The sequence below is a fragment of the Bacillus sp. N3378-2at genome (assembly GCF_033412715.1).
Classification (GTDB): domain Bacteria; phylum Bacillota; class Bacilli; order Bacillales; family Bacillaceae; genus Bacillus; species Bacillus subtilis.
Window position 1 is genome coordinate 4,020,388 of the sequence record NZ_CP117986.1, and the last position, 57,671, is coordinate 4,078,058.

The window sequence follows — 57,671 nt, forward strand, 5'->3', positions numbered from 1 at the left end:
GATGGCTTACGGGTTATCCCGCCGTGATTTAATCGGCCGGCAGCCGCTCATGTTTCTCGTCGTATTTACGATGCTGTTTAGCGGCGGCATGATTCCGACTTTCCTTGTGGTCAAATCGCTTGGATTGCTCGATTCTTACTGGGCGCTTATTTTGCCGACAGCCATTAATGCCTTTAACCTGATCATTCTGAAAAACTTCTTTCAAAATATCCCGTCAAGCCTGGAAGAGTCCGCGAAAATTGACGGGTGCAATGATCTGGGCATATTCTTTAAAATTGTGCTGCCGCTGTCTCTTCCTGCGATCGCAACGATTTCACTATTTTATGCGGTCACGTATTGGAACACGTATATGACAGCGATCTTGTACTTAAACGATTCAGCAAAATGGCCGATTCAGGTGCTTCTGCGCCAAATCGTCATTGTATCAAGCGGTATGCAGGGGGATATGTCTGAAATGGGGTCGGGCAGCCCGCCGCCTGAGCAAACCATTAAAATGGCGGTCATAGTGGTGGCGACCATCCCGGTTCTGCTTGTCTATCCGTTTATACAAAAGCATTTTGCAAAAGGAGCTTTGCTGGGATCTGTCAAAGGATAAAGAAATATGAAACGGAGGGGTACGATGGGAAACAAATGGAGGGTGCTTTTGATTGTGCTTGTACTGGCACTCGGCGGAGTGCTGGCGGGCTGTAAAGGGGCTGATCAGTCTTCGGCTGAAGGCAAAGCTGGCCCGGATTCAAAGGTAAAGCTGTCTTGGATGGCGATTTTGTATCACCAGCAGCCGCCGAAAGACAGGGCGATTAAAGAAATTGAAAAGCTGACAAATACAGAACTCGACATCACCTGGGTTCCAGACGCGGTGAAAGAAGACAGGCTGAATGCGGCGCTTGCAGCGGGCAATCTTCCGCAAATCGTGACGATCCAGGATATTAAAAATTCGTCAGTCATGAATGCCTTCCGGTCAGGAATGTTCTGGGAAATCGGTGATTATATCAAGGATTATCCCAACTTAAACAAAATGAACAAACTCATTAATAAAAATGTGACAATTGACGGCAAGCTCTACGGGATATACAGAGAGCGCCCGCTTTCCAGACAGGGGATTGTCATTCGGAAGGACTGGCTGGACAATTTAAATCTGAAAACCCCGAAAACGTTGGATGAGCTTTATGAAGTGGCCAAAGCATTTACGGAGGACGACCCGGACAAGGATGGGAAAGATGATACATTCGGGCTGGCAGACCGTAATGACTTGATTTACGGCGCGTTTAAAACGATTGGCTCGTATGAAGGCATGCCGACAGATTGGAAGGAATCGGGCGGCAAATTCACGCCTGATTTCATGACACAGGAATACAAAGACACAATGAACTATATGAAAAAGCTGCGTGATAACGGGTATATGAATAAGGATTTTCCCGTCACAAGCAAAACCCAGCAGCAGGAGCTGTTTTCGCAAGGAAAAGCCGGAATTTATATTGGCAATATGGTAGATGCGGTCAATCTGCGCGACCATGCCTCTGATAAATCGATGAAGCTCGAGATCGTCAACCGTATAAAAGGCCCAGATGGGAAAGAGCGGGTATGGGCATCAGGAGGCCATAACGGCGTGTTTGCTTTCCCGAAAACGAGTGTGAAAACGGAAGCTGAGCTTAAACGGATCTTGGCTTTTTTTGACCGAATTGCCGAAGAAGATGTCTATAGCCTGATGACTTATGGCATTGACGGCGTTCATTACAACAAAGGTGAGGACAAAACGTTCACACGCAAAGAAAGCCAGGTAAAAGACTGGCAGACTGATATTCAGCCGCTGTCCGCCTTAATTGCCATTGATAAAGCCTACTTAAAAAACACTGGAGATCCGCTTCGGACGGCGTACGAGGAGCTGACCGAGGACAATGAAAAGATTATCGTCTCAAACCCGGCTGAAAGCCTTTATTCCGCATCGGAGTCGGAACGGGGGGATGAACTGAAGAAAATCATTGATGACGCGACTTATAAATATATGATTGGAGACATCACAGAAAGCCAGTTCGATAAAGAAGTGGAAAAATGGGAGTCAAGCGGAGGAAAACAAATTATTCAGGAATACGAAGAAGCATTTAAACAAACAAAATAATGTTGGAAAAACCCAAAACGCGCAAGCGGTTTTGGGTTTTTTACATGCTTCTTTTTTGCTGGCGGTAGTTTCCCGGTGTAATCCCCTCCAGCTTTTTAAAAGACCTGATAAAATTTTGCGAGTTTTTATATTTCAGCTTTTCGGCAATGTCCTTGACCGCCATGTCTGTTTCGGCAAGCCAGCTTTTCGCCATATGGTGTCGGTAGCTTGAGACATACTCGCTGAATGAAATACCCATTTCTTTTTTGAAAATGCTGCTTAAATAATTTGGGTTGTAATGCAGCCTGCGCGCGATTTCGTCCAGTGTCAATTCGGATTCAAACTCATGATGGATGATATGAATGATGTTGTCGGAAATATTTTTGTACTGGGCATCCGCGCGGGCGTTCACTTTGTCTGTCATCGGATCAATAAACTCATTTTTTAGCCAGTTTTCGGTATCCTCGAACGTTTTCAGCTCAAAAATTTGGTCATACAGCATTTTGTTTTCTTCAAGCTCAAACAATTCGATCCCAAGCACATGCATCAGCTCAATCACATGGTTCAAAAAACGGGCGATGGCGATTTGAAATTGATACGGGTTGGTGTTCTGGGTGAAAATGGCTTGCAAAATCGCGTGCAGGCATTTATCCGCTTTCTCCTTGTCTCCTGCTTTAACGGCATCGAACAGCTCATGCTGAAGCTGCTTTGGAAAATGGGTTTTGAAGGTTTTTTTCTGGTCAAGGTCTTCGTAAAAGATGATCGACTTGTTTTCCGCTTTAAGCCGGTATTTCAACGCCTCCGAACCTTCAGCGTAGGCTGTTTTCGCCTTTGTCAGCGCATCAAACGGCTGGCTGACGCCGATGCTGACAGACAGCTGCAGCTCAGCTTCCGCTTTTTCCTGAATCATCCTTGCAGTCTCATTCAGCTCAGCCATGAATTCCTCCTTTGTCCCGCTTTGATTGATCAAAATCGTTGCCTGCTGTTTGTCCACCACGGCGGGGGCAAGATGTTTGTCCGTCGGGATGCTGCGCTCAATCAGGCTGTTGACGGCAAACAAAAGCAGATCCATATCTTTTTTCTCATAAGGTGTATGATTCAGTGTGTCAATTTGGAGCACAAGCAGGGCAAGGTGCCGCCAATTTTGCTTTAAGCCGAGGCTTTCAAAACGGTTATCAACCTCCTCATCCGTCAGTTTTCCAAGCATAAGCCTGACCATAAAATATTGCTGCAGATGAGTGGCCTGCTGCTTCATCGTTTCCTCAAGGTCGTCATTTCGGTCCTTCAGCTGCTTAAAGCTCTGTTCAATTAACTCAAATTCATTTTGAGGAGGCTGTTGTTTCTCTTGTATGGCTCCATGTCTTGCGAATGATTCGTAAAGCACCCTGATCGGCTTGTAAAAATGGCGGGAGCCAAGCCAAGCCATCCGATTGATTTGGCTTCTTTTTTTAACTCAGGCAGGGAAACGAGAGAAAAATAAGTCCATGTATTATAGTCAGATTTTTGATAGGTGACTTTATAATGAATCCGGTCAATCACTGTTTCAAACTGTCCGCTATTGGCGTTTTGCGCCAGCACTTTTTGGACAAAGCCGTCGTTATGAAGAGATTCACCAATGTCAGACATGTTGTTATGAAGGATAATGCGGCCTTTTTCATCGATGATAAACAGGTTGTTGGCGTTTGAATAGCCAGGCATATTTTTGACAAGCGAACAGCTCGGGATGCTTGCGGCGGCCAATCCCTTTGTATTTGTGCTGTTCAAAGGAAGCTGCTTAATTAAATTGATATTATAGCGGCAGTTTTCTGATGTGCCTTCTTTGGTTGAAATCAAATGATTGTTTTCCTCAAGCGCCCAATAGGAGCGGCTCGCTTTGTGTTTAGTGTACGCTGAGGCTTCTTCATGAAGAGTGTCTGTATTCAAACGGTACAAACCGGAATTGTTCATGTACCATTTTTTCGTATAACTGACTAACGTCATGTTGGACAGATCGGTATCAAAGCTTTGCAGATAATTGAGCTCTTGGTTCACTTGGTTATAGATTTGAAATTGGTCTGAGTGCAAAGGCTCGGACAATGTGCGAAGGAGAGGCGGCGAACTCACATAGTGGGTTAAAGAGTGATCGACGGTTTTCAATATATGTTCGATGCTTTGCTGGGTCTGCTGGAGTGTGTCGAATTTTTCCTCCGAAACGTTGGAAATAGCCGTTTTCTGAGAGTGCTCGTACGAAAACAATCCGACCAAAATAACCGGAATGGTGCTGAGCAGGCAGAAAAACGTGATCAGTTTGTAGTAAAACTTGTATTGGCTTCTTTTCATAAAACCCCCCATTTCATAACATCCACTTCACCTTAATACAATTAATCCAAAGATTGATAGATATTGTCAATAATCATTTTCTAATATCGGTGTCTTTTTTCTGCTGAACCCTTGATTATAAAGGGATAAAACAGGATGTGATCATATGATTGTAGACGGACTTTTGCCTGTTGCGCTACAGTGAATGCAAGAACCCGTGAAAGGAGGCTGGGAAAAAATGAAAACAGCAGAAGCGCAAGCGCCGGCTGTTGATGCAGTCATTTTTAAAAAAGAAAAAAGAAAGCGCTTACTAAGCAAGCTGAATCAGCAAAAATATTTGTACTTGATGATTTTGCCGGGGTGTATTTATTTTTTGCTTTTTAAGTATGTTCCGATGTGGGGAATTGTGATTGCGTTTCAGGATTATCAGCCGTTCCTCGGCATTTTGGGCAGTGAGTGGGTGGGGCTGAAGCATTTTATCAGGCTGTTTACTGAGCCTACATTTTTTCTCTTGTTAAAAAACACGCTCGTGTTATTTGCTTTGAACCTGGCCATATTTTTCCCGGTGCCGATACTGCTGGCGCTTTTATTGAACGAAGTGCGGATTGCTCTCTTTAAAAAATTTGTTCAGACGCTGATTTATATCCCGCATTTTATGTCTTGGGTCATTGTTGTATCACTTTCGTTTGTGCTGTTAACGGTAGACGGAGGCTTGATTAATGAACTGATTGTGTTTTTTGGCGGTGAAAAAATCAATTTTCTGCTGAACGAAGAATGGTTCCGGCCCCTGTATATTCTGCAGGTTATCTGGAGGGAAGCGGGCTGGTCGACGATCATTTATCTGGCGGCCATTACAGCGGTTGACCCCCAGCTGTATGAAGCGGCGAAAATGGACGGAGCGGGACGGCTGCGGCAAATGTGGCATATTACGCTTCCCGCCATTAAAAGCGTTATCGTCGTTTTGCTGATTTTGAAAATCGGAGACACGCTGGAGCTTGGCTTCGAGCATGTGTATTTGCTGTTAAATGCGACTAACAGGGAAGTGGCGGAAATTTTTGATACGTATGTTTATACTGCAGGGCTGAAACAGGGCCAATTCAGCTACAGTACAGCAGTCGGCGTATTTAAAGCGGCGGTCGGGCTGATTTTGGTCATGCTAGCGAATCGTTTGGCGAAGAAATTTGGCGAGGAAGGAATTTATTAAGAAAGGGATGGGATCAATGGATCAATCAATCGCTGTAAAATCGCCTCTTACGTACGCGGAGGCATTGGCAAAAACCATTATGAATACGTACACAGTCGAGGAGCTGCCTCCTGCAAACCGCTGGCACTACCATCAGGGTGTTTTCTTATGCGGTGTATTGCGGCTGTGGGAAGCAACCGGGGAAAAGCGGTATTTTGAGTATGCGAAGGCCTATGCAGATCTCTTAATCGATGATTATGGCAATCTATTATTTAGAAGAGATGAACTGGACGCCATTCAAGCTGGTCTCATTCTTTTTCCATTATACGAGCAGACGAAGGATGAACGGTATGTCAAAGCGGCAAAAAGGCTGCGCGGCTTATATAGAACACTGAACCGGACGTCTGAGGGCGGTTTTTGGCACAAAGACGGTTATCCATACCAAATGTGGCTTGACGGCTTATACATGGGGGGGCCGTTCGCACTGAAATATGCCAATCTGAAGCAGGAGCCGGAGCTGTTTGATCAGGTCGTGCTGCAGGAGTCATTGATGAGAAAGCATACGAAGGATGCAAAAACCGGACTCTTTTATCACGCCTGGGATGAAGCGAAAAAAATGCCTTGGGCCAATGAAGAGACAGGCTGTTCTCCGGAATTCTGGGCGCGTTCCATCGGGTGGTACGTCATGTCTCTTGCTGACATGATTGAAGAGCTGCCGAAGAAGCATCCAAACCGTCATGTGTGGAAAAACACGCTGCGGGACATGATTAAAAGCATCTGCCGCTATCAAGACAAAGAGACGGGGTTATGGTATCAGATCGTTGATAAGGGAGACAGGTCCGATAACTGGCTGGAAAGCTCAGGATCCTGCCTGTACATGTACGCACTTGCGAAGGGAATCAATCAAGGCTATCTAGACAGAGCTTACGAAACAACACTACTAAAAGCGTATCAAGGCTTGATTCAGCATAAAACCGAAACATCAGAAGACGGAGCGTTTCTCGTCAAAGACATATGTGTCGGAACGTCAGCCGGTTTCTATGACTATTATGTCAGCCGCGAAAGAAGCACAAACGATCTGCACGGAGCCGGCGCGTTTATTTTAGCTATGACAGAGCTGGAGCCTCTTTTTAGGTCAGCCGGGAAATGACAAAAAGGATACGTACGGCTTTGTATGTGATCGTCTCAGTCCTCTTTTTGGCATCATGCTCAAGCAGGCCGGACGGAATGCATGTCATTCTCTTTTCTGATATGCAGGCTGGCGTACAGGAAAAAATAAAAAAGGCCGCCGAGCAGAATGCCGGGAAGATCGATATCTTTCCAGCTTTTCAGGAAAAACTGCTGACTGAAATTACCGCCCATGAGGGAGATGTTTTCATCGTGCCTGAAGACATGTTTCAAGCTTACGATGATCCGGAAAATTTTCAGCCGTTAAACGGATTGCCTCCTAAAAAAACATCTCCTTATACAACTGTTAATAAAAAAACAGGAGAAAAAACGATCTATGCCGTTCAGATCGAAAAAGGGAAAAAACGGCTGAACGGCTATTCTTTTCGATTGAATCGCAATATGGCGGCGTTTATTCCTGTGTATGCTGAAAAAACAGAGGAAGCGCTGCAGCTGATTTCTCAACTAACTGAAGCCCGATAGAGGTGAGGATATTGAAGAACATCGTCTTTTGCGGATTGAGCAGCAGAGCATTCAGTATGTTTATCAAACCGCTGTTGGAGCGGTTTTCAACTCATTATGAGATTACGGGATTGCTGGATGCCGATCCGAAACGTTTTGCCGTTTGCAAAAAGAAATTTCCCGAGCTGGCCCACGTGCCCGAGTTTAGCGAAGATGCTTTTGACGAGATGATGCGCGTGTCAAAGCCTGATATCGTCATTGTGGCAGGCAGGGACGATACGCATGTCACATATATTGTAAAAAGCCTTCAGTGGAATACAGATGTAATTACTGAAAAACCAATGGTGACAACAGTGCAGGATGCGAATCTGGTGCTTGAAGCGGAGGCCAAAAGCGAAGGAAAAGTCACCGTCGCGTTTAACTATCGCTACAGCCCGTTTCATCGGAAAATAAAAGAAATGATTCTGGACGGAAAAATAGGCAGGGTCACCTCCGTTGATTTAAATTGGTATATTGATACGTATCATGGCGCCAGCTATTTTAAACGCTGGAACAGGTCGAGACAGTTTTCCGGGGGTCTTTCTGTCCATAAATCAACACATCACTTTGATCTCGTCAATTGGTGGCTCGGGCAAAATCCGGAAGAGGTATTTGCTTATGGCGCCTTGAATTACTATGGGCCGGACAGTGAGTGGAACCCCTTGCCGGAAGAAGACGGGCGTTTTTGCGGGACGTGCCGGGTCAAAGAAAAATGCCACTACTATTCAAGGTGGCATCCCCGTTCCTCTAAAGCTTCTATAAAGGATGATCATCTCGAAGCAGGAGACCAGTCCAGCTTATATACTGCATACAGGCCTGACGCGTGTATTTTTGACGAGGAAATTGACATCGAGGATACGTACGTGGCGGCAGTCAAATATGATGGCGGCGCACTGTTAAGCTACTCGATTATTTTTTCGGCCCCGTATGAAGGTTACCGGCTGACGATCAACGGCACAAAAGGGCGTATTGAATCAAATGAATTTCACGTCCAGAATTCCGTTTGCTTTTCCTGAGCAGACAATCGAATACTATCCGCTTTTTGAATCAAAGCAGACGATACAAGTGGTCAAAAATGAAGGGGGGCATGGCGGAGGTGATCCGCTTTTGCTTGAGGATCTTTTTTTAGGGAAAGACCCGCTGCGCCGCTATGATATTTTAGCCGGGGCTGAAGCTGGAGCCTACTCCATCGCGGTTGGTGAGGGAATGTGGCGCTCGGTTGCCGAAAAGAAGCCGAGGACAACGTTCCGGTGCTCAAAACGTTTTGGCAGGAATATAAGGGTGAATTTTTTCGTTCAAATCTGCTCGGCGCTGTACTGGCGCTCATCGGAGTGATCATTTATATTGATTTGGCCTTCATTTATCCAAGTCATTCCCTTCTGCACATCCTGCGCTTCGCCATTATGATATTTGGCTTTTTGTTCGTATCCATGCTTTTTTATGTGTTTCCGCTGCTTGTCCATTTTGACTGGAAAAAACGTCTGTATGTGAAATTTTCGCTCTTGCTCAGTGTGGCGTATTTGCAATATACGTTTGCTATGCTTGCGCTGACTGTTGCTCTTTTTTTCTTGCTTGCGTACCTGCCGGACATTGTCCCTTTTTTCAGCGTCAGCCTTATCAGCTACTGTCATATGCGCATTGTTTATGCCGTGCTGCTGAAAGTGGAGCAGCAAGGCGGCGAGCCACAGAGGGAATCCCATATACGGAAAGCTTTTTAACCGGAAACGAGATAATCATCCTTTCTCTATCATAACGCTGTTCCAAACGGAATAGATTGATAGAGAAAGGAGAGCGGATAAAATGCTGAAGGTAGCGGTATTTGATGAAGAGCATGAAAAAGACTTACAGACGGAAATCAATTCATTTTTAAAAGGGATATCGGAGGAGCAGCTGATTGATATCAAATATACGGTTTCGGCCGCGTGCGACCCAGACGGCGAGCAGCTTTACTGTTTTTCCGCCCTTATTTTATATCGCAAATAAAAAGATCTTTCCGCAGGCGCGGAAAGATCTTTTTTGTTAATATGCTTTTTTCACTCTTGGACTTCTCGGTTTATCGAGTTTCTCCGCTTTTTTGATCTCTCTTCTTTCTTTTGAGAGCGATTGATAGAGAGAGGCAATCATCAGCAGGATAACGATAGAAAACGGCAGCGCTGCCAGAATCGCTGTGTTCTGCAAAGCGGCAAGCCCTCCGGAATATAGGAGCACAGCCGCCATGGCGGACTGAATGATACCCCAGCTGAGTTTCACAGAATTCGCCGGATTTAAAGAACCGTACGACGTCTGCATGCCCAGCACGAATGTAGCTGAATCAGCAGACGTGATAAAGAATACTGCGATCAGAATCAATGCAAGGATCGATGTCACCATTGTCAGCGGATAGTGATCAAGTGTTCCGAACAGCATCGTTTCAGTGGACAGCTTTGCTACATTGAACGTGCCTTTTTGCTGGAGATCCATGGCTGATACGCCGAAAATGGAGAACCATAGAAATGTCAAAATACAAGGTGTCACCAAGACGCCAATTAAAAATTCTCGGATCGTCCGGCCTCTGGATACACGGGCGATGAAAATGCCGACAAATGGAGACCAGGAAATCCACCATGCCCAATAGAAAATCGTCCAGCTGTTAATCCATTCGCGTTTTTCAGGATCGTTCGGTGTCAGTCTGAAGCTCATTTGAACGATATTTTGAATGTATTGTCCGATAGAATCTGTAAATGAGTTCATGATCAGCACTGTAGGCCCGACAACGAGCATAAACAACATTAACAATCCGGCCAATACCATGTTTGTGTTGCTTAAATACTTAATTCCTTTTCCGAGTCCGCTCCACGCAGAAAGTAAAAAGAGCACTGTCACAATAATGATTAAAACCAATTGGACGATAAACGCATTCGGAATGCCGAACAGGTAATTCAAACCGCCGTTAATTTGGGTTGCGCCAAGACCAAGACTTGTTGACACCCCGACAACAGTGGCGAAAACTGCAATACAGTCAATGGCCTTTCCGATCGGTCCGTTTACTTTATCCCCGAGAATCGGTGACAGTGTGCTGCTGATTAACCCGGGTGCGCCTTTGCGGAATTGGAAATAGGCAATGCATAATGCCACAATGGCATAAATGGCCCAAGCGTGCAAACCCCAGTGGAAAAACGTATAGCGGAGTGCATCTCTGAAGGCTTGGGGGGTTTCTGTTTCACCTGATGGAGAGCTAATTGCGTAATGGCTGATCGGTTCAGCCGCACCGTAGAATACTAAGCCGATTCCCATGCCTGCGCTGAACAGCATGGCAAACCATGATAATAACCCGAATTCCGGTTTTTCATCAGGCTTTCCGAGTTTGATTTTTCCGATCGGGCTGAAAATCAAAAAGAGACAAAACCCGACAAACAAAGAGACAACTAAAAGATAATACCAACCAAATGAATCGGTAATAAATGCTTGTGCCGATTGAGACACATTTTGCAGGCTGTCAGGAGAAATAACACCCCATAATACAGCTGCAGCTGTGATTGCAATCACAATCCAAAATACACTAGATATATGTTTCAACATTTCTCACCCTCTAATAATTTTTTGTGTACGCCTATATCTTGCTCGCAGGCTTAGTATGGTCGTACGATGGCAGCTCATTCCTCTCTTAAAATTACCCCGCAATCAGGTGAAACAAAACAAGTCTCACCCTAACATGAATGCGGGGAATGTTCAAATGTGAGTTTGGCGGCAAGAGGTTTAAAGTAATGGTTAAGAACGGGCGTATTGTCCGGCATTTAGCCCTGCAAGCCTGCCTGTGACAAGGGCGGAGGTAATATTGTATCCGCCTGTGTAGCCGTGGATATCCAGGATTTCACCGCAAAAATAAAGCCCCTCCATTTTTTTAGAAGCCATTTTTTTCGGGTCAATTTCTTTTACAGATACCCCGCCTCCCGTGACAAATGCCTTATCAAGCGACAGTGTGCCATTTGCGAGGACAGTAAACTGCTTGCAGTCCCTTACAAATTGTCTGAAAGGATCCTTCGGCAGCTCAGAAAACGATACGTTCGGAGAGATGCCGTTTTTTTCGAGCAGGAATAGGAGATAGCGCTCCTGCATCCAAGGCTTCAGCACGTTTTTAATGGTTTTTTTCGGTGCTTCCTTCAGTTCTTTATACATCTTTTGGAAAAGCGTTTCTTCATTGATATCCGGATACAAGTCGATTCTGATCGGTACTTGAGGCTGTTTTTTCAGCTCTTTTACGACAAATTGGCTGCATCTGAGAATGGCAGGTCCTGAGAGGCCGAAATGGGTAAACAGCATGTCCATTTTATGTGTGATAATCGGTTTGCCTTTTTTATTTAACACACTGACGGCTACATCTCTTAGTGATAAGCCCTGAAGTGTTTTTTGCTTAATGAACGGTTCGCTAGAAGTGACGGGAACCTCTGTCGGAAACAGCTCTGTTATGGTATGTCCCGCGGCTTCAGCCCATTCATAGCCGTCTCCCGTGCTTCCGGTATGAGGCACGCTTTTACCGCCGACAGCGATAATGACTGCCTGGCTATGGATCATTTCGCCATTATTCGTCACAATCCCTGCTGCCTGTCCATCTTCATATATAACAGATTTAATTTTCTCGTTCGTTCTGATTGTTACGCGGAGCTGCTTCAGCCTGTTTAACAGCGCGTCAACGACACTTTGGGCTTTGTCGGTCACAGGAAACATCCGGCCGTGATCCTCTTCCTTCAATTGAATGCCGAGGTTTTCAAAAAACTTGATAATGTCTTCATTATTAAATTCAGAAAACGCGCTGTATAAAAAACGCCCGTTGCCGGGGATGTGCTTGATAATTTCTTCCACAGGAAGGCGGTTCGTCACATTACAGCGGCCGCCCCCGGAAATCGCGAGTTTCCGTCCTAATTTATTTCCTTTATCTATCAGCAACACGCCAGCGCCCTGTTCTCCTGCTGCAATCGCAGCCATCAAGCCTGAAGGGCCTCCGCCGATTACAATTACGTCATATTGTTTCATCTTTATCATCAACTTTCTTTTCATTTCGTGTGCGGACACCCCGTCCGCAGTACTATTATAGCGAAAGAAAGCCGCTCCTTAAACGTCTTTTGCCGCGGACATGAATGTTCACAGGATTGCTTTTGTATTTATTACCGTCTAAATGCCCAGTTGTGGTAAAATAGAAAAGTTGAATCTTCGTAGAAAATGGTGATGAAGAAACATGTCAAGCAAACTGTTAAGAGGCACGTTTGTATTAACGCTCGGTACATATATATCGCGGATTCTGGGGATGGTCTATTTAATTCCCTTCAGCATTATGGTCGGGGCGACAGGCGGTGCATTATTTCAATACGGATACAACCAATACACTTTATTTTTGAATATTGCTACGATGGGCTTTCCGGCCGCTGTTTCTAAATTTGTTTCCAAATATAATTCAAAAGGGGATTATGAGACAAGCAGGAAAATGCTCAAGGCGGGCATGTCGGTTATGCTCGTCACAGGAATGATAGCCTTTTTCATTCTGTATCTATCGGCTCCGATGTTTGCGGAAATATCGCTGGGAGGCAAGGATAATAACGGCTTGACAATTGATCATGTCGTTTATGTCATCCGCATGGTCAGCTTAGCGCTTTTGGTCGTACCGATTATGAGCCTTGTCCGCGGATTCTTTCAAGGGCACCAAATGATGGGTCCGACAGCTGTTTCCCAAGTCGTTGAACAGATTGTCCGCATCATCTTTCTATTGAGTGCGACATTCTTGATTTTGAAGGTTTTCAACGGCGGCCTTGTCATCGCTGTGGGCTATGCAACCTTCGCAGCGCTGATCGGTGCCTTCGGGGGGCTGGTCGTGCTTTATATTTATTGGAACAAACGGAAGGGCAGCCTGCTGGCGATGATGCCGAATACGGGTCCGACAGCAAACCTAAGCTACAAAAAAATGTTTTTCGAGCTGTTCAGCTATGCTGCTCCGTACGTTTTTGTCGGACTAGCCATCCCTTTGTATAACTATATTGATACAAATACGTTTAACAAAGCGATGATTGAAGCCGGTCATCAAGCCATCAGCCAGGACATGCTTGCGATTCTAACCCTGTATGTTCAGAAGCTCGTGATGATCCCGGTTTCCCTAGCAACTGCTTTCGGACTGACATTAATTCCAACGATTACTGAATCGTTTACAAGCGGAAACTATAAGCTGTTAAATCAGCAGATTAATCAAACGATGCAGACGATCCTGTTTTTAATTATTCCGGCTGTTGTCGGGATCTCTCTATTGTCAGGACCGACGTATACGTTCTTTTACGGGTCAGAGAGCCTTCACCCTGAACTGGGGGCAAACATTTTGCTATGGTATTCGCCAGTCGCGATTTTGTTCTCTTTGTTTACAGTCAACGCAGCCATTCTGCAGGGCATCAATAAGCAAAAATTTGCGGTTGTCAGCCTTGTGATCGGTGTCGTGATCAAGCTTGTGCTGAATGTTCCGCTGATCAAGCTGATGCAGGCTGACGGAGCGATTTTAGCGACGGCGCTTGGATATATCGCTTCCCTTTTATATGGGTTTATCATGATTAAGCGCCATGCAGGCTATTCGTATAAGATACTAGTTAAACGAACTGTTTTGATGCTTGTATTATCAGCCATTATGGGTATTGCCGTGAAAATCGTGCAGTGGGTATTAGGCTTCTTTATTTCCTATCAGGATGGCCAGCTGCAAGCTGCGATTGTTGTGGTGATCGCGGCCGCTGTTGGCGGAGCTGTCTACCTGTATTGCGGCTACCGATTAGGATTTTTACAGAAAATTTTAGGCCGCCGTTTGCCAGGTTTCTTAAGGAAAGGCAGACATGCAGGCTGATGAACTAGATATGATGAAACTGAGGGCTCGCATGCTGCGGGCTTTCTTTTATAAAGGAGAGATTGGGAATGAGACTTGATAAGCTGCTTGCCAACAGCGGGTATGGTTCCAGAAAAGAAGTCAAAGCCGTTGTAAAGGCTGGAGCCGTGATGATCGACGGCAAACCTGCCAAAGATGTAAAGGCGCACGTTGATCCTGATACGCAGGAGGTGACCGTATACGGGGAACCGGTTGATTATCGAGAGTTCATTTATCTTATGATGAATAAACCGCAGGGCGTGCTGTCGGCGACTGAGGACAGCCGGCAGCAAACAGTGGTCGATCTGCTGACGCCGGAGGAGATGAGATTTGAGCCATTTCCAGCCGGCAGGCTTGATAAAGATACAGAGGGCTTTTTGCTGCTCACAAATGATGGCCAGCTCGCACATCGGCTCCTTTCTCCTAAAAAGCATGTTCCAAAAACGTATGAAGTCCATTTAAAATCACAGATTTCTAGGGAAGACATCTCCGATTTGGAAACGGGTGTCTACATAGAGGGCGGCTATAAAACAAAGCCGGCAAGAGCGGAAATCAAAACAAACGACAGTGGCAATACCGTGATATACCTGACAATTACAGAAGGAAAATACCATCAGGTCAAGCAAATGGCAAAGGCAGTCGGCAATGAAGTGGTTTATTTGAAGCGGCTTTCGATGGGACGCGTTTCCCTAGATCCCGCTCTGGCACCCGGAGAATACCGTGAGCTGACAGAGGAAGAGCTTCATTTGCTCAATGAGCCGCAAGCATGACAAAAACCCCGCATATCGAATGCGGGGTTTTATTTATAAGCACACAAAAACAAGGCTCAGTAGTTTCTTCGCCCTGTTATCTATCGGACCGCTCTCAGGCGGCCCTATGTAATTTTTCAATTTATGAGGTAATCTTTACTTTCTTTCTCGTTGTCTCCCACTTGCCACGGCTTGGACTATGAACAAGATCATTATATGCCAACACATTTAAGTCTCTTTGAATCGTTCTAGGTGTAATGCCGAATTCGTCAACCAGTTCCTGTGTTGTCACAAGACCTTTTTCTTGGATAAACATGTAAACTGATTTGATTCGAGTTAGCATACGGTTTGTTGAAGGTTTCAAAAAACCACTCCCTATCATAAGATCGGATGGACTTGACTAACCACAACTCACGACTATCAACTGCGTACGAAATAGCAACAAAGGCAGACATCTGTAATTGTTAAAATAATTCGCCCTCATTATACACGATATTGCAGTGATGAATCTAGGGATAACTCCTATTAATTTTTTCCAATTCGCGTTGGGCAGCCATCCTTGTTGGATTACTATGTATTTCGGCTCAATATTATTATGGTTAAAGAAACTTTTTTTATTCTGTTTCGTAGTAAATTTTGGAGGTGGGTGAGTTTTGACAAATTTGCTTGAAGCTTCAATAGAACAGGCCGGGTATACAAGCCGAAAAAAAGTGCTCACCGATGTTTTTCTGGAAGTCAGAAAAGGGGAACTAGTTGGACTGATCGGAGCTAACGGCGCCGGAAAAAGCACCGCAATCAAGGCGATACTCGGCCTTTCAGAAGATTTTAAAGGGCATATTGCCTGGAACGACTGTTCATTTGCATATATTCCGGAGCATCCGTCCTTTTACGAAGAACTGACGCTGTGGGAGCATTTGGATCTGATCAGCACACTCCACGGCATTGAAGGGAGAGAATTTGTGCATCGGGCCCAAAGCCTGCTGCAGACGTTTTCGCTTGATCATGTCAAACATGAGCTGCCTGTCACCTTTTCGAAGGGCATGCAGCAAAAACTAATGCTTATCCAGGCCTTTCTCTCTAAGCCGGATATGTATGTGATTGATGAACCGTTTATCGGCCTTGATCCGATATCGACGAAACGCTTTGTGGACATGCTTAAGGCTGAAAAAGAACGTGGAGCCGGAATTCTTATGTGCACGCATGTACTCGATACCGCGGAAAAAATCTGTGACCGGTTTTATATGATTGAGAAAGGTTCATTATTTCTCCAAGGCACGTTAAAAGATATTCAGGACAAGACCGGATTAGAGGGGCAGTCATTGCTTGACTGTTTTTATAAGGCAGTTCAAGGTGATCGGCTATGAACGGGCGTACGCTCTTTTTTCGAAGGCTGTTTGACTATTACAAGTATCAGTTTAAAGTGTTGCATGCGGTCATTGACTGGACAGTCGCTCTCTATATTGTTTTGCCGGCGATTGCTTTTGTCATCTATCAGTATATTGATTTGATGAATGGAAGAGGCCTTCTTTATGAGTGGTCTGAAGTGGCGGAGTGGAGATGGCTGTACGCTGTGTGTGGGCTGATCATGTTTACAGGCTCGATTCGTACATTTTTAATGGAAGCGGACAAAGTGTTTTTGCTGCAAAAGAAAGAAATCATCTATCAACTCAAACGGTACGCGCTTTTGTATTCTTTTCTCGTCACGATGGCTAAATGGCTGCTTCTCTTTTTCATTGTCCTTCCCTTGATCAGTCATTCTGTTCACATCACATTCGCAGAAAGCACTGCTCTATTGTGTTATTTGTTTGGCCTTCATATATTCTTTTTATCCTTAAAGCAAGACAGGATCAGAAAGCCGCGCTCTATTTCGAGATGGATTGGTGATATCCTTGTCAGAGCTATATTTTTTGCTGGTTCTGCTATCCTGATTGTTTTGACTCAGTGGCACTTGCTTGCGCTTTTTGGCATTTTATTTTTGCTTTTCTCAGTTATCCGCAGTTTGAAAAAGACGGCTTCGTTCACGGCTTTTGAAGCTGAGGTGACTGAAGAGAAAAAAAGCAGGCTTGCCCTTGCAGGACTTGTGATGATGATGAGTCAGGAGGCGGGAATGCCAAAAGTAAAAGACAGGATGAGAAGAAAACCGTTATTATACCGAAATTCAAAAAGGATATTTAAAAGACGAACGATCTGCACAGGCTATAAGGAATTGTTTTTTAAAGTCATGCTGAGGAATGGCGAGTATGCGAGGCAGATGTACATGCTATTGTCAGCTTTCACCGTTCTCATATTTGTTTCCCCAATTTGGCTGAAGGTGATTGCGCTGCTGGTATATACAGGGGTTTGCCGTTATATCCTGACGCTTATTTTTGACAAGGTCATGGATGCCCCTTTTTTAATTGGCACCGATAAGGAAAGGGATGAATATTATCGGGCCAGAAAAAACTGTATCAACATCCTGCACTATGCGTTTGCCGCCTGTTGTTTTTTAGCGGCCGCTGTCTCTTTATTGTTTACATAAAAAACCCAAACGACGACGTTTGGGTTTTTTGGTCTATGTTATAAAATAAACAGCTGGATGAAAAACAGAATGGCGAAAACGATGACGAGCGGATGAATCTCTCTCCATTTTCCCCGCGCCGCTTTTACGATCGGATATGAAATAAAGCCAAGCGCAATTCCTGTAGAAATGCTGGATGTCAAAGGCATGGCCAGAATGACGAGAAACGCTGGAAATGCCTCGTCCATCTCTTTCCAGTTCATATTGGAAACCGAGCCCATCATCAAGCTGCCGACGATAATCAAAGCAGGCGAGGTGATGGCGGCTATACCGGACAAGGCGCTGACAAGCGGACTGAAAAACATTGAAGCCGCAAACATCACCGCGACAGTCAAAGCCGTAAGCCCCGTTCTTCCCCCGGCTGCGACACCGGCGGAAGATTCGATAAATGCGGTCGTCGGACTTGTGCCGAAAACAGCTCCTACTGTCGTCGCTGTTGAATCAGCAAGCAGCGCTTTTCGCACGTTAGGCAGCTTGTTGTTTTTCATCAGCCCGGCTTGCTCGGCAACTCCGATCATCGTGCCTGTCGTATCAAAAATGGTGACTAATAGAAAAGAAAAGACGACAGCGTACAGGCCGTGATGAATGACATCGCCAAAAGCGGTAAATGGATTTGAGATCATCAATCCTTCCGGCAAATGAGGAAGCGACATAAATCCCTTTGGAAAATGGAGCTGACCGGTGAAAAAGGCGATCAAAGCGGTAGCTGCCATTCCGATAAATAAAGCGCCGCTTACATTCAGCACCATCAGGACCACGCTGATCAAAAGGCCAACCAGCGTTAAGATAACACCAGGTGAATGCAGATTGCCGAGAGTGACCAGGTTTGACTCATCAGCTGCCACAATGCCCGCTTGACGCAAACCGATAAAAGCAATAAACAGCCCGATCCCAGTTGTGATCCCGTATTTTAAATTGTTTGGAATCGCTTCTATAAGTTGTTTTCTTAAAGGCGTTAACGATAGAATAATGAAGAGAACCCCTGCTGTAAATACTGCGCTGAAAGCTGTTGCGTACGTGATGCCGCCATCGCTTGCGCTTACGACATGAAAGGCTAAATAAGCGTTCAAGCCCATGCCGGGCGCAATAGCAATCGGATAATTTGCTGCCAGGGCCATCCACAGCGTTCCGACAATGGAGGCAATAATCGTTGCGGTGAACACCTGGTCGAAAGGAACCCCGGCGTTAGCCAGAATGACCGGATTGACCACGACGATATAGACCATTGTGAAAAAGGTCGTCAGCCCTGCTATGATTTCTTGCTTTATGGATGTTTGCTGCTCTTTTAGATGAAACATAGTATCCTCCAATTACGAACGTTTTAACAAAACACCATTAATATTATTCGTTTTATTTGGTTTTTGCAAGTCATTTCTTGCGGAAAGGGGATCATTATGAACTGGGAAGTTGAAGTGATCAGAAAAAAAGAGGATTTAATTCGTGATACGCAGGAATTTTTGAGAATCAACAGTGTCATGGACGAAACAACCGCCGGACCCGGTAAACCGTTTGGAGAAGGGGTAAACGCCAGCCTGACTTCATTGCTGGAGCTTGGAGAAAAAGAAGGCTTTACAACAAAAAATCTTGACGGCTTTGCAGGTCATATTGAATGGGGGGAGGGCGATGACATTATCGGCGTACTTTGCCATGTTGACGTCGTGCCGCCGGGAGATGGGTGGACGAGTGATCCATTTTCAGCTGAAATCCGCAACGGACGGATTTATGCAAGGGGCGCCATTGATGACAAAGGCCCGACAATGGCGGCATTCTACGCGCTGAAAATCGTGAAAGACATGAATTTGCCCCTGTCCAAGCGAGTCAGAATGATTATCGGAACAGATGAAGAAAGTGATTGGAGATGCGTAGAGCATTATTTCAAGCATGAAGAAATGCCAACAATGGGCTTTGCGCCTGACGCCGATTTTCCGATCATTAATGCGGAAAAAGGGATCATCGATGCTTCTTTACTTATTCCACACCGTCCAAATCAAGCAGAACCAAAGGCAGTGCTTGTCTCGTTTCAATCAGGCCTTCGTTTGAACATGGTGCCTGATGCTGCGGAAGCTGTCATTGAAGGGCCGAAAAATGAAGAGATTCTGTCTTCATTTAAAGACATGCTCCGCACGACGGACCAAAAAGGGGAAGCTGCAATAGAGAACGGACAGCTCATTTTGCGTATGTACGGTCTTTCCTGCCATGCGATGGAACCGAACAATGGGATCAATGCCGGTATTTTATTGTGCGAATTTCTCCAGCAGACTGAGCTTGACGATGCAGGAAAGCGGTTTGTGCAAGTTGTGACAGATAAGTTCTCAGGTGATACAAGAGGAAAAAAACTGGACATCGACTGTGAGGATGAAATCAGCGGTGAGCTGACATTAAATGTCGGAACACTGCGCTATAAAGAAGGGCAAGGAGGCGAGCTCGGGATCAATATCCGCTATCCTGTGACAGCAGAAAGCAAAGCGATTCGCGATGCATTCGAAAGTGCATCTGAATTTGATCTGGGAGAATTCAAAGACAGCAAGCCGCATCACGTGACCGCAGATCATCCGTTAGTCAAAACCCTGCAAAAGGTTTATGAAGGCCAGCTGGGTAAAAAAGCTGACTTAATCTCAATCGGCGGGGGGACATATGCGAGATCCTTAAAAGCCGGTGTCGCGTTCGGCCCGCTGTTCCCCGGACGCCCTGACAGCGCACACCAAAAGGATGAATATATCGAAATTGATGACCTGCTGAGATCGACAGCGTTATATGCTCAGGCCATTTACGAGCTTGCAAAATAAAAGGACCGGCTTCTGCTGAAGCCAGTCCTTTTTTTAAATAAATGACCATAAATCAGTTGATAAGTACCGTTCTCCTGTATCAGCTGTCATGCAGACCACAACTTTGTCAGGAGAGAGGCGTTTCGCTGTTTCGATTGCCGCGAAGCAGGCAGCGCCTGATGAAGGACCGACAAGAATTCCTTCTTCAGCAGCAAGCCGTCTTGTCGTCGTATACGCGTCTTCATCAGAGATTTTGATAATTTCATCATAAACGTCTTCATTTAAAATCGGCGGTATAAAGCCTGGGCTCGTTCCTACAAGTTTATGCGCGCCAGGTTTTCCGCCGGATAATACAGGCGAACCCGCTGGCTCAACAACATGAACCGTGATATCCGGAAAAAGCTCTTTGAGCGCCTCACCTGTTCCGGTAATGGTTCCGCCCGTTCCAGAGGAGGCGACAAAAGCGCCGAGCGGTTTTCCGATTTCCTCTATTGCCCGGGCGATTTCAGGCGCTGTTGTTTTCCGGTGCGCATCAGGATTAGCAGTGTTATCGAACTGCATTGGAATATAGCTGTTCGGAATTTGTTCGGCAAGCTCCTTCGCTTTTTTGATGCTGCCCGGCATTCTTTCCTCTCCGGGAGTTAATACAACCTCTGCACCGTAAGCTTTAAGCAGGTTGATCCGTTCCTTCGTCATCGTATCAGGCATAACTAAGATTGCTTTATATCCGCGTGCTGCCGCATTCATGGCGAGCCCGATTCCGGTATTTCCGCTTGTCGGCTCTATAATAACTGATCCCGGCTTGAGTAAACCGTTTTGTTCAGCTTCTATGATCATTTGATAAGCGGCTCTGTCTTTCACACTGCCGCTCGGATTGAAAAATTCAAGCTTCAAATAGACTTGTGCCGCATTTTCCGGCTGAAGCCGATTCAATCTCACTAGCGGTGTATCTCCTATCAGATCAGCTGTGTTTGCAACGATTTTCAACATTGTCATTCCTTTCTGAATAAAACAAGTGTCATATAATATCCTAACATAATAAACGTTTGTGCGAGAGTGTTTTCATACACTGTTCCTCTATCCGCACAGCCTCTTTATTGATAAAATAATAGCTGTCAAAGAAGGGAGTGTCAGACGGATGCCAGATATACGGCCTCATTATTTCATCGGCGTTCCCATACCTGAGGGAATTGCAAATCCGATCTACCAGGCTGCGAAAAACGAACCGATATTGACGTTTCAAAAATGGGTGCACCCGCTTGACTATCATATCACGTTAATTTTTCTCGGAGCGGCGGATGAGACACAAATAAAGAAGCTTGAAGGTTCGCTAGCAGAGATTGCTTCAGAAATTGACCCATTTTCAATTGAGTTTGACAAGATAGATGTATTCGGCGACCGCAGAAGGCCGCGCGTTTTACATCTGGAGCCAAAGAAAAACAAAACGCTTGATAGACTGCGGGAACATACGAAGCAGGCTGTCCTTCAGGCCGGCTTTCAAGTGGAAAAAAGACCGTATCATCCTCATATGACGCTGGCAAGAAAATGGACAGGCGAAAATGGATTTCCAGCTCATGTTCCGTTTGAAAGCGGCGAAGTTTCGATGATGGCTGAACGATTTTCGCTCTTTCAAATACACTTGAACCAATCACCAAAATACGAGGAAATATTCAAATTTCAATTATCTTAATTCATTGCGGAGTGGAGAAACAAACATGGCACAAATCATCAAAATTCATGATTATATATCAAGATATGAGCTTGATCCGTACCATTATATCAACCAGTTTGTACGTCTGAAAAAAGAGCGCTGGCTTTCACTAGTAGAAGCAGCGGAACGACAGCATGAAGAAAGGCAAGCCAGTGCTGAAGAACCGGAACCGGTGCAGAAACGAAAAAAATTTTCATTGAAAAGAAGAAAAGAAGAGATAAAAGCCGATATACAAGAAGAGAGACACCAATGGTTTGAGGACGAAGAAGATATTCATGTAAGGCTCCCGAAGAGCAGGGTGGCGCTTGCTTCTTTTTATAAAAGACATTTATATGATTTTCAGCTCAAATGGGCAAGCTCTACTCTTTCAGAAATATCTCAACTCTCAAACCAGGTGAAGCAGGACCGCATTTTGCGTTATCTGACCCAGCAGCTGCCTGATTCTTATTTTATTATGTATAAGCCTGTGCTGAAAATTCAGCAGGCGGCGGTTGAATTAAGCATTGTGATTATTTCTCCTCTGGAAATTTATTGCGTTTCTTTTTTAGAGGCTGAGGAAGACAGTGTCTACATAGGGTCTAAAAATCGTTTTTGGGACAAGAAAACAGCCTCTCAGACTGCATCAGTGTTAAATCCAGGGCTTAGCCTGTTTCGTACGGACTCGGTTGTGTCAAAGATCGTAAAGGAAAAACAGGCTGAGATTCCGGTTCGAAAATTGCTTCTGAGCAGAACGTCGTACATCGATTACCCGGAGCCGCCATACGGCTTAGAAATAGCGGATAAGCGGAGCGCGGAAGAATGGATTGAGCGGCAGAAGAAAAACACTGCTCCGATCAAACATCATCAGGTAAAGGCTGCAAAGGCTCTATTGTCTTACTGCATGTCTGACTCCTATCGCAGACAGGAGTGGCTGGAGTAAAAGAGAACGATTTGAGCGGTTTTCTCATAACATAAGCAGGTGAGAAAGATGAGCCATTGGTTTTTTATTATTAATCCGACAGCAGGACATCGAAACGGCCTGCGTGTTTGGAAGTCCATTCAAAAAGAATTGATCAAACGAAAGGTTGAGCACCGTTCATTTTTAACTGAACATCCGGGACACGCCGAGGTGCTCGCCAGACAGATTTCAACGATACAGGAATATAAGCTGAAGCGCCTGATCGTCATTGGCGGAGACGGAACCATGCATGAAGTTGTCAACGGGCTGAAAGATGTTGACGATATTGAGCTGAGCTTTGTGCCGGCGGGCGCATATAATGATTTTTCGCGAGGATTCTCTATTAAAAAAATCGATCTGATACAGGAAATCAAGAAGGTAAAGCGCCCGTTAACAAGAACCTTTCATTTAGGGAGCGTCAATTTCCTTCAGGATAAATCACAGATTCTTTATTTTATGAATCATATCGGGATCGGGTTTGACGCATATGTCAATAAAAAGGCGATGGAATTTCCGTTGAGACGGGTTTTTCTTTTTCTCCGCCTTCGATTTCTTGTGTATCCGCTTTCTCATTTGCACGCTTCGGCAACCTTTAAGCCGTTTACGTTAGCTTGTACGACGGAAGACGAGACGCGCGAATTTCATGATGTCTGGTTTGCGGTTGTATCCAACCATCCGTTTTACGGGGGAGGCATGAAGGCGGCGCCCCTAGCAAATCCGCGCGAGAAGACATTTGATATCGTAATCGTTGAAAACCAGCCGTTTTTGAAAAAATATTGGCTTTTATGTCTCATGGCATTTGGAAAACATACAAAGATGGATGGCGTTACGATGTTTAAAGCGAAGGACATTACATTTTACACGAAGGACAAAATCCCGTTCCATGCTGACGGAGAATTCATGGGCACTACCCCGTTTCGTCTGGCATCTAGTCCTTCACCCCTAAGAATCAAAACATAAACGTGTTTGGAGGAGAGAGCTTCCGATGGTCAGCATCCGCCGCAGCTTCGAAGCGTATGTCGATGATATGAATATCATTACCGTTCTGATTCCTGCTGAACAAAAGGAAATCATGACACCGCCGTTTCGGCTTGAGACAGAAACAACAGATTTTCCTCTGGCTGTCAGGGAGGAATACTCCCTTGAAGCAAAATACAAGTACGTCTGCGTATCCGACCATCCTGTGACATTTGGAAAAATCCATTGCGTCAGAGCATCCAGCGGCCACAAAACGGATCTCCAAATTGGCGCTGTCATCCGGACGTCTGCGTTTGATGACGAATTTTATTATGACGGAGAGCTGGGCGCCGTTTATACCGCGGATCATACCGTATTTAAAGTATGGGCGCCTGCTGCAACCTCAGCTGCTGTCAAGCTTTCACACCCCAATAAAAGCGGGTGCACATTCCAAATGACTCGGTTGGAAAAAGGCGTCTATGCCGTTACGGTTACAGGTGACCTTCACGGATATGAGTATTTGTTTTGCATCTGCAACAATTCAGAATGGATGGAAACAGTTGACCCGTATGCCAAGGCTGTGACTGTAAATGGAGAGCTGGGCGTCGTCTTGCGCCCGGATCAAATGAAATGGACTGCTCCTCTTAAACCATTCTCACACCCTGTGGATGCCGTCATCTATGAGACGCACCTTCGCGACTTCTCCATCCATGAAAACAGCGGCATGATAAACAAGGGAAAATACTTAGCATTAACGGAAACTGATACACAAACCGCAAATGGCAGTTCTTCGGGACTGGCGTATGTAAAAGAGCTTGGTGTTACACATGTGGAGCTTCTGCCGGTGAATGATTTTGCCGGAGTTGATGAAGAGAAGCCGCTTGATGCATACAATTGGGGATATAACCCGCTTCATTTCTTTGCCCCGGAGGGAAGCTATGCCTCAAACCCTCATGATCCTCAAACGAGAAAAACAGAGCTGAAACAAATGATCAATACCCTGCATCAGCACGGTCTGCGAGTCATTCTGGATGTTGTTTTTAACCATGTGTATAAGAGGGAGAATTCCCCCTTTGAAAAGACAGTGCCCGGTTATTTTTTCCGGCACGACGAATGTGGGATGCCGTCAAACGGCACCGGCGTTGGCAATGATATTGCATCAGAAAGAAGGATGGCAAGAAAATTCATTGCGGATTGCGTGGTCTATTGGCTTGAAGAATACAATGCTGACGGCTTCCGATTTGATCTCCTCGGCATTTTAGATATTGACACCGTGCTTTATATGAAAGAGAAAGCAACTAAGGCAAAGCCCGGAATCCTGCTTTTTGGAGAAGGGTGGGATCTGGCTACACCGCTGCCGCATGAACAGAAAGCTGCTTTGGCGAACGCGCCAAGAATGCCGGGCATCGGCTTTTTTAATGATATGTTTCGTGACGCTGTAAAAGGGAACACCTTTCACCTTAAGGCAGTAGGGTTTGCGCTCGGCAGCGGTGAATCAGCACAAGCTGTGATGCATGGAATTGCCGGGTCTTCCGGATGGAAGGCATTAGCGCCGATTGTTCCGGAACCAAGCCAGTCCATCAATTATGTCGAATCACACGACAATCACACCTTTTGGGATAAAATGAGCTTTGCGCTTCCTCAAGAAAATGACAGCCGAAAGCGAAGCAGGCAAAGGCTTGCAGCCGCGATTATTTTGCTTGCCCAAGGGGTGCCGTTTATTCACAGCGGCCAGGAATTTTTCCGGACGAAGCAGGGAGTGGAAAACAGCTATCAATCCAGTGACAGCATCAACCAGCTCGACTGGGATCGCCGTGAAACATTCAAAGAAGATGTTCACTATATCCGCAGGCTGATCTCGCTGAGAAAAGCGCATCCTGCATTCCGTCTTAGGTCCGCTGCAGACATCCGGCGCCATCTTGAATGCTTGACGCTAAAAGAACACCTTATCGCATACAGGCTTTATGATCTTGACGAGGTTGACGAATGGAAAGATATCATTGTTATCCATCACGCGAGTCCAGACTCCGTCGAGTGGAGTCTGCCAAACGACATACCTTATCGGCTTTTATGTGATCCATCAGGATTTCAGGAAGACCCGGCAGAAATTAAGAAAACGGTTGCAGTAAACGGCATCGGAACGGTTATCTTATATTTAGCATCAGATCTTAAGAGTTTTGCTTGACGAAGTTTGTGCTATAGCGCTAAAATTTAAAGGACGGCTATTGATTAGCATATGAGACTCTCAATAGCTGTCTTTTTTATTTTTATACGATTCGTACGAAAAAGGCATTCGCTGGATAGACTAGAAACGATTAGCCTTAATTCTAAAATATTTTAAGAAATGATGGGTTGAACATTGATATGAACTGGTTGGGACAATTACTAGGTAGCGATTGGGAGATCTTCCCCGCCGGAGGAGCTACAGGAGATGCATATTATGCGAAACATAACGGGCAGCAGCTTTTTTTAAAACGTAATAGCTCACCTTTTTTAGCTGTTTTATCCGCCGAAGGCATTGTTCCGAAGCTGGTTTGGACAAAACGGATGGAAAATGGGGACGTCATTACGGCCCAGCACTGGATGACCGGCAGAGAGCTGAAGCCTAAAGACATGAGCGGACGGCCCGTTGCTGAATTGCTTCGTAAAATACACACATCGAAAGCCTTGCTGGACATGCTGAAGAGACTTGGAAAAGAACCGCTGAACCCGGGGGCTCTTTTGTCTCAGCTGAAGCAGGCTGTATTTGCTGTGCAGCAATCTTCGCCGCTGATTCAAGAAGGGATCAAGTATTTGGAAGAACACCTGCATGAAGTGCATTTCGGTGAGAAAGTCGTTTGCCATTGTGATGTCAATCATAATAACTGGCTATTGTCTGAAGACAACCAGCTGTATTTAATTGACTGGGACGGCGCCATGATCGCTGATCCGGCGATGGACCTCGGGCCTTTGCTGTACCACTACGTCGAAAAGCCAGCTTGGGAGAGCTGGCTGAGCATGTACGGCATAGAGCTGACAGAAAGCCTTCGGTTGCGAATGGCTTGGTATGTGTTATCTGAAACAATTACTTTCATTGCCTGGCATAAAGCAAAAGGCAATGATAAGGAATTTCATGATGCAATGGAAGAGCTGCATATCCTCATGAAACGAATTGTTGATTAATCAGGAATACGAATCCATTTGCTCTACCCATTGAGACAGGCTGTTCTGATGCTCTTGTATGTGTGAGTCGATGGATTTGGACGATATTCCTGATTGGCTGTAGCGGTAAACATCTTCAAGCACGTTTTTGAAATTTGAATCAAGCTCGGTGTTTGCCATCAGTGATTTAATCACACGCTCAAGCTGCTCGTACTCTGCGACTGTTCCGCAGCAGTCCAATTGATGGTCAGTCAATATATCCTTCAATAAATGAACTTGATGCTCATAATGTAAACCCATAACGGTACACATCCCTTCAGTATCATACGGGTTAAATTGTTCAAAACAGAGCGTTTTTATACATATGAAAGGAGTGTTCCAGCAGACGGGACCCTCTTTTTTTATGCGCTCGGCCTTAAGAGAGATACACTGGAAAAACGAGCTTGCGGGTCTTTTTAATTCATGGTATGTTGTTAGTCGAAATAATAGATAGAGGTGTCAATCATATGAGAATGCGCCACAAGCCTTGGGCTGATGACTTTTTGGCTGAAAACGCAGATATTTCCATCAGCAATCCTGCTGATTATAAAGGGAAATGGAACACAGTGTTTGGCAACGACAATCCGATCCATATCGAGGTTGGTACAGGAAAAGGCCAATTTATTTCTGGTATGGCCAAACAAAATCCCGACATCAATTATATTGGTATTGAGTTATTTAAAAGCGTCATCGTGACAGCCGTCCAAAAAGTAAAAGACAGCGAAGCGCAGAATGTAAAGCTTCTGAATATAGATGCGGACACGCTGACGGATGTGTTTGAGCCGGGGGAAGTGAAACGGGTCTACTTGAACTTTTCTGATCCTTGGCCGAAGAAACGGCATGAAAAACGCCGCCTGACATATTCCCACTTCCTCAAAAAATATGAAGAAGTAATGGGCAAAGGCGGATCGATTCATTTTAAAACGGACAACCGAGGTTTGTTTGAGTACTCTTTGAAGAGCTTCTCTGAGTACGGCCTCCTGCTGACATACGTCAGCCTCGATTTGCATAACAGCAATCTCGAAGGCAATATTATGACAGAATATGAAGAAAAATTCTCTGCACTCGGCCAGCCGATCTATCGGGCTGAGGTTGAATGGAGAACGTAAAGACAGACTCTGACAGGAGTCTGTTTTTTTTATGGGCCGTTTGCTACCATGATGACAGGGGGGATGAAAATGGAAACAATGAAAATTGGAAACATCACGTTGACCTGGCTTGACGGAGGCGTGACGCATATGGACGGAGGCGCCATGTTCGGCGTTGTGCCAAAGCCGCTTTGGTCTAAAAAATATCCAGTCAATGAAAAAAACCAGATTGAACTAAGGACAGACCCTATTTTGATTCAAAAGGATGGGCTCAATATCATCGTTGACGCCGGAATTGGGTCCGGCAAGCTGACTGATAAACAAAAACGAAACTATGGCGTGACACAAGAGTCGAATGTGAAACCCTCATTAGCTGCACTCGGATTAACGGTTGCCGATATAGATGTGATCGCAATGACACACCTTCATTTTGATCATGCATGCGGTTTAACGGAATATGAAGGTGAACGGCTCGTCTCTGTCTTTCCGAATGCAGTGATTTATACATCAGCTGTTGAATGGGACGAAATGCGCCATCCGAATATCAGGTCGAAAAATACGTATTGGAAAGAAAATTGGGAGGCTGTAGCTGGCCAAGTCAAAACCTTTGAAGACACCTTAACGATCACAGAGGGTATTACAATGCATCACACCGGAGGCCATAGCGACGGACACAGTGTCCTGATATGCGAGGATGCGGGTGAAACTGCCGTACATATGGCAGATCTGATGCCGACACATGCCCACCGCAATCCGCTATGGGTGCTGGCTTACGATGATTATCCGATGACCTCTATCCCGCAAAAGCAGAAATGGCAGGCGTTCGCAGCAGAAAAAGACGCTTGGTTTATTTTTTATCATGATGCCGAATATCGCGCGCTTCAATGGGATGAGGACGGAAGCATCAAAGATTCAGTCAAGCGAATGAAGCAATAGCATATTTTTATGTTTACCCTGCATGTTTTCCGGCTAATAATGCAAACCTAGTACTAATTATGCTCAGAAAGGAAGAGGCAGGGTGAAACAATTCAAAGTAACAAACGAAGGAGACATTCAAACAACATTAAGAGGCCTTGAAGTGCTCTCTGTTCCTTTTTTGAACAAAGGTGTTGCTTTTACTGAGGAAGAAAGAAAAGAACTTGGTTTAAAAGGCTTTCTGCCGCCCAAGGTATTAACAATTGACGATCAGGCGAAAAGAGCGTATGAACAATATTCCGCACAGCCTGACGATTTGAGCAAAAATGTCTATTTAACTGCGCTGCACGATCGGAATGAAACGCTGTTTTACCGCCTGTTAAATGACCATTTAGGGGAAATGCTCCCGATTGTCTACACACCGACAGTCGGAACGGCAATCCAGAGATACAGCCATGAATACAGAAAACCACGAGGGCTCTATCTGTCAATCGATGACCCGGACGGTATGAAAGAAGCATTTAAACAGTATAAAGATCAAAGCGATACGATCGATTTAATTGTTGCAACTGATGCGGAAGGAATTTTAGGGATCGGTGACTGGGGCGTCGGAGGAATCGCGATTTCTATTGGAAAGCTGGCGGTTTATACAGCGGCTGCGGGCATTGATCCGAGCAGAGTGCTGGCTGTTGTTTTAGATGCGGGGACAAATCAGGAGAGCCTCTTGAACGATCCGCTTTATGTCGGCAACCAGCATTCTAGAGTGCGCGGAGAACGCTATGACCAATTTATTGACGACTACGTTGCGCTGGCGAGAGAAACATTTCCGAATGCATTGCTGCATTGGGAGGATTTCGGGGCGAAAAACGCTCGAAGCATTTTGAAACGCTATAAAGATAAAGTGTGTACCTTCAATGATGATATCCAAGGAACTGGCGCTGTTTCTTTGGCCGCAGTCTTATCCTGTGCAAAAGCGTCTAAAGTTCCATTGAGGGATCACAGAGTTGTTATATTCGGAGCGGGAACGGCAGGAATCGGAATTGCCGAACAGCTGCGGGAAGCATTGGTGCGCGAGGGACTGAGTGAAGAAGAATCATACAAGCGCTTCTGGTGCATAGACAGAAACGGGCTGTTAACAGATGATATGGATCAGCTTCTTGATTTCCAAAAGCCGTATGCTCGTTCGGCTGATGAAGTAAAGGATTATCAGCGGAACGGAGACGGCGGAGGCATTGATCTTCTTGAAGTGGTCCGGCAGGCAAAACCGACGATCCTGATCGGCACATCTACGGTTTCCGGCGCTTTCACTGAAGAAATTGTAAAAGAAATGGCGTCACATGTGAAACGGCCCGCGATTTTGCCAATGTCAAATCCGACAACTCTTTCTGAAGCAAAGCCGGAGGATTTAATCGAATGGACAGAAGGCCGTGCGCTGATCACGACAGGAAGCCCGTTCCCGCCAGTTGAATATAACGGAGTTACGTATCATATCGGGCAGGCAAACAACGCGCTTGTCTTCCCTGGTCTCGGTCTTGGAACGATTGTTACCAAATCAAAATTAATTACCGACGGCATGTTTGAAGCATGTGCCCGGGCAATCGCAGGTATGGTCAATGTCGGGGTGCCTGGCGCGCCGATGCTTCCGAAAGTTGAAGATTTGCGCACTGTTTCGGCAACCGTTGCGGTTGAAGTCGCAAAAACCGCGATGAAGGAAGGCGTTGCTACGGAAGAGCCAGAAGACATTATACAGGCAGTGCAGGATGCGATGTGGTATCCGGTATACAAACCGATTCGCGCGATATAATTAAAAAGAGCCGCTGCGTTGGCAGCGGCTTCTATTTTTTGCTTGTCCGGTGTTAAGAGGCGATTGTATCAATGACATCAACAATTTCTCCCGTTTTCGCATCCACCATGACTTCATACTGTTCTAATTCTCCGAAAGCTGATCGTGTAATGCCGGTTTTGTATACCTGTACCGTTTCTCCGTTAATATTGTAAGGCTCCGGCTGGGTGTAAATCCATGATCCGTCAATCGGGCCCCGCTGCTTAAAAGCAGATTTTACAATTCGAAGCGCTTTTTCTGAAGAAATATAAGGCTTCATCACATATTGTTTCACAACGACAGCCGCACAAATTCCAAGTCCTGCTCCTAAAAGAAGATGACGCAATTTCAAAATAAAGCACCTCCTGGTTGATCGTACTTTTCATTATACAGAAACAGCCAAATCCTGTTAAGCAATACGCGGCTGATCGAGCAGATTGGGTCAGGGTGCTTGGAAAACTTCACTGTTTCTAATAAAATAAAAGGACTACATAGAAATGAGGGGAAAACATGAATCAAGAAACGAAAGCGCTTTTCCAAACACTGACGCAGCTTCCCGGCGCGCCGGGCAATGAGCATCAGGTTCGTGCTTTTATGAAGCAGGAGCTAGCCAAATATGCCGATGACATCGTTCAGGACAGACTGGGAAGTGTTTTCGGAGTCAGACGAGGCGCAGAGGACGCACCGAGAATTATGGTAGCCGGGCACATGGACGAAGTCGGCTTCATGGTGACATCCATTACAGACAACGGGCTGCTCAGATTCCAGACGCTCGGAGGCTGGTGGAGCCAGGTTTTGCTTGCGCAGCGGGTTGAAATTCAAACAGATAACGGGCCGGTTCCGGGTGTGATTTCAAGCATACCGCCGCATTTATTGACAGATGCGCAGCGAAACCGTCCGATGGATATCAAGAACATGATGATCGACATTGGAGCGGATGATAAGGAAGACGCCATCAAAATCGGCATTAAACCGGGACAGCAGATCGTGCCTGTTTGTCCGTTTACGACGATGGCGAATGAAAAGAAAATTTTATCAAAAGCATGGGATAACAGATATGGATGCGGCTTAAGCATTGAACTTCTGAAGGAATTACACGGTAAAGAGCTTCCGAATACACTCTATGCGGGTGCAACGGTTCAGGAAGAAGTAGGGCTAAGGGGCGCGCAGACGGCTTCTCATATGATTAAACCGGACTTGTTTTTCGCCCTTGACGCCAGCCCGGCAAACGATATGAGCGGAGACAAAAATGAATTCGGCCAGCTTGGAAAAGGCTTTTTGCTGCGCATTCTTGACAGAACGACAGTCATGCATCGCGGAATGAGGGAATTCGTTCTTGATATGGCTGAAACGCATGATATTCCATATCAATATTTTGTATCCGGCGGGGGAACAGACGCAGGCAAGGTTCATATTTCGAACAGCGGTGTGCCGTCAGCGGTTATCGGAATATGTTCCCGCTATATTCATACAAACGCTTCTATCATTCATATTGATGATTATGCTGCTGCTAAAGAAATGCTCATCAAACTTGTAACAGCCTGCGATAAGCAGACGGTGGATGCGATTAAAGAAAATATGTAGGTTTCATAAAAGCTTGTTGAACGAGCAGTAAGCCCGGATCGACAAGCTTTTTTCTTATTCTGTTTCAAATAGATAGGAAAGGGCCTTAATGGCTTGGTTAACGGTTTCAACCGTAATATTCGCTTTATTGGAAAGCTCTTTTAAAGGATGGTGGAGCGATTCCGGCCGGATGATAATCAGGGGTTTTCCTTTTGCGATCGCATATGATGCATCCATTGCCGTGTTCCACTGTTTGTACTTTTCGCCAAACAGGGCGATCACAAAGTCTGCTTTATTCATCAGGACGGCGGTTCTGAAGTTGTTGATGTCAGAGGCTTTGTCATCCTTTAAAACGGCATTTGGCTGTACGCCCATAATTTCTTCACCAATATTGTCTGAGCGGTCATGATTCTCCATCGGGCCAACAAACGTAATCGGGAGCTTCAGTGATTTTGTTTTTTCTTTAATTTCCTCGCGCCAATTGCTGTGGATTTCTCCTGCTAAATAGACGATAAACTCCATATAAAAATCCCTCCTTATGTATGTCCATCTGTAAATTTTACCCTCATGTACACGATGTTAAACGAAACGAACTTGATAATGCAAATAAAATATGATAATGATAATGGGAAAGCCAATCTTACATATTCATTCGTTGCATATAAGTGGTTTTGCCTCAAGCAGTTTGGTATGATCCAAATGGACGAGTATCGATAAAAAACATGTAAGAACATAAACAACTGGAGGGATATGAAATGAAAAAAATTGAATCAACTCAAGAGCTGGAAAAAGCGGTAAAGGATGATTGGTCTGTATTTATGTTTTCAGCCGATTGGTGCCCGGATTGCCGTTTTGTAGAGCCTTTCCTGCCTGAATTGGAAGCGAATTTCCCTGAATTCACCTACTACTACGTAGACCGTGACAAATTCATTGATACATGTGCAGAGTGGGAAATTTACGGAATCCCAAGCTTTGTGGTGTTTAATGAAGGAAAAGAAGTAAATCGTTTTGTGAGCAAAGACCGCAAAACAAAAGAAGAAATTGAACAGTTTTTAACAGACTCTCTCGCTAAAGCGTAAAGGAGGACATCGGTTTGAAAATGACCTCAAGGAAGCTGTCAGATATACTGAAGCAGCGCCTTCAGCACGAGAATCGCTCCTTTCTGTTTGACAGAGAAAAAGACACCCTCCGTGTTGAGGATCAAACGACTAAAAAAGGGATTACACTCGATTTGCCGCCGATTATTGCAAAATGGGAACTGAAAAAAGACGAAGCCATTGATGAGATCGTGTACTATGTCTCCGAAGCGATGACGGCAATGGAAGGGAAGGCTCAGGAAATGACCGGGAAAGAAACTCGCATTTATCCGGTCATCCGCTCGACTTCCTTCCCGGACAAGTCCAGCGAAGATATCCCGCTCATTTATGACGATCATACCGCAGAGACAAGAATTTATTACGCGCTAGATCTCGGGAAAACCTACCGTTTAATTGACCAGCGCATGCTTGAGAAAGAAAACTGGACAAAAGAGCGGATCAGAGAGACGGCCGCATTTAATCTCCGTTCCCTGCCGACGGTTGTCAAAGAGGATACGGTTGCCGGCAATTACTTTTATTTCTTCAGGGCAAACGACGGATACGATGCAAGCCGGATTTTGAACGAAGCGATCTTAAATGAGTATAAGCAGCATGCAGAAGGGGAGCTGGCGATCTCTGTTCCTCATCAGGACGTTTTGATTCTTGCTGACATCCGGAATGAATCGGGGTATGATATTCTAGGACAAATGTCGATGAGCTTCTTTGCAGGCGGCACCGTCCCGATTACCGCCCTTTCATTTTTGTACAATGAAGGAAAGCTGGAACCGGTGTTTATCCTGGCGAAAAGCCGTCCGAAAAAGGATTAGAAAGGATTTTTACTTATGAACGCTTTTTATAATAAAGAAGGTGTGGGAGACACGCTCCTGATCTCTCTTCAAGATGTGACACGCGAACAATTAGGCTATGAAAAACACGGCGACGTCGTCAAAATTTTCAATAACGAAACAAAAGAAACAACGGGCTTCAACATTTTCAACGCGTCTTCTTACTTGACCATTGATGAAAACGGCCCTGTTGCGCTCTCAGAAACATTCGTGCAAGATGTGAATGAGATTTTAAACAGAAACGGCGTTGAAGAAACATTAGTCGTTGATTTATCTCCGAAGTTTGTTGTGGGGTATGTAGAATCAAAAGAAAAACATCCGAATGCGGATAAATTAAGCGTATGTAAAGTCAACGTAGGAGAAGAAACGCTTCAGATCGTCTGCGGCGCGCCTAACGTTGACCAAGGCCAAAAAGTTGTCGTTGCCAAAGTCGGTGCTGTGATGCCTAGCGGACTTGTCATTAAGGATGCAGAGCTTCGCGGCGTTCCGTCAAGCGGGATGATCTGCTCAGCGAAAGAGCTTGATTTGCCGGATGCCCCTGCTGAAAAAGGAATCCTTGTGTTAGAAGGAGACTATGAGGCGGGAGACGCATTTCAGTTTTAGACTCCCATAAATCCGCCAAAAAAAACGAATCATGTGAAAAGCCGCTAAGCCCTTGTTTAGCGGCTTTGTTTCTGCTGATAGCTTAATCTTTTCTGGGCCGACCAGCAGTGGTATACTAAAAACCGTCCCAGAAAACTATAAGGGAGTTAGAGATAAATTATGAGTTGGCTTCATAAATTTTTTGATTTGTTTTTAGGCGAAAGCGAAGAGGATGCTGAACGGGAGACAAAACCCGCTCAAATTCCGCAGCAACAAGAAGTACATCATCCTGAAGGACAATTAAAAAGATTGGAAGATCCTAAAATATATTATGAATATCCAAAAGGCAAATTCCGTTTTCCAGTCGTGCCTGACGGATACAAAAATCATGACCTGAGAAGGCGCCGCACACCATCGGACGAACCGAAATCCGCGCCTCGTCCAAGTGCTGCACCTTACAGAGAGCGTCCCAGAAATGAAGAAGAGCAGCATACATATCAAGCAGCAGAGCCGGCGAAGAAACCGTTTAAACCGACAAATATCCCTTCGCCTATCTATGGATTCAATCAAAAACCATCTGTTAAAAAGGATGTGCCGAAAAAGCCTTCTGAAACATTGAACGAACCGGATAAATCGGTAAAAGAGAAGGTAACACTGCTGTCAGAAGAGATCGAACGTGAACGCGGCTATCCTGCTTCAGACACACCGGCGCATTCCAAAAAAGAAAGTCCTTTCTTCCCGGATACCCAATTTGAAAAACAGCCTTCTGGCGTTTTAAACAGAAAGGATATGGAGCATGATGAGGCGCTGGCGAAACGGCCAGCCGAGCCGTCAGGTAACAAAGTGCCATTTGAGTCAGGCGTTCAACAGCCGGAAAAAGAGGAGCCTTTCTTCCCAGCTGAACAAGCCGAAGAGCAAACACCGCCTGAGATGCTCACAGATACGGCGGCTGAAGGGCTTTCAGACAGTGAAGTAGGCCGCGAAGAGCCTGCAACGGCTGAGGAAGAACAAAGGGAGCAGCAGCCAGAGAAACTTGAAGAGCCTGTTTTCTCCGCTGAACTTGATGAAGAGCAAACAGCTCCTGAATCTCAGACAGAGGCAGTATCTGAGGATGAAAAAGCAAAAGAGCCGTCAGACAGCCCAGTATACAATCACCATGAAAACGCGGCAGAAGGTGCTGAGTCCCCGTTCGTTCAAGAAGAACAAATGGACATTCGTCAGGAAGAGCCTTTATTTACTGATCATGAGTATTCATCAGAGGCTCTGGCTCAAGCAGAAACTGTGGCAAAAGAATCAGAAGAGCCCATAATAAATAATCATTATGACATCCTGGGAGAGGCTCAGGAAACGAAGATAGATGTTCAGCCAGACAGCCATACAGAGCTTGAGAAAACTGAACACATGGAGCAGGGTTCCAAATCGTCTACTGCACCTCTTGAAAATCGGCAGGGAATTCGCGCAGACAAACCTCGCGAAGCTTCAGCAGAGCCGAAAAAAAGGCCTGGTGCACAGGAGAAAAGGACCGAACAAAGCGCATCTTCTCAAAAAGGGCCATCCGTTCCTTTTAATGTGATGATGCTGAAAAGAGATACGCATAAACAGCAAAAAGCAGAGGAGCGCCGCGGCAGCTATGTATTTCCGAATGTTGCACTGCTTGATGTCCCGCCAGCGCAGGTTCAAGATGATACTGCGTGGATCGAAGAACAGCGTCAGCTTCTTGATTTGACCTTGAAAAACTTCAATGTCCGCGCCAATGTGGTCCATGTAACCCAGGGTCCGTCTGTCACGAGATTTGAAGTGCATCCTGAACCGGGTGTAAAGGTGAATAAAATCACCAACTTGTCCGATGATATTAAACTCAGTCTCTCAGCGAGAGATATTCGGATTGAAGCGCCGATTCCGGGGAAAAACACGATCGGAATTGAAGTGCCGAACCGCACGAGCAAGGTGGTTGATTTGCGCCAAATGATTCGCAGCTCAGCTTTCAGGACAAGCAAGTCACCGCTCACAGCTGCGCTGGGATTAGATATTTCAGGAAATCCTGTTGTTATCGACTTGAAGAAAATGCCGCATGGCTTGATTGCCGGCGCTACAGGCTCCGGAAAAAGCGTATGCATCAATACAATATTAGTCAGCCTGCTTTATAAAGCTGACCCGAGTGAGGTAAAGGTGCTGCTGATTGATCCGAAAATGGTAGAGCTGGCCCCTTACAATAAAATTCCTCACCTCGTCAGCCCAGTCATTACTGATGCTAAAGCGGCTACAGCTGCTTTGAAATGGGTCGTTGAGGAAATGGAGCGCCGCTATGAGCTTTTTGCCCATTCCGGTGTCCGCGACATTGACCGCTTTAATCAATTAACCGCTGAACACCAAATGGGTGAAAAGCTGCCATATTTAGTTGTCATTATTGATGAGCTTGCAGATTTGATGATGGTGGCTCCAAACGATGTGGAAGAAAGCATTGCGCGGATCGCCCAAAAAGCCAGAGCGTGCGGTATCCATCTTCTCGTTGCAACTCAGCGTCCGTCAGTCGATGTCATTACAGGTCTGATTAAGGCGAATATCCCAACGAGAATCGCCTTTTCTGTCTCAAGCCAGGTTGATTCCCGAACAATTATTGACATAGCCGGTGCAGAAAAGCTTCTCGGAAAAGGGGATATGCTCTTTTTGGAAAACGGATCGGGAAAACCTGTCCGTCTGCAAGGTAACTTTGTGTCAGACCGGGAAATCGACCGCGTCGTTTCTCACGTCAGAAGCCAAATGCCGCCGACCTATTTATTTGAACAAGAAGAGCTCGTAAGACAAGGATCTGCCCTGAAAGAAGAGGACGAACTGTTTTACGAAGCGTGTGAGTTTGTTGTAGAGCAAAACAGTGCGAGCACTTCAAGCCTGCAAAGAAGATTCAGAATCGGTTACAATCGTGCGGCAAGGCTGATCGACATGATGGAAGCGGAAGGCATGATCTCTGAGGCAAAAGGAAGCAAGCCTCGAGAGGTGCTGATCACAGCAAGTGATTTAATAAACGAATAATATGGGTTCATTTTCACACCAAACATGGTATGATAGTGTTTAGAGCATTTAACAGCTATGCCGCTTTACAGCAGCTGTGCATAGACAAATCTTGATATCTGGGTTTAATCGGAAAGAAATAACCTGATACTAAACATAACAAAACATATAAAATACGCCGCTAAGGGAGGCTTTTCAGCCGCCGCGGTCGCAAATTGAAATGAGCGTCATATACTGGGGAACAGATAGACGTTTGTTGGAGGTACAATTATGACTGTTTATCATTTTGTTGGAATAAAAGGGACCGGTATGAGTCCGCTTGCCCAAATACTTCATGATAATGGATATACTGTCCAAGGATCGGATATCGAAAAATTTATTTTTACGCAAACAGCGCTTGAAAAAAGAAATATTACGATTCTTCCTTTTAGCGCGGAAAATATTAAACCCGGCATGACAGTCATCGCCGGAAACGCATTCCCAGACACGCATCCTGAAATAGAAAAAGCGATGTCTGAGGGAATTCCGGTGATACGTTATCATAAGTTTTTAGGCGACTACATGAAAAAATTCACGAGTGTTGCCGTTACGGGCGCACACGGCAAAACGTCGACTACGGGTCTGCTGGCTCACGTGATCCAAAACGCAAAACCGACGTCTTTCTTAATCGGAGACGGAACAGGCCAGGGAAATGAAAACAGCGAATACTTTGTGTTTGAAGCGTGCGAATACCGCCGCCATTTCTTAAGCTATCAGCCAGATTATGCGATTATGACGAATATTGATTTTGATCATCCTGATTACTTCTCAAGCATTGACGATGTATTTGACGCTTTCCAAGAGATGGCTCTTCAGGTCAACAAAGGCATTATTGCCTGCGGAGACGATGAGCATCTGCCGAAAATCCATGCGAACGTCCCGGTTGTGTATTACGGCACGGGGGAAGAAAATGATTTTCAAGCCAGAAACATCGTAAAAAGCACGGAAGGGACAACTTTTGATGTCTTTGTCCGCAATACGTTCTATGATACGTTTTATATTCCTGCGTACGGCCACCACAATGTATTAAACTCATTGGCGGTCATTGCGTTATGCCATTATGAAGAAATTGATTCCAGCATCATTAAGCATGCTCTCAAATCCTTTGGGGGCGTCAAACGCAGATTCAATGAGAAGCAGCTTGGGGATCAAGTGCTGATCGATGACTATGCCCATCATCCGACAGAAATAAAAGTGACAATCGAGGCGGCAAGACAGAAGTATCCTGATCGGGAAATTGTCGCGGTATTCCAGCCTCATACATTTACACGGACGCAGCAGTTCCTTGACGAATTTGCAGAAAGCCTGAGCGGCGCTGACTGTGTGTATTTATGCGATATTTTCGGCTCAGCCCGTGAGAATGCCGGAAAGCTGACGATCGGCGATCTCCAGGGAAAAATTCATAATGCCAAGCTGATTGAAGAAGATGACACATCTGTTTTAAAAGCTCATGATAAAGCCGTTCTCATCTTCATGGGAGCAGGAGATATCCAAAAATATATGAGAGCCTACGAAAACGTCATGGCATAATAAAAAGCAGTGATCTCACTGCTTTTTATTTATCTGATGGAAAAGCTTATTAAAGGATTTTCTTACATAACGGAGAATAGTATGTATACAGCCCAGTACACATGTTTAGGATTGAAGAAAACGGGTAAACAGCAGTATATCCTGCAGCAAGGAGGTTTGAGATGATTATTATTCTTTATTTGAGCGTTGCACTCATCGCAGTTGCATTTCTCGTATTAGTGATCTACTTGTCTAAAACACTGAAGTCATTGCAGCTGACACTAAAAAACGTCGCATCCACTCTTGAAGGGCTGGAGGGACAAATGAAGGGCATCACAACTGAAACAGCCGAGCTTTTACATAAGACCAACCGCCTGGCTGAAGATATTCAGGAAAAATCAGAAAAGCTGAATACGGTCGTTCATGCTGTTCAAGGAGTGGGAGCTTCTGTACAGCAGTTCAATACATCCATGAAACAAGCGGCAGGGTCTGTATCGGCATCAGTTAGAGAAAATCAAGATAAGATCAATCAAGTTGTCACATGGAGTCAAGCAGCAATGGAAATTTGGGAGAAATGGAAGCAAAAGAAAAAATCAGCCCTGTAAGAGAAAAAAATACTAAGAGGAGGAATAATGATGAGCAAAGATGGAATTAATAGTAAAGATTTTTTAATCGGAACTTTAATCGGGGGAATCATCGGTGCCACTACAGCTCTTTTTCTAGCGCCTAAATCAGGCAAAGAACTTCGCGACGATCTCGGCAGCCAGGCTGTTGCTTTACGGGACAAAACTGATAAAATGACGGCAGATGCGAAGGAAAAAGGCACGCAATATGTCAGCATCGCAAAAGACAAAACTTCCAACATCACACAGCTTGTAGCGGATCAGTCTGGGCAGATCATGAACAAGGTGAAGGATTTAAGAGACCGTTCTAAATCTGATAAAACGGATTCATCGACTGCAATGCAAGATATGAGGGAAGAAGCGATGCAGGCGGCTGATGAAACAAAAGATCAAGTCCTCCAGACGAAAGAAGATGTAAAAGACGAACTGAAAGATGCACAAAAACAGGCTGAGCAGTTGAATCGCTGAGCAGGGAAGGAAGAGCTTGAGTCATGGCTAAACAGCTTATTCAATCTGAGGAAGAATTTAAACGGATTGCAGAACAGGAAGGCGCTTTCGTCTTCTTTAAACACAGCACCACATGCCCGATCAGCCAGGCAGCATTTCATGAGTTTGATGCCTTTGCAAATCAGCATGAGGATGTGCCGGCTTACTATCTTCAAGTACAAGAAGCCCGGCCGCTGTCTAATTTCATTGCAGAAACATATGGGGTCAAGCATGAAAGCCCTCAGATATTCATCATCCAGAACGGTGAAGTGAAATGGCATACCTCACATTCACAAATTACAGAAGCCGCTATTGAGCAGCATTTGTCATAGAAAAAAGCGTCCAGATATCATCTGGCGCTTTTTTTTTGTAAAAAACCCTTGAACATTGCCCTCACATCATGTAGGATAGCTTCATAGATTACTTTATCACTTAAAAGCGTTTGGGTAATAAAGTAGAGTTTTTATAAAATTTTTTGTATTTCAGTATTTCCATTTGGAATTACTTATAGTAAGATGCATGATAACTACAAAATAAAAAATGAATGTGCAGGGAAAGGATGAAAAAAATGAGCAACACAGAGTTAGAGCTTTTAAGGCAGAAAGCAGACGAATTAAACCTACAAATTTTAAAACTAATCAACGAACGCGGAAATGTTGTAAAAGAGATCGGTAAAGCGAAGGAAGCACAGGGCGTCAACCGATTTGACCCTGTCAGAGAACGCACAATGTTAAACAATATCATTGAAAACAATGACGGGCCGTTCGAAAATTCAACCATCCAGCACATTTTTAAAGAGATATTCAAAGCCGGTTTAGAGCTTCAGGAAGAAGATCACAGCAAAGCGCTGCTTGTCTCCCGCAAGAAAAAACCTGAAGATACAATTGTTGATATCAAAGGCGAAAAAATCGGAGACGGCCAGCAAAGATTCATTGTCGGCCCATGTGCGGTAGAGAGCTATGAGCAGGTAGCTGAAGTCGCTGCAGCTGCGAAAAAACAAGGGATTAAAATTTTGCGCGGTGGAGCCTTTAAGCCTCGTACGAGCCCATACGATTTCCAAGGGCTTGGTGTTGAAGGCCTTCAAATTTTAAAACGTGTAGCGGATGAATTTGATCTGGCGGTTATCAGTGAAATCGTAACTCCGGCTCATATCGAAGAAGCGCTGGACTACATTGATGTCATTCAAATCGGAGCGCGCAATATGCAAAACTTCGAATTGCTGAAAGCGGCCGGCGCCGTGAAAAAGCCAGTGCTTCTGAAGCGCGGTCTTGCTGCAACGATCTCTGAATTCATCAATGCTGCTGAATACATCATGTCACAAGGAAATGACCAAATTATCCTTTGTGAGCGCGGAATCAGAACATATGAAACAGCAACGAGAAACACGCTGGATATTTCAGCTGTGCCGATTTTGAAACAAGAAACGCATTTGCCAGTCTTTGTTGATGTTACGCATTCAACAGGCCGCCGTGACCTCTTGCTTCCGACAGCTAAAGCCGCTTTAGCGATCGGTGCTGATGGCGTAATGGCTGAGGTTCACCCTGATCCGTCAGTCGCACTTTCTGACTCTGCTCAGCAAATGGCGATTCCTGAATTCGAAAAATGGCTGAATGAACTGAAGCCAATGGTGAAAGTCAACGCTTAATTGAACAATCCAAAAGGCCGCGCCTGCGGCCTTTTTTTATGCTTTCTCGTTTATTTAGTTATAAAAACCAAGTATACGTTTTCATCATCTATAAAAACGTGTATAATTTCATGAGAAGTAATTAAATTTGATGAATAATGAAAAATAATGTACACTACTGACTTACGCTTACAAATCATAAACGACATAAATTCGGACATTATGACATTTCTCTACATAAAGTGTTTATGCTATAGATAAGGATAAGTGTATCCAGTAAAAGGAGTGGTTTTAGGATGAGCAATATTACGATCTACGATGTAGCGAGAGAAGCTAATGTAAGCATGGCAACCGTTTCCCGTGTCGTGAACGGCAACCCGAATGTAAAACCGACAACGAGAAAAAAAGTCTTGGAAGCCATTGAACGTCTCGGTTACCGTCCAAACGCGGTGGCAAGAGGGCTGGCAAGTAAAAAAACAACAACTGTAGGTGTCATCATTCCCGATATCTCAAGCATTTTCTATTCAGAGCTTGCGCGCGGAATTGAAGATATCGCGACAATGTATAAATACAATATTATTTTGAGCAACTCTGACCAAAACATGGAGAAAGAGCTGCACTTGTTAAACACAATGCTCGGCAAACAAGTGGACGGCATCGTGTTTATGGGCGGAAACATTACGGACGAGCATGTGGCGGAATTTAAGCGTTCTCCAGTGCCGATTGTACTTGCCGCTTCTGTAGAAGAGCAGGAGGAAACACCGTCAGTCGCTATCGATTACGAACAGGCGATTTATGATGCCGTGAAGCTTTTGGTTGATAAAGGACATACAGACATCGCGTTCGTTTCCGGACCAATGGCAGAACCGATCAACCGTTCGAAAAAACTCCAAGGCTACAAACGTGCGCTTGAAGAAGCGAACCTTCCGTTTAATGAACAATTTGTAGCTGAAGGGGATTACACATATGATTCCGGACTCGAAGCACTGCAGCATCTGATGAGCCTGGATAAAAAACCGACAGCCATTCTTTCTGCAACTGATGAAATGGCACTCGGCATTATCCATGCCGCTCAGGATCAGGGCTTATCCATTCCGGAGGATCTCGACATTATCGGTTTTGATAATACAAGATTAAGCCTCATGGTTCGTCCTCAGCTTTCAACAGTTGTTCAGCCGACATATGATATCGGCGCCGTTGCGATGAGACTGCTGACGAAGCTCATGAATAAAGAGCCGGTTGAAGAGCATATCGTCGAACTGCCGCACCGTATAGAGCTTAGAAAGTCAACCAAGTCATAAGAAAAACAAAGAGCAAGCTTCACCTTTATGGTGAATTCTTGCTTTTTTCATGGGGAGAAATGATGAAACGTTTTGATTATCTTACACCTGTTGGATTTGTGTTAGGAACGATTATTATTGTTATCGGGATTATTTCAGGATCGGGAGTAAGCGGTTTCCGCTCTTTTCTTGATCTGACCTCTTTCTTCATCGTAACAGGGGGACTTTGCGCCGCTGTTTTTATCAGTTTTCCGCCAAGTGAGCTGAAAAAAGCGCCCTCTGTGTTAAAGCAGGCATTCATCCGCCAGGAAGACAATGTGAAAGATCTTGTGAAAACCTTTGTTTCCCTTTCCGATCACGCGCGAAAACACGGGCTTTTATCATTGGATGATCAGGCTCGGGAAATCAAAGATCCATTCTTGAAAAAAGGGCTGCTTTTAGCGATTGACGGCTGGGATGAAGAAACGATTCGGCTCGTCATGGATTCAGAAATCGCAGCAATGGAGGAACGGCACCGAAAAGGGCGGCGAGTTTTTGAAAAAGCGGGAGAATTCGCTCCGGCATGGGGAATGATCGGAACACTCGTCGGGCTTGTGCTGATGCTCAAAAACTTAAACGACCCGCATATGCTCGGACCAAACATGGCCATTGCGCTTCTGACGACTTTATATGGTTCATTACTGGCAAATATGGTCTTCAACCCGATCGCGGCTAAGCTTGAAGAGAAAACAGAAAGTGAAATTTTCATCAAGCAGGTAATGGTGGAAGGGATTATCGGTGTTCAATCCGGAAAAAACCCGCGCAACCTTGAAAGCCAGCTGGTCGTTTTCAGCTCACGGGAAGAATGGCAGAAGCAGCCAAAACAAGTAAAAACAAAAAAGGGATCTGTACATGAAGCTTAGAAGAGAACGTTTTGAAAGAAGGAATGGAAGCGGAAAAAACAGTCAATCTTCATCCAGCTGGATGGTAACCTTTACAGATCTGATCACCTTGATCCTTGTGTTCTTTATTTTACTCTTTTCGATGTCCCAAATCGATCTGCAAAAATTCAAAGCGGCAGTGGACTCGATCCAGAAGGAAGGCAACGGGCTTCAGCCGGACCAAACATCCATAGAAAAAAAGAATACATCCCCATCTGATACGAAGAAGCAAGAGGATCAGCAGGATCAGCTTCTCAAGAAAGTAAATACATATATAAAAGACAATCATTTGAAGGCCCAAATGACAGCCAAACGGGATGAACGCGGTGTCGTGCTCGTTCTTCAGGAGGCTGTGCTGTTTGATACAGGTGAGGCAAAGGTGCTGAAAAATGCCGAAACACTTCTTCACCAAATTGCCGTTCTTCTTCAAACCATTCCAAATGACATTCAGGTGGAGGGGCATACAGACAGCCGAAACATTTCGACATACCGATACCCGTCGAACTGGGAGCTATCAGCAGCACGGGCAAGTGGGGTTATTCAATACTTCACGTCTAAAGAGAAGCTTCCCTCCAAGCGCTTTATTGCTGTCGGTTATGCGGATACAAAGCCAGTAAAGGATAACAAGACAAATGAACACATGAAGGAAAATCGGCGTGTGGAAATAGTGATTAAAAAATCAAAAACGACCTCTTCGTAAAGGTCGTTTTTTACTTTGTTCTTTGCTGTTCAGAACGTATCGCATATAATGCTTTGCTGACAGTTTGGGCATTTTTTTCTGTAATTTCAGGCTTGCGGGGAATCGGAGGATATAAATCAGCCGGATCGCTCCAGCTCGACGGAAGGGCCACGGGGCATTGTTTTTGCCATTTAGCAATCCATTCCGGCGGGATCTCGTGTCCCGGGTCAATTCCCTTCATTTCAAGCCATATTCTGGCCCAGGCGCGGGGCACGACGCGCCAAATATCATATCCGCCGCCTCCGACTGCAATCCATTTCCCTCCGCAATATTGATGAGCCAAAGTGTGTGCAAGACGGGGGATTTCTTCGTATATATTGATTGTTGCTGATAAATGCGTCAGCGGGTCGTAGTAATGGGCATCGGCGCCGTTTTGGCTGATAATGACATCGGGCTTGAAATAAGCGGCGACTTCTGAAGCTGCTGTCCGGTAAGCCTCAAGAAAAGAATCATCCTCTGTAAAAGCGTCAAGCGGGATATTAAAGGAATAGCCATATCCTTTTCCGCTGCCTTTTTCTTGGATCTGACCGGTTCCAGGGAATAAATACCTTCCTGTTTCATGAATGGACAGCGTGCATACGTCAGGATTATCGTAAAAGGTAAATTGCACACCGTCCCCGTGGTGGGCGTCGGTATCAATATAAAGTACCCTGGATCTGTATTTTTTCTGGATATATTGAATCGCCACAGCGCTGTCATTATATATGCAAAACCCTGAAGCTCTCCCACGAAAGCCGTGATGAAGCCCTCCGCCAAGGTTTGCCGCATGCAGGGCTTGTCCTGACATGACCCAGTCTGCGGCCGTTAAAGTGCCGCCGACCAAGAGTGATGCCGCTTCGTGCATGCCGGCAAAGACGGGTGTGTCTTCAGTGCCGAGCCCGTAGCTTTCTCCTTCTTCAGCGGGAAGCTTTCCGGCGCCCGCAAGCTTTACGGCCTGAATGTAATCGTCCGTGTGGACAAGGGAAAGCTCCTCTTCTGAAGCGAGTCTGGGGGTGACAATGTCTCCATCATCAAAGGCATTGATCGTCTTAAGCAAATCATATGTTAACAGAACCCGCTGCTGATTAAAGGGATGCTCCTGATGAAACATATAGGTTTGGTAGGATGGAGAATAGATAAATACACTGTCTCTCATAGCAGATCCCTTTGCTCTGACGGCCATAAGACGTGGTGTCCATTTCTTTGTAATGCCTGCAAAAACGGCAGCGGATTCATCGTTTTTACACGGAAGACAAGCACTTTTACACCGGGATCGTCATGCGGATAAACAAGCACGCTTAATATTTTCACTTGAAGGTCTTGGCAAAGACTGCTGATCTCAGCGAGGCTTTTGGTGATGTCGTTTACTTTTATCTCAATTTGCGATCCCGGCTGGTCAGCGCCTGTCAATTTGACAAACGTCCGCAGCAAATCGGTTTTTGTTAAAATGCCTATTAATTTTTGATGGTGTACCACTGGAAGGCAGCCGATGCCATGCTCGTAGAACACGGCTGATATTTCTTCGACAAAATCTAACGGGTGGACGCAGACAACATCCTTTTTCATAATTGAATCTACGCTTCGTGTGAGAAATAGGCTTCGTTTGTTTTCTTCAAAAATACTCGGGCTGGCCTGTTTCATGTCTCTGTCTGTAATCATGCCGATCACGTGTCGTTCTTCATCTACAACAGGCAGATGCCTGATATGGAATTCCTTCAGTTTGCATATTGCTGTTTCAAGCGTATCCGTCTTCGTTAATGTAATGACATCTCTTTTCATGATTTGCTCAACAATCATTATTTTTTCCCCTTTGCCAGTGTCAGTTAATACATATAACGATGATAAAAACGGAGCCTGTCAAATTGCTCAATTGATTCTTGGCTGACGTTTTTCCCAATGCGGGCCATCAGACAGTTTGCAGGGTGGGAGCTGATCTCCGGCTCATCCGTTGCAAACCAGACCAATCCGCCTGCATTCATCATCTTTTCCATGATCTTTCTGTATTCCCACACATCTTTTTTCATCCCTTTTAAATCCCAATGCCAGTAATATTCTGTCGTCATCACAATGTAGTTTTCCATTTGTTCATCCATCATGCTGACGGTCAGGAGCGTCTTTCCGACAGCGCATCCCCGATAGTCCGGCGCTACTTCGATGGCTCCGAGCTCAATCAAATCCTCCATATTTCCTTCAGACCATCTTTCGAGCGGGTCAGGATATAAATACGTGACATAGCCGATAATGGTTCGGCCATCTCTGGCAATAATAATGCGCCCTTCGGGAAGGCCTGCAATGTCGACTAGCGCTTCATGCTGCTCGCGAGGCGGGCGAAATGCGGTTAAATCTTTATGAAACTCATAACCTGCCAAATCCTCTGGAGAGACAGGCCCTTCTATCAGTAAAGAGCCGGTTGCTGTTTTGATGTTTGCTGAATGGTATGTTTTATGATGTTCCACTAATTCACCGTCCCATCAATTCTTATCAAAAATACATGCCTTCTTTAAGAATACCAAATTATAAAGCGTTTTCAATATGGTTTATATTTTAAAAATTGAGAAGAATATGAATATATACTATAATAATTGTGACAACTTCAGCAAAGGGGGATGTTTGGGCATGAATTTGAAAGCGTTACCAGCAATAGAGGGGGATCATAACTTAAAAAACTATGAAGAAACGTACCGGCATTTTGATTGGGCCGAGGCAGAGAAACATTTCTCTTGGCATGAGACAGGGAAACTGAATGCGGCGTATGAAGCGATTGACCGCCATGCCGAATCGTTTCGAAAAAACAAAGTAGCGCTTTATTATAAAGACGCAAAAAGGGATGAAAAATACACATTTAAAGAAATGAAGGAAGAATCAAACAGAGCCGGGAATGTGCTGAGACGGTATGGAAATGTGGAAAAAGGGGACCGCGTTTTTATTTTTATGCCGAGATCACCCGAGCTTTATTTTATTATGCTTGGCGCAATCAAAATTGGCGCCATCGCCGGGCCGCTGTTCGAAGCATTTATGGAGGGAGCGGTGAAAGATCGGCTTGAAAACAGTGAGGCAAAGGTTGTTGTCACAACACCTGAGCTGCTGGAGAGAATACCGGTAGACAAACTGCCTCACTTGCAGCATGTCTTCGTAGTCGGGGGAGAGGCTGAGAGCGGCACGAATATCATCAATTATGATGAAGCAGCGAAACAGGAAAGCACAAGACTGGATATCGAATGGATGGATAAAAAAGACGGCTTTCTGCTTCACTATACATCAGGTTCCACTGGTACGCCAAAGGGCGTGCTGCATGTCCATGAAGCGATGATTCAGCAATATCAAACAGGAAAGTGGGTCCTTGATTTAAAGGAAGAAGACATTTATTGGTGCACGGCTGATCCAGGCTGGGTGACAGGTACGGTATACGGCATTTTTGCACCGTGGCTGAACGGAGCGACAAATGTCATCGTCGGCGGACGTTTCAGCCCGGAAAGCTGGTATGGTACGATTGAACAGCTTGGCGTCAATGTCTGGTACAGCGCGCCGACCGCTTTTCGGATGCTGATGGGAGCGGGAGATGAAATGGCTGCGAAATATGATCTAACTTCACTCCGGCATGTGCTCAGTGTCGGTGAGCCGCTAAATCCGGAAGTCATCAGATGGGGACATAAAGTTTTTAACAAACGAATTCATGATACATGGTGGATGACAGAAACGGGCAGTCAGCTTATCTGCAACTATCCTTGCATGGATATTAAACCGGGTTCAATGGGTAAGCCGATTCCAGGAGTGGAGGCAGCGATCGTTGACAATCAAGGCAACGAGCTTCCGCCGTACCGAATGGGCAATCTCGCCATCAAAAAGGGCTGGCCTTCCATGATGCATACCATTTGGAATAACCCTGAAAAGTATGAATCGTATTTCATGCCGGGCGGCTGGTATGTGTCTGGGGATTCTGCTTACATGGATGAAGAGGGATACTTTTGGTTCCAAGGCAGAGTTGATGACGTCATCATGACCTCCGGTGAGCGCGTCGGCCCATTTGAAGTGGAAAGCAAGCTGGTCGAACATCCGGCTATTGCAGAAGCAGGCGTAATCGGAAAACCTGACCCGGTGCGTGGAGAAATCATTAAAGCCTTTATTGCACTCAGGGAAGGATTTGAGCCTTCTGATAAACTGAAAGAAGAGATCCGCCTATTCGTAAAGCAGGGTCTTGCAGCCCATGCGGCTCCGCGTGAGATCGAATTTAAAGATAAGCTTCCGAAAACCCGAAGCGGAAAGATCATGAGGCGCGTGCTGAAGGCATGGGAGCTTAATCTTCCTGCTGGAGATCTGTCAACAATGGAGGATTAAAAGGCGGCGTTGACACAGGATTTTATTTATGTTAAAAATGATATAGCTTCATATGAAAAGGTAAAGATTGAGACAAGTAGAATATCCTTACGTTCCAGAGAGCTGATGGCCGGTGAAAATCAGCACAGACGGATATATCGAATACACTCATGAACCGCTTTTGCAAACAAAGCCGGCCAGGCTTTCAGTAGTGAAAGAACGGACCTGATCCGTTATCAGGCAAAGTGATAAGACGAATGTTTGCATTCTCTTATTAGTAGGGTGGTACCGCGATAATCAATCGTCCCTTCGTGTAAACGAAGGGGCGTTTTTTATTTTAATCAAAAAAGGAGCTTTATCTTATGACAAACTTACTTGAAGACTTATCCTTCCGCGGATTGATTCAGCAAATGACAGATGAAGAAGGGTTAAATAAACAGCTGAATGAAGAAAAAATCCGCTTGTACTCAGGCTTTGACCCGACAGCAGACAGCTTGCATATCGGACACCTGCTGCCTATTTTAACACTTCGCCGTTTTCAGCTTGCGGGGCATCATCCGATTGCGCTTGTGGGCGGCGCGACGGGCCTCATCGGTGATCCAAGCGGAAAAAAAGCAGAGCGTACATTAAACACTGCTGACATCGTATCCGAATGGTCCCAAAAAATCAAAAACCAGCTGTCCAGATTTCTAGATTTTGAAGCAGCAGAAAACCCAGCTGTCATCGCGAACAACTTTGACTGGATCGGCAAAATGAATGTGATCGATTTCCTTCGTGACGTTGGTAAAAATTTCGGCATCAATTACATGCTGGCAAAAGATACGGTCAGCTCAAGAATTGAATCAGGCATCTCGTACACTGAATTCAGCTACATGATTCTTCAATCTTATGATTTCTTAAATCTTTACAGAGACAAAAACTGTAAACTGCAAATCGGCGGAAGCGATCAGTGGGGCAATATCACAGCGGGTCTTGAACTGATCAGAAAATCAGAAGAAGAAGGAGCAAAAGCGTTCGGCCTAACGATTCCGCTTGTCACAAAAGCAGACGGCACGAAGTTCGGAAAAACGGAAGGCGGCGCGATCTGGCTTGATAAAGAAAAAACATCGCCATATGAATTCTATCAATTCTGGATCAACACAGACGACCGTGACGTTGTCAAATACTTGAAATACTTTACGTTCCTTTCAAAAGAGGAAATTGAAGCATACGCTGAAAAAACAGAAACGGCGCCAGAAAAACGTGAAGCGCAAAAACGCCTGGCAGAAGAAGTGACATCACTTGTTCACGGACGCGAGGCGCTGGAGCAAGCCATCAACATCTCCCAAGCGCTGTTCAGCGGCAATATTAAAGAGCTTTCTGCTCAAGACGTAAAAGTAGGCTTTAAAGATGTTCCTTCTATGGAAGTTGACAGCACCCAAGAGCTTTCACTTGTAGATGTGTTGGTGCAATCTAAATTATCTCCTTCTAAACGCCAAGCGCGTGAAGACATCCAAAACGGAGCTGTTTACATTAACGGCGAACGCCAAACAGAAATAAATTATACCCTATCGGCTGAAGACCGCATCGAAAATCAATTTACTGTTCTGCGCCGCGGGAAGAAAAAATACTTCCTTGTGACGTATAAATAAGAAAAAGATCCTTTGCCACTGAAGGCAAAGGATCTTTTTGTTTACCGCATAGGAATGAAAGGAAAAGAGTATATTAGATAGGGCAAACACGATCAACCACATCACCTTTTAAAAGAAAGGAGCGCTAAAGCGTGAATCTCATGTGCACGATTGCAAAAGAACGGATACAGCGGGATTATTGGGAGCGGCAGGCGCAAGATAGTGTTGGCCAGCAAGAGGCGAATGACGAAACAGACGATAAAAAAACCCCGACCGCATAGCGGCAGGGGTTTTTAAAACGATTAACGAGAGTAGAACTCAACGATAAGCGCTTCGTTAATTTCCGGAGCAAGTTCAGAACGCTCAGGAAGACGAGTGAAAGTACCTTCAAGCTTTTCAGCGTCGAAAGTAAGGTATTCAGGAACGAAGTTGTTCACTTCAACAGATTCTTTGATGATAGAAAGGTTTCTTGATTTTTCGCGAACACCGATTGTTTGACCAGGTTTCACTAGGTAAGACGGGATGTCAACGCGGCTTCCGTCTACAAGAATGTGACCGTGGTTAACCAATTGGCGAGCTTGACGGCGAGTACGTGCTAAACCTAGCTTGTACACAACGTTATCAAGACGAGAATCTAAAAGAATCATGAAGTTTTCACCGTGTTTACCAGCTAGTTTGCCAGCTTTGTCAAACAAAGTGCGGAATTGACGTTCGTTTACACCGTACATGTGACGAAGCTTTTGCTTTTCTTGCAATTGCAAACCGTATTCTGATAATTTTTTACGTTGTCCTGGGCCGTGTGGACCTGGAGCGTAAGGGCGTTTTTCTAATTCTTTTCCTGTACCGCTAAGAGAGATTCCTAGACGGCGGGACAGTTTCCAAGATGGACCTGTATAGCGAGCCATAATGTGACTCCTCCTTTGGTTTTATTTTTGTGGAAAATAAAAACCGTCTGCTCTATTCGACCATGCACATTTTGTTTTCATGTATCCTCGCTCCAGCAGCAGAGAGTTACACGATACACCTTATTGATAAGGAACAAAATGAAAACATAGAAGCTGAACAAAAAGGCTGCAATATTTCACACAAAGGTCATTATATAATTTATTTGTTTTGAAGTCAACCATTTCTCCATTATTGCTTCACCGTTTATGATATAATAAACAAAAATTAGTGGTAAACTTTTAGGTGATAAAAACATGGTAGAACAAACTAAAGATCAATTATCCGCCTTTCATTATCATATGCTTGATTTTTTATTAACCAAATCTGAAAAAGTCACATTCACCGACTCTTTCATATGGCTGACTTCGGCTATTCAAACCTATTTTTCAACCCTTTGTGTTTCGCTTACACCGTCATCATCAGACTTTGTGACAAAACAGGCAGATGGAGAAGCGCGTTTTTCCGCTTCAAAAATAAACGCTTCATGTTACCTGATTGAGGACGGCTCCGGCAGGTGTTTCCATCTTGCGTGCAGGCAGGATGAAGAGATTCCTGAAGGGCTTCCGGACGTGGTTGCTTCGTTTTTAAACCAGTCGATGAAACAGGAAAGACTCTATAATAAAACGATCTACCAAAAAAAGATATACAAAATGACGGAGCTGTTCCATTCACTGCTTGATCAGACAGATGTGCTGAAGCAGCTTTTAGAAAGCTTGACCAGCACATTTTCTCTTTTTGAGTTTTCTTTATTTATATCGCACGATCAAGACCAATGTTTAGGGATTCCTGCAAAAGAGCTGTATATGGAAGGGGAAAAATCCGATTCCTTTGCGCTCAAAGTGTATTTGTCCGGAGACATTTTGCGGAAAAATGAATCTGCCGCCTATATTCCGATCAAAGGACAGCAGGGCACATACGGGGTGTTGAAGGCTGAAGGAACGGGTGACAGCTTTCTTGCTGATGCCTGCCTTGATGAAATGTCGATGTTAGCAAACGCCGCGGGAAAAGCGTTTGAAAATGCCCAGCTCTACGAACAATCCAAAGCAAGCATCGCAAATTTGGAATTGATTAATGAAACATCACGACGCCTGAATCAGCGGCTGACATTGACTGATACAATGAATGATCTGGCTGTGAGAATGGCAGAATCGTTTCAGGCAGAAGAAGTGGGATTTTTTCATATAGACCATTTTGAAAACCTAACATTGCTCCCAGGCAGCACAGCATTTTTTAAAGAAGCGAAGCAGTCAGATTTTTATAATGAGCTGAAAGAAAAGCTGTATGAAGGTGAAAAAGGGGTTTTCATCGGGAATGGCCAGTCTGTTTTTGGGAAGGCGGGGTACGGCTCGCTGATGGCTGCTCCGATGATTCAAAACGACCGGCTTTTAGGCTTTGCGGTTTTATTGAAACAGGAGCTGTACGCTTTTACATTTGAAATGTACAAGCTGTTTCAGGCGCTGATTCATCACGCGACACTGGCTGTAACCAATTCAATGCTTCGCGACCGCCTTGAGCATCTCGTGAAAACAGATCAGCTGACTGAACTGTTTTCACGAGCGTATTTAGATGAAAAAATCCAATACAGCATGAAAATCCACCAAAAGGGTGTTTTTATTCTTGTTGATATTGATAATTTTAAAAATGTAAATGATACGTACGGCCATCAGACTGGGGACGAGATTTTAATTCAAGTCGCTTCAGTGATTAAAAGCAACATCCGAAAGCATGATGTCGGTGCCCGCTGGGGAGGCGAGGAACTGGCGATTTATTTGCCAAATGTGCCGGTTGCAGTGGGGAAACGGATTACCGAGCGACTGGTTTACGCAGTCAGAAAAAATACGAAACCCGAGGTAACCATTTCCTGCGGTATCTCCTGCTGGACGACAGAAACAAAAAAGTCGCTGAAAGAGCTTGTGCATGAGGCAGATGAAGCGCTCTACAGCGCGAAACGGAGCGGGAAAAACCGCTTGATGATTCATGACTCAATAAAATAAAAAAAGCCCAAAACGATATCAGTTTTGGGCTTTTATATTACTGCGCTAACGCTTTTTCTAGCGTTTCGGCAAATTGAGTTAAGTATTTTTCATCAATTTCGTCGAAACGGTTTTTCACTGGGCTGTCGATGTCCAAGACGCCGACAATTTTTCCGTCTACACGAATCGGAAGCACAATTTCTGATTGGGACGCTGCATCGCAGGCGATATGTCCAGGAAACGCGTTTACATCCTCAACACGTTCCACTTTTCCGTTTGCGTACGCTGTGCCGCAAACCCCTCTGCCGAAAGGAATCCGAACACATGCCGGGAGGCCTTGGAACGGACCTAACACAAGCTGTCCATCCTCTTCTTTGGCAAAATAGAAACCCGCCCAGTTGACTTCAGGCAGCGAATGATACAGCAGTGCTGAGGCATTTGCATAGTTAGCTATTTGGTCTGTTTCGTCTTCGGTCATGGCTTCGAGCTGTTTTAGCAGAAGCTGATAGTCTTTTTCTTTATCTCCAGATTGTTTTTCGACATGGAACATGGAAAACCCTCACTTTTTCTATAATATAAAACAAAGTTCCGGCTTTTCTGCCGGCATTTGTCGATAAGTTCTTACAGGAACAGCGGCTTTCTGCTTGAATAGTATCAAGAGGAAGGAGTGAGCCGTATGAAAGTAAGCACCAAAGACAAAATTATTGAATCTGCTGTCATGCTTTTTAACCAAAAAGGATTTTCTGGCACGTCTGTCCGTGAAATCGCAAAGTCAGCTGATGTAAATGTTGCGCACATCTCCTACTATTTTAAAGGCAAAGGAGGCTTGATGGAAAACTTAGTTTCAGAGTTTTACGAGGGCTACAGCAAAACGCTTGAAACAGCGGCAAGCAATATCTCTTCTCAAAGCACGCAGGAACAGCTTCTTCAATTGGTTTTCGATATTTTATCCTATCAGCATAATCATCGTCAATTAACTCGTTTTGTCTACCGGGAAGTCACAATTGACTCCACATTAATCAGGGAAATTATGTCGACATATCTAATGAAGGAAAAGTATATCTTCCAGCTGATCATTGAGGAAGGAGAAAAACAGCGTGAATATTTAACGCTGCCGCTGCCTCATTTTATTCTCCAATTAAAATCTCTCTTGATGATGCCCTATCTCCAGCCTCAATATATTTCAGAAGTACTCTACATGCAGCCGCACGAGCCGTATTTTTATAAAATGTATTTTGAAGAAATCAAGATTTGGATCAGAAGCGTCTTCCGGACAGGAGACGTGGCGCTCACCAACTAGCACCGTTCCAAAAACGCCTCATACGCATATCCGACATCTCCCGCTTGATGGGCATCTGACCCAAACACAAGCGGGATCTTCTTTTGCTTCGCTTCATTCAGCATCCAATCCTCGATATAAATACCGCCAGCGTAAGTTTTTCTTAAGCCGGAAGTATTGAAGTCGAGCTCCATTCCGTTTTCTTCAATGGCATTCAGGCACAGGGAAACGAGGCCGCGAATATGTTCTGACATGCTGTATGGAAACAGCTTGATGAATTTTTGGACGAGTGTGATGTGACCGACTCTTTTTGGCTTATAAACGCCGAGAGATGCTACAATGGAAGAATAGATACTCCGGTAATATTGTTCATATACCGCTTCAATGCTTCCGCAGGCTGAAATCAGCTCTTTGAAGGTATGCTCGTCATAATCAAGGCATAGATAGGAAGAGTCTGTGCGCAAAAAATGAACGGATAAGATGCTGTCATCTAAATATGGCCCGTATGTGTCTAGGAATAATGTAATTTCGTCTTCAAATTCAGCGATATAATCGACTTCAAGCCCTGTCCGTATGCTAAGCTGTCCGCGATATTCTTTTTTTAATCCGGAAATTTCATGAATATAGCGTTCCAAAGAAGCTTGCGCCATCGCGCTGTCTTTCAGCGGCGTGGGATCGGTAAAAGAGGGCGGCAATGGGGCGTGTTCGGTAAAAGTAATCGATTCGAACCCTTTTTTTAAGGCTTCTTCTGCATATTGTCTGAGTGTGTCATTGGAGCCGTGAGGGCAAAATGGTGTGTGAATATGTCCGTCTCGCTTTTGCATTGATGTCACCCCATGAAAAAATAGTCAAATCCTGCCGATTTTGCACAAAAAGTTTTTGATTTCTGGTCAAAAAATGTTTGTTACATGGTATCATAATAACAATGAAAACGACAGTTTTTCTCAATACATATCCTGAAATCTTTCTGAATAAATAAAACACCCTGACAGATTAAGGTAAACAGCAAGGGGGCTCATTATGGAGTTTGTCATTGGATTATTAATTGTACTGCTTGCGCTGTTTGCGGCAGGCTACTTTTTCAGGAAAAAAATCTACGCCGAAATCGACCGGCTGGAATCGTGGAAGATTGAAATTCTGAATCGGTCGATCGTGGAAGAAATGTCTAAAATAAAACATTTAAAAATGACGGGTCAGACAGAAGAGTTCTTTGAGAAGTGGCGTGAAGAATGGGATGAGATTGTCACAGCCCACATGCCGAAAGTTGAAGAGCTCCTTTATGATGCCGAGGAAAATGCAGACAAATACCGGTTTAAAAAGGCCAATCAAGTGCTCGTTCATATCGACGACCTGCTGACAGCGGCTGAATCAAGCATTGAAAAGATTCTTCGGGAAATCAGCGATCTTGTCACAAGTGAGGAAAAGAGCCGTGAAGAGATTGAACAGGTGAGGGAGCGCTATTCGAAATCTCGAAAAAACCTGCTGGCTTACAGCCACCTTTACGGGGAGCTTTATGACAGCCTTGAAAAGGATCTGGACGAAATTTGGAGCGGCATCAAACAATTTGAAGAAGAAACAGAAGGCGGAAACTATATTACTGCACGAAAAGTACTGCTTGAGCAGGACCGCAATCTTGAACGGCTTCAGTCATACATAGATGATGTGCCGAAGCTGTTAGCTGACTGTAAACAGACGGTGCCCGGACAGATTGCAAAGCTCAAGGATGGCTATGGCGAAATGAAAGAAAAAGGGTACAAGCTTGAGCATATCCAGCTTGATAAGGAATTAGAAAATCTGTCAAACCAGCTGAAACGAGCGGAACATGTCCTGATGACTGAGCTGGATATTGATGAAGCGTCCGCAATCCTGCAGCTCATTGACGAAAATATTCAATCTGTTTATCAGCAGCTGGAGGGCGAAGTTGAAGCCGGTCAATCCGTACTAAGCAAAATGCCTGAATTGATTATTGCTTACGACAAGCTTAAAGAAGAGAAAGAGCATACGAAGGCGGAAACTGAGCTGGTGAAGGAAAGCTACAGGCTGACAGCCGGTGAGCTCGGCAAACAGCAGGCTTTTGAAAAGCGCCTTGATGAAATTGGAAAGCTGCTATCATCCGTTAAAGATAAGCTTGATGCAGAGCATGTCGCTTACTCACTTTTAGTAGAAGAAGTTGCTTCAATAGAGAAGCAAATTGAAGAAGTGAAAAAAGAGCATGCCGAGTATCGTGAAAATCTGCAAGCGCTGAGAAAAGAAGAGCTTCAGGCGAGGGAGACGCTCAGCAATTTGAAAAAAACAATTTCTGAGACAGCTAGACTGCTGAAGACTAGCAACATTCCAGGGATTCCGAGCCATATTCAAGAGATGCTGGAGAACGCGCATCATCATATTCAAGAAACAGTCAATCAACTAAACGAACTTCCATTAAATATGGAAGAAGCCGGAGCCCATTTGAAGCAAGCAGAAGAAATCGTCAACAGGGCAAGCCG

53 protein-coding genes, 3 pseudogenes and 1 other annotated feature (2 of these 57 only partly in view) are annotated in these 57,671 nt (G+C 44.9%); of the genes and pseudogenes, 41 read left to right on the forward strand and 15 right to left on the reverse strand.

Going from position 1 to position 57,671, the window contains the following annotated elements; genetic code table 11:
• Nucleotides 1-595: the 3' portion of a carbohydrate ABC transporter permease gene (locus tag PUN35_RS21540; protein WP_015251420.1), read on the forward strand. The gene continues 266 nt to the left of window position 1, outside the view; the window shows 595 of its 861 coding nt (coding positions 267-861); the start codon falls outside the window, past its left edge; the stop codon is at nt 593-595.
• A 24-nt stretch (nt 596-619) separates the two neighbouring features.
• On the forward strand, nt 620-2,116 hold the full coding sequence (locus tag PUN35_RS21545) for an extracellular solute-binding protein (RefSeq protein WP_014480599.1): 1,497 nt from the start codon (nt 620-622) through the stop codon (nt 2,114-2,116).
• A gap of 40 nt (nt 2,117-2,156) precedes the next feature.
• Here PUN35_RS21545 and PUN35_RS21550 read toward each other — a convergent pair.
• Nucleotides 2,157-4,426, reverse strand: a pseudogene (locus PUN35_RS21550) (helix-turn-helix domain-containing protein).
• Between the two features lie 205 nt (nt 4,427-4,631).
• Here PUN35_RS21550 and rmgP point away from each other — a divergent pair.
• The 6 genes and pseudogenes from rmgP to PUN35_RS21580 all read left to right on the forward strand — a co-directional run bounded on the left by rmgP (nt 4,632) and on the right by PUN35_RS21580 (nt 9,227).
• Nucleotides 4,632-5,597 (forward strand): polygalacturonan/rhamnogalacturonan ABC transporter permease, encoded by a 966-nt coding sequence (rmgP, locus tag PUN35_RS21555; protein ID WP_014480596.1) that lies wholly within the window; start codon nt 4,632-4,634, stop codon nt 5,595-5,597.
• A 7-nt stretch (nt 5,598-5,604) separates the two neighbouring features.
• A complete protein-coding gene (rmgQ, locus tag PUN35_RS21560; protein ID WP_031600812.1) occupies nt 5,605-6,726 on the forward strand; it encodes an unsaturated rhamnogalacturonyl hydrolase in 1,122 nt (373 codons plus the stop codon).
• Nucleotides 6,723-7,226, forward strand: coding sequence for a rhamnogalaturonan transport/degradation protein RmgS (rmgS, locus tag PUN35_RS21565; RefSeq protein ID WP_072557169.1), 504 nt, complete (start codon nt 6,723-6,725; stop codon nt 7,224-7,226). The genes rmgQ and rmgS overlap by 4 nt, the downstream gene beginning before the upstream one ends.
• Before the next feature lie 11 nt (nt 7,227-7,237).
• Nucleotides 7,238-8,480: pseudogene (locus PUN35_RS21570) on the forward strand (Gfo/Idh/MocA family oxidoreductase); the annotation flags it as partial.
• Nucleotides 8,474-8,962: pseudogene (locus tag PUN35_RS21575) on the forward strand (YesL family protein); the annotation flags it as partial. The pseudogenes PUN35_RS21570 and PUN35_RS21575, both read left to right, overlap by 7 nt.
• Before the next feature lie 82 nt (nt 8,963-9,044).
• The gene (locus PUN35_RS21580; RefSeq protein ID WP_003223398.1) at nt 9,045-9,227 is read left to right on the forward strand and encodes a sporulation protein Cse60; all 183 of its coding nucleotides are present in this window, start codon (nt 9,045-9,047) and stop codon (nt 9,225-9,227) included.
• A gap of 36 nt (nt 9,228-9,263) precedes the next feature.
• Here the strand turns inward: PUN35_RS21580 and opuD are convergent, their stop codons facing one another.
• Nucleotides 9,264-10,802, reverse strand: a complete 1,539-nt coding sequence (gene opuD / locus PUN35_RS21585; protein ID WP_015384403.1) for a glycine betaine transporter OpuD — start codon at nt 10,800-10,802, stop codon at nt 9,264-9,266.
• A 189-nt stretch (nt 10,803-10,991) separates the two neighbouring features.
• Nucleotides 10,992-12,254, reverse strand: coding sequence for a BaiN/RdsA family NAD(P)/FAD-dependent oxidoreductase (locus PUN35_RS21590; RefSeq protein WP_072557170.1), 1,263 nt, complete (start codon nt 12,252-12,254; stop codon nt 10,992-10,994).
• A gap of 202 nt (nt 12,255-12,456) precedes the next feature.
• On the opposite strand from PUN35_RS21590, the gene murJ reads away from it, so the two are divergent.
• The gene (gene murJ, locus PUN35_RS21595; protein WP_014480588.1) at nt 12,457-14,091 is read left to right on the forward strand and encodes a lipid II flippase MurJ; all 1,635 of its coding nucleotides are present in this window, start codon (nt 12,457-12,459) and stop codon (nt 14,089-14,091) included.
• A 68-nt stretch (nt 14,092-14,159) separates the two neighbouring features.
• Nucleotides 14,160-14,879, forward strand: coding sequence for a pseudouridine synthase (locus PUN35_RS21600; RefSeq protein WP_014480587.1), 720 nt, complete (start codon nt 14,160-14,162; stop codon nt 14,877-14,879).
• Nucleotides 14,880-15,000: 121 nt separating this feature from the next.
• Here the strand turns inward: PUN35_RS21600 and PUN35_RS21605 are convergent, their stop codons facing one another.
• The gene (locus PUN35_RS21605; protein ID WP_003152337.1) at nt 15,001-15,222 is read right to left on the reverse strand and encodes a DeoR family transcriptional regulator; all 222 of its coding nucleotides are present in this window, start codon (nt 15,220-15,222) and stop codon (nt 15,001-15,003) included.
• A gap of 289 nt (nt 15,223-15,511) precedes the next feature.
• Between PUN35_RS21605 and PUN35_RS21610 the strand changes: the two genes are divergently transcribed.
• Nucleotides 15,512-16,222, forward strand: coding sequence for an ABC transporter ATP-binding protein (locus tag PUN35_RS21610; RefSeq protein ID WP_014480585.1), 711 nt, complete (start codon nt 15,512-15,514; stop codon nt 16,220-16,222).
• Nucleotides 16,219-17,376, forward strand: a complete 1,158-nt coding sequence (locus PUN35_RS21615) for an ABC transporter permease (RefSeq protein ID WP_014480584.1) — start codon at nt 16,219-16,221, stop codon at nt 17,374-17,376. The genes PUN35_RS21610 and PUN35_RS21615 overlap by 4 nt, the downstream gene beginning before the upstream one ends.
• A 38-nt stretch (nt 17,377-17,414) precedes the next feature.
• Here the strand turns inward: PUN35_RS21615 and pbuO are convergent, their stop codons facing one another.
• A complete protein-coding gene (gene pbuO, locus PUN35_RS21620; protein ID WP_014480583.1) occupies nt 17,415-18,713 on the reverse strand; it encodes a hypoxanthine/guanine permease PbuO in 1,299 nt (432 codons plus the stop codon).
• Between the two features lie 96 nt (nt 18,714-18,809).
• Here pbuO and pepV point away from each other — a divergent pair, with 96 nt between their 5' ends.
• Nucleotides 18,810-20,201, forward strand: coding sequence for a dipeptidase PepV (gene pepV, locus PUN35_RS21625; protein WP_014480582.1), 1,392 nt, complete (start codon nt 18,810-18,812; stop codon nt 20,199-20,201).
• 33 nt (nt 20,202-20,234) lie between these two features.
• Here pepV and cysK read toward each other — a convergent pair whose 3' ends face one another.
• Entirely contained in the window at nt 20,235-21,170 is a 936-nt protein-coding gene (gene cysK, locus PUN35_RS21630) for a cysteine synthase A (protein WP_003229237.1), read from the reverse strand.
• Between the two features lie 148 nt (nt 21,171-21,318).
• Between cysK and thpR the strand changes: the two genes are divergently transcribed.
• The 5 genes from thpR (at nt 21,319) to PUN35_RS21655 (ending at nt 26,947) form a co-directional block, all read left to right on the forward strand.
• The gene (gene thpR / locus PUN35_RS21635; protein ID WP_014480581.1) at nt 21,319-21,870 is read left to right on the forward strand and encodes an RNA 2',3'-cyclic phosphodiesterase; all 552 of its coding nucleotides are present in this window, start codon (nt 21,319-21,321) and stop codon (nt 21,868-21,870) included.
• A 25-nt stretch (nt 21,871-21,895) separates the two neighbouring features.
• Complete coding sequence (locus PUN35_RS21640) at nt 21,896-22,810, forward strand: hypothetical protein (RefSeq protein ID WP_003229241.1); 915 nt, start codon at nt 21,896-21,898, stop codon at nt 22,808-22,810.
• Nucleotides 22,811-22,858: 48 nt separating this feature from the next.
• A complete protein-coding gene (locus PUN35_RS21645; RefSeq protein ID WP_014480580.1) occupies nt 22,859-23,788 on the forward strand; it encodes a YegS/Rv2252/BmrU family lipid kinase in 930 nt (309 codons plus the stop codon).
• A 25-nt stretch (nt 23,789-23,813) separates the two neighbouring features.
• Entirely contained in the window at nt 23,814-25,970 is a 2,157-nt protein-coding gene (gene pulA / locus PUN35_RS21650) for a type I pullulanase (protein ID WP_014480579.1), read from the forward strand.
• Between the two features lie 179 nt (nt 25,971-26,149).
• The gene (locus PUN35_RS21655) at nt 26,150-26,947 is read left to right on the forward strand and encodes a phosphotransferase family protein (protein ID WP_009967993.1); all 798 of its coding nucleotides are present in this window, start codon (nt 26,150-26,152) and stop codon (nt 26,945-26,947) included.
• On the opposite strand, the gene PUN35_RS21660 is transcribed toward PUN35_RS21655, so the two are convergent.
• Nucleotides 26,948-27,226 carry a YtzH-like family protein gene (locus PUN35_RS21660; RefSeq protein WP_003237926.1) on the reverse strand — a complete coding sequence of 93 codons (279 nt, stop codon included), beginning with the start codon at nt 27,224-27,226 and terminating at the stop codon, nt 26,948-26,950.
• A gap of 206 nt (nt 27,227-27,432) precedes the next feature.
• Here PUN35_RS21660 and trmB point away from each other — a divergent pair, with 206 nt between their 5' ends.
• The 3 genes from trmB to PUN35_RS21675 all read left to right on the forward strand — a co-directional run bounded on the left by trmB (nt 27,433) and on the right by PUN35_RS21675 (nt 30,772).
• A complete protein-coding gene (gene trmB / locus PUN35_RS21665; RefSeq protein WP_014480578.1) occupies nt 27,433-28,074 on the forward strand; it encodes a tRNA (guanosine(46)-N7)-methyltransferase TrmB in 642 nt (213 codons plus the stop codon).
• 69 nt (nt 28,075-28,143) lie between these two features.
• Nucleotides 28,144-28,989, forward strand: a complete 846-nt coding sequence (locus PUN35_RS21670) for a YtnP family quorum-quenching lactonase (RefSeq protein ID WP_033882152.1) — start codon at nt 28,144-28,146, stop codon at nt 28,987-28,989.
• A gap of 82 nt (nt 28,990-29,071) precedes the next feature.
• The gene (locus PUN35_RS21675) at nt 29,072-30,772 is read left to right on the forward strand and encodes an NAD-dependent malic enzyme (RefSeq protein ID WP_014480576.1); all 1,701 of its coding nucleotides are present in this window, start codon (nt 29,072-29,074) and stop codon (nt 30,770-30,772) included.
• A gap of 52 nt (nt 30,773-30,824) precedes the next feature.
• On the opposite strand, the gene PUN35_RS21680 is transcribed toward PUN35_RS21675, so the two are convergent.
• The gene (locus PUN35_RS21680; protein WP_014480575.1) at nt 30,825-31,142 is read right to left on the reverse strand and encodes a PepSY domain-containing protein; all 318 of its coding nucleotides are present in this window, start codon (nt 31,140-31,142) and stop codon (nt 30,825-30,827) included.
• A 158-nt stretch (nt 31,143-31,300) separates the two neighbouring features.
• On the opposite strand from PUN35_RS21680, the gene PUN35_RS21685 reads away from it, so the two are divergent.
• On the forward strand, nt 31,301-32,374 hold the full coding sequence (locus PUN35_RS21685) for a M42 family metallopeptidase (RefSeq protein ID WP_014480574.1): 1,074 nt from the start codon (nt 31,301-31,303) through the stop codon (nt 32,372-32,374).
• Nucleotides 32,375-32,428: 54 nt separating this feature from the next.
• On the opposite strand, the gene PUN35_RS21690 is transcribed toward PUN35_RS21685, so the two are convergent.
• Nucleotides 32,429-32,875 carry a YtoQ family protein gene (locus tag PUN35_RS21690; protein ID WP_003229263.1) on the reverse strand — a complete coding sequence of 149 codons (447 nt, stop codon included), beginning with the start codon at nt 32,873-32,875 and terminating at the stop codon, nt 32,429-32,431.
• A 78-nt stretch (nt 32,876-32,953) separates the two neighbouring features.
• Here PUN35_RS21690 and PUN35_RS21695 point away from each other — a divergent pair, with 78 nt between their 5' ends.
• The 13 genes from PUN35_RS21695 to motS all read left to right on the forward strand — a co-directional run bounded on the left by PUN35_RS21695 (nt 32,954) and on the right by motS (nt 45,046).
• Nucleotides 32,954-33,070, forward strand: coding sequence for a hypothetical protein (locus PUN35_RS21695; RefSeq protein WP_004399150.1), 117 nt, complete (start codon nt 32,954-32,956; stop codon nt 33,068-33,070).
• Between the two features lie 38 nt (nt 33,071-33,108).
• Nucleotides 33,109-33,432 (forward strand): thioredoxin family protein, encoded by a 324-nt coding sequence (locus tag PUN35_RS21700; RefSeq protein ID WP_003229265.1) that lies wholly within the window; start codon nt 33,109-33,111, stop codon nt 33,430-33,432.
• A 14-nt stretch (nt 33,433-33,446) separates the two neighbouring features.
• A complete protein-coding gene (locus tag PUN35_RS21705; RefSeq protein WP_009967991.1) occupies nt 33,447-34,256 on the forward strand; it encodes a DUF1444 domain-containing protein in 810 nt (269 codons plus the stop codon).
• Between the two features lie 15 nt (nt 34,257-34,271).
• Complete coding sequence (gene ytpR, locus PUN35_RS21710; RefSeq protein WP_003229269.1) at nt 34,272-34,877, forward strand: YtpR family tRNA-binding protein; 606 nt, start codon at nt 34,272-34,274, stop codon at nt 34,875-34,877.
• A gap of 159 nt (nt 34,878-35,036) precedes the next feature.
• Complete coding sequence (sftA, locus tag PUN35_RS21715) at nt 35,037-37,886, forward strand: DNA translocase SftA (RefSeq protein WP_014480573.1); 2,850 nt, start codon at nt 35,037-35,039, stop codon at nt 37,884-37,886.
• 249 nt (nt 37,887-38,135) lie between these two features.
• The gene (gene murC, locus PUN35_RS21720; protein ID WP_003229274.1) at nt 38,136-39,434 is read left to right on the forward strand and encodes a UDP-N-acetylmuramate--L-alanine ligase; all 1,299 of its coding nucleotides are present in this window, start codon (nt 38,136-38,138) and stop codon (nt 39,432-39,434) included.
• Nucleotides 39,435-39,595: 161 nt separating this feature from the next.
• Nucleotides 39,596-40,018 carry a DUF948 domain-containing protein gene (locus PUN35_RS21725; RefSeq protein ID WP_003229276.1) on the forward strand — a complete coding sequence of 141 codons (423 nt, stop codon included), beginning with the start codon at nt 39,596-39,598 and terminating at the stop codon, nt 40,016-40,018.
• Nucleotides 40,019-40,048: 30 nt separating this feature from the next.
• Nucleotides 40,049-40,504: a YtxH domain-containing protein gene (locus PUN35_RS21730; RefSeq protein WP_004398549.1), complete on the forward strand. Its 456-nt coding sequence runs from the start codon at nt 40,049-40,051 to the stop codon at nt 40,502-40,504.
• A 23-nt stretch (nt 40,505-40,527) separates the two neighbouring features.
• Nucleotides 40,528-40,854 (forward strand): bacillithiol system redox-active protein YtxJ, encoded by a 327-nt coding sequence (gene ytxJ, locus PUN35_RS21735; protein ID WP_014480571.1) that lies wholly within the window; start codon nt 40,528-40,530, stop codon nt 40,852-40,854.
• A 236-nt stretch (nt 40,855-41,090) separates the two neighbouring features.
• Nucleotides 41,091-42,167 carry a bifunctional 3-deoxy-7-phosphoheptulonate synthase/chorismate mutase gene (locus PUN35_RS21740; RefSeq protein WP_003223454.1) on the forward strand — a complete coding sequence of 359 codons (1,077 nt, stop codon included), beginning with the start codon at nt 41,091-41,093 and terminating at the stop codon, nt 42,165-42,167.
• Nucleotides 42,168-42,442: 275 nt separating this feature from the next.
• On the forward strand, nt 42,443-43,447 hold the full coding sequence (ccpA, locus tag PUN35_RS21745) for a catabolite control protein A (RefSeq protein ID WP_003229285.1): 1,005 nt from the start codon (nt 42,443-42,445) through the stop codon (nt 43,445-43,447).
• Between the two features lie 62 nt (nt 43,448-43,509).
• Nucleotides 43,510-44,328: a flagellar motor protein MotP gene (gene motP, locus PUN35_RS21750; protein ID WP_004398692.1), complete on the forward strand. Its 819-nt coding sequence runs from the start codon at nt 43,510-43,512 to the stop codon at nt 44,326-44,328.
• The gene (gene motS / locus PUN35_RS21755; RefSeq protein ID WP_003229290.1) at nt 44,318-45,046 is read left to right on the forward strand and encodes a flagellar motor protein MotS; all 729 of its coding nucleotides are present in this window, start codon (nt 44,318-44,320) and stop codon (nt 45,044-45,046) included. The genes motP and motS overlap by 11 nt, the downstream gene beginning before the upstream one ends.
• 10 nt (nt 45,047-45,056) lie before the next feature.
• Here motS and PUN35_RS21760 read toward each other — a convergent pair whose 3' ends face one another.
• The 3 genes from PUN35_RS21760 to acuA are packed head-to-tail and all read right to left on the reverse strand — an operon-like array spanning nt 45,057 to nt 47,520.
• Entirely contained in the window at nt 45,057-46,220 is a 1,164-nt protein-coding gene (locus PUN35_RS21760; RefSeq protein ID WP_015714526.1) for an acetoin utilization protein AcuC, read from the reverse strand.
• Nucleotides 46,217-46,861, reverse strand: a complete 645-nt coding sequence (locus tag PUN35_RS21765; protein ID WP_014480568.1) for an acetoin utilization AcuB family protein — start codon at nt 46,859-46,861, stop codon at nt 46,217-46,219. The genes PUN35_RS21760 and PUN35_RS21765 overlap by 4 nt, the downstream gene beginning before the upstream one ends.
• Before the next feature lie 26 nt (nt 46,862-46,887).
• Nucleotides 46,888-47,520: an acetoin utilization protein acetyltransferase AcuA gene (acuA, locus tag PUN35_RS21770; protein WP_014480567.1), complete on the reverse strand. Its 633-nt coding sequence runs from the start codon at nt 47,518-47,520 to the stop codon at nt 46,888-46,890.
• Between the two features lie 160 nt (nt 47,521-47,680).
• On the opposite strand from acuA, the gene acsA reads away from it, so the two are divergent.
• From acsA to sr7p, 3 genes are all read left to right on the forward strand, one after another.
• Nucleotides 47,681-49,399: an acetate--CoA ligase gene (acsA, locus tag PUN35_RS21775; protein ID WP_004399030.1), complete on the forward strand. Its 1,719-nt coding sequence runs from the start codon at nt 47,681-47,683 to the stop codon at nt 49,397-49,399.
• Between the two features lie 54 nt (nt 49,400-49,453).
• Nucleotides 49,454-49,690, forward strand: a binding site (T-box leader).
• A 50-nt stretch (nt 49,691-49,740) separates the two neighbouring features.
• Nucleotides 49,741-51,009: a tyrosine--tRNA ligase gene (tyrS, locus tag PUN35_RS21780; protein WP_014480566.1), complete on the forward strand. Its 1,269-nt coding sequence runs from the start codon at nt 49,741-49,743 to the stop codon at nt 51,007-51,009.
• A 131-nt stretch (nt 51,010-51,140) separates the two neighbouring features.
• Nucleotides 51,141-51,269, forward strand: a complete 129-nt coding sequence (sr7p, locus tag PUN35_RS21785; RefSeq protein ID WP_014480565.1) for a small protein SR7P — start codon at nt 51,141-51,143, stop codon at nt 51,267-51,269.
• A 21-nt stretch (nt 51,270-51,290) separates the two neighbouring features.
• Here sr7p and rpsD read toward each other — a convergent pair whose 3' ends face one another.
• Nucleotides 51,291-51,893: a 30S ribosomal protein S4 gene (rpsD, locus tag PUN35_RS21790; RefSeq protein ID WP_003229304.1), complete on the reverse strand. Its 603-nt coding sequence runs from the start codon at nt 51,891-51,893 to the stop codon at nt 51,291-51,293.
• Between the two features lie 294 nt (nt 51,894-52,187).
• On the opposite strand from rpsD, the gene PUN35_RS21795 reads away from it, so the two are divergent.
• Complete coding sequence (locus PUN35_RS21795; protein WP_014480563.1) at nt 52,188-53,927, forward strand: diguanylate cyclase domain-containing protein; 1,740 nt, start codon at nt 52,188-52,190, stop codon at nt 53,925-53,927.
• A 37-nt stretch (nt 53,928-53,964) separates the two neighbouring features.
• Here PUN35_RS21795 and PUN35_RS21800 read toward each other — a convergent pair whose 3' ends face one another.
• Nucleotides 53,965-54,456 (reverse strand): GAF domain-containing protein, encoded by a 492-nt coding sequence (locus PUN35_RS21800; protein ID WP_014477664.1) that lies wholly within the window; start codon nt 54,454-54,456, stop codon nt 53,965-53,967.
• Nucleotides 54,457-54,582: 126 nt separating this feature from the next.
• Here PUN35_RS21800 and refZ point away from each other — a divergent pair, with 126 nt between their 5' ends.
• On the forward strand, nt 54,583-55,206 hold the full coding sequence (refZ, locus tag PUN35_RS21805; protein WP_014480562.1) for a transcriptional regulator RefZ: 624 nt from the start codon (nt 54,583-54,585) through the stop codon (nt 55,204-55,206).
• Here the strand turns inward: refZ and hisJ are convergent.
• Nucleotides 55,203-56,009 carry a histidinol-phosphatase HisJ gene (gene hisJ / locus PUN35_RS21810; protein ID WP_003229318.1) on the reverse strand — a complete coding sequence of 269 codons (807 nt, stop codon included), beginning with the start codon at nt 56,007-56,009 and terminating at the stop codon, nt 55,203-55,205. The genes refZ and hisJ overlap by 4 nt on opposite strands.
• 196 nt (nt 56,010-56,205) lie before the next feature.
• On the opposite strand from hisJ, the gene ezrA reads away from it, so the two are divergent.
• Nucleotides 56,206-57,671 carry the 5' portion of a septation ring formation regulator EzrA gene (ezrA, locus tag PUN35_RS21815; protein ID WP_014480561.1) on the forward strand. Its footprint extends 223 nt past the window's final position, so 1,466 of the gene's 1,689 nt are visible here — the first part of the coding sequence; its start codon is at nt 56,206-56,208; its stop codon lies beyond the right edge, outside the window.

Coding starts and splice junctions, on each gene's coding strand:
- PUN35_RS21545 (WP_014480599.1), top strand. CDS start 620: ATGGGAAACAAATGGAGGGTGCTTTTGATTGTGCTTGTACTGGCACTC.
- rmgP (WP_014480596.1), top strand. CDS start 4,632: ATGAAAACAGCAGAAGCGCAAGCGCCGGCTGTTGATGCAGTCATTTTT.
- rmgQ (WP_031600812.1), top strand. CDS start 5,605: ATGGGATCAATGGATCAATCAATCGCTGTAAAATCGCCTCTTACGTAC.
- rmgS (WP_072557169.1), top strand. CDS start 6,723: ATGACAAAAAGGATACGTACGGCTTTGTATGTGATCGTCTCAGTCCTC.
- PUN35_RS21580 (WP_003223398.1), top strand. CDS start 9,045: ATGCTGAAGGTAGCGGTATTTGATGAAGAGCATGAAAAAGACTTACAG.
- opuD (WP_015384403.1), bottom strand. CDS start 10,802: ATGTTGAAACATATATCTAGTGTATTTTGGATTGTGATTGCAATCACA.
- PUN35_RS21590 (WP_072557170.1), bottom strand. CDS start 12,254: ATGAAACAATATGACGTAATTGTAATCGGCGGAGGCCCTTCAGGCTTG.
- murJ (WP_014480588.1), top strand. CDS start 12,457: ATGTCAAGCAAACTGTTAAGAGGCACGTTTGTATTAACGCTCGGTACA.
- PUN35_RS21600 (WP_014480587.1), top strand. CDS start 14,160: ATGAGACTTGATAAGCTGCTTGCCAACAGCGGGTATGGTTCCAGAAAA.
- PUN35_RS21615 (WP_014480584.1), top strand. CDS start 16,219: ATGAACGGGCGTACGCTCTTTTTTCGAAGGCTGTTTGACTATTACAAG.
- pbuO (WP_014480583.1), bottom strand. CDS start 18,713: ATGTTTCATCTAAAAGAGCAGCAAACATCCATAAAGCAAGAAATCATA.
- pepV (WP_014480582.1), top strand. CDS start 18,810: ATGAACTGGGAAGTTGAAGTGATCAGAAAAAAAGAGGATTTAATTCGT.
- cysK (WP_003229237.1), bottom strand. CDS start 21,170: ATGTTGAAAATCGTTGCAAACACAGCTGATCTGATAGGAGATACACCG.
- thpR (WP_014480581.1), top strand. CDS start 21,319: ATGCCAGATATACGGCCTCATTATTTCATCGGCGTTCCCATACCTGAG.
- PUN35_RS21640 (WP_003229241.1), top strand. CDS start 21,896: ATGGCACAAATCATCAAAATTCATGATTATATATCAAGATATGAGCTT.
- PUN35_RS21645 (WP_014480580.1), top strand. CDS start 22,859: ATGAGCCATTGGTTTTTTATTATTAATCCGACAGCAGGACATCGAAAC.
- pulA (WP_014480579.1), top strand. CDS start 23,814: ATGGTCAGCATCCGCCGCAGCTTCGAAGCGTATGTCGATGATATGAAT.
- PUN35_RS21655 (WP_009967993.1), top strand. CDS start 26,150: ATGAACTGGTTGGGACAATTACTAGGTAGCGATTGGGAGATCTTCCCC.
- PUN35_RS21660 (WP_003237926.1), bottom strand. CDS start 27,226: ATGGGTTTACATTATGAGCATCAAGTTCATTTATTGAAGGATATATTG.
- trmB (WP_014480578.1), top strand. CDS start 27,433: ATGAGAATGCGCCACAAGCCTTGGGCTGATGACTTTTTGGCTGAAAAC.
- PUN35_RS21670 (WP_033882152.1), top strand. CDS start 28,144: ATGGAAACAATGAAAATTGGAAACATCACGTTGACCTGGCTTGACGGA.
- PUN35_RS21685 (WP_014480574.1), top strand. CDS start 31,301: ATGAATCAAGAAACGAAAGCGCTTTTCCAAACACTGACGCAGCTTCCC.
- PUN35_RS21690 (WP_003229263.1), bottom strand. CDS start 32,875: ATGGAGTTTATCGTCTATTTAGCAGGAGAAATCCACAGCAATTGGCGC.
- PUN35_RS21695 (WP_004399150.1), top strand. CDS start 32,954: ATGCAAATAAAATATGATAATGATAATGGGAAAGCCAATCTTACATAT.
- PUN35_RS21700 (WP_003229265.1), top strand. CDS start 33,109: ATGAAAAAAATTGAATCAACTCAAGAGCTGGAAAAAGCGGTAAAGGAT.
- ytpR (WP_003229269.1), top strand. CDS start 34,272: ATGAACGCTTTTTATAATAAAGAAGGTGTGGGAGACACGCTCCTGATC.
- sftA (WP_014480573.1), top strand. CDS start 35,037: ATGAGTTGGCTTCATAAATTTTTTGATTTGTTTTTAGGCGAAAGCGAA.
- murC (WP_003229274.1), top strand. CDS start 38,136: ATGACTGTTTATCATTTTGTTGGAATAAAAGGGACCGGTATGAGTCCG.
- PUN35_RS21725 (WP_003229276.1), top strand. CDS start 39,596: ATGATTATTATTCTTTATTTGAGCGTTGCACTCATCGCAGTTGCATTT.
- PUN35_RS21730 (WP_004398549.1), top strand. CDS start 40,049: ATGAGCAAAGATGGAATTAATAGTAAAGATTTTTTAATCGGAACTTTA.
- ytxJ (WP_014480571.1), top strand. CDS start 40,528: ATGGCTAAACAGCTTATTCAATCTGAGGAAGAATTTAAACGGATTGCA.
- PUN35_RS21740 (WP_003223454.1), top strand. CDS start 41,091: ATGAGCAACACAGAGTTAGAGCTTTTAAGGCAGAAAGCAGACGAATTA.
- ccpA (WP_003229285.1), top strand. CDS start 42,443: ATGAGCAATATTACGATCTACGATGTAGCGAGAGAAGCTAATGTAAGC.
- motP (WP_004398692.1), top strand. CDS start 43,510: ATGAAACGTTTTGATTATCTTACACCTGTTGGATTTGTGTTAGGAACG.
- motS (WP_003229290.1), top strand. CDS start 44,318: ATGAAGCTTAGAAGAGAACGTTTTGAAAGAAGGAATGGAAGCGGAAAA.
- PUN35_RS21760 (WP_015714526.1), bottom strand. CDS start 46,220: ATGAGAGACAGTGTATTTATCTATTCTCCATCCTACCAAACCTATATG.
- PUN35_RS21765 (WP_014480568.1), bottom strand. CDS start 46,861: ATGATTGTTGAGCAAATCATGAAAAGAGATGTCATTACATTAACGAAG.
- acsA (WP_004399030.1), top strand. CDS start 47,681: ATGAATTTGAAAGCGTTACCAGCAATAGAGGGGGATCATAACTTAAAA.
- tyrS (WP_014480566.1), top strand. CDS start 49,741: ATGACAAACTTACTTGAAGACTTATCCTTCCGCGGATTGATTCAGCAA.
- rpsD (WP_003229304.1), bottom strand. CDS start 51,893: ATGGCTCGCTATACAGGTCCATCTTGGAAACTGTCCCGCCGTCTAGGA.
- PUN35_RS21795 (WP_014480563.1), top strand. CDS start 52,188: ATGGTAGAACAAACTAAAGATCAATTATCCGCCTTTCATTATCATATG.
- PUN35_RS21800 (WP_014477664.1), bottom strand. CDS start 54,456: ATGTTCCATGTCGAAAAACAATCTGGAGATAAAGAAAAAGACTATCAG.
- refZ (WP_014480562.1), top strand. CDS start 54,583: ATGAAAGTAAGCACCAAAGACAAAATTATTGAATCTGCTGTCATGCTT.
- hisJ (WP_003229318.1), bottom strand. CDS start 56,009: ATGCAAAAGCGAGACGGACATATTCACACACCATTTTGCCCTCACGGC.